Source organism: Aurantiacibacter sp. MUD11, assembly GCF_026967575.1.
In the GTDB taxonomy this organism is placed as follows: Bacteria; Pseudomonadota; Alphaproteobacteria; order Sphingomonadales; family Sphingomonadaceae; genus Alteraurantiacibacter.
Genome location: NZ_CP114054.1, coordinates 1,172,256 through 1,228,458, shown reverse-complemented (window position 1 = coordinate 1,228,458; position 56,203 = coordinate 1,172,256). Strand labels below are relative to the sequence as shown.

Annotated in this window: 51 protein-coding genes and 1 tRNA gene (2 of these 52 only partly in view); 27 read left to right on the top strand and 25 right to left on the bottom strand. The window is 65.5% G+C overall.

The features are described from left to right. A protein-coding gene (locus OZN62_RS06145) for an amidase (RefSeq protein ID WP_269101913.1) crosses the window boundary here: on the top strand, window positions 1–1,208 show its 3' portion. The gene continues 298 nt to the left of window position 1, outside the view; the window shows 1,208 of its 1,506 coding nt (coding positions 299–1,506); its start codon lies beyond the left edge, outside the window; the stop codon is at window positions 1,206–1,208. Between the two features lie 82 nt (window positions 1,209–1,290). Further along, the gene (locus OZN62_RS06140) at window positions 1,291–3,411 is read left to right on the top strand and encodes a TonB-dependent receptor plug domain-containing protein (RefSeq protein WP_269101911.1); all 2,121 of its coding nucleotides are present in this window, start codon (window positions 1,291–1,293) and stop codon (window positions 3,409–3,411) included. Between the two features lie 62 nt (window positions 3,412–3,473). Here the strand turns inward: OZN62_RS06140 and tig are convergent, their stop codons facing one another. Then, complete coding sequence (gene tig / locus OZN62_RS06135; protein ID WP_269101910.1) at window positions 3,474–5,051, bottom strand: trigger factor; 1,578 nt, start codon at window positions 5,049–5,051, stop codon at window positions 3,474–3,476. 63 nt (window positions 5,052–5,114) lie between these two features. Next, window positions 5,115–5,199, bottom strand: a tRNA-Leu gene (locus OZN62_RS06130). Between the two features lie 141 nt (window positions 5,200–5,340). On the opposite strand from OZN62_RS06130, the gene OZN62_RS06125 reads away from it, so the two are divergent. Further along, a complete protein-coding gene (locus tag OZN62_RS06125; RefSeq protein ID WP_269101907.1) occupies window positions 5,341–5,625 on the top strand; it encodes a DUF3297 family protein in 285 nt (94 codons plus the stop codon). A gap of 48 nt (window positions 5,626–5,673) precedes the next feature. Here the strand turns inward: OZN62_RS06125 and nhaA are convergent, their stop codons facing one another. Then, window positions 5,674–6,897: a Na+/H+ antiporter NhaA gene (nhaA, locus tag OZN62_RS06120; RefSeq protein WP_269101906.1), complete on the bottom strand. Its 1,224-nt coding sequence runs from the start codon at window positions 6,895–6,897 to the stop codon at window positions 5,674–5,676. Window positions 6,898–7,035: 138 nt separating this feature from the next. On the opposite strand from nhaA, the gene OZN62_RS06115 reads away from it, so the two are divergent. The 5 genes from OZN62_RS06115 (at window position 7,036) to OZN62_RS06095 (ending at window position 13,237) form a co-directional block, all read left to right on the top strand. Next, window positions 7,036–8,439, top strand: coding sequence for a glycosyl transferase family protein (locus OZN62_RS06115; RefSeq protein ID WP_269101905.1), 1,404 nt, complete (start codon window positions 7,036–7,038; stop codon window positions 8,437–8,439). Next, entirely contained in the window at window positions 8,436–9,587 is a 1,152-nt protein-coding gene (locus OZN62_RS06110) for a hypothetical protein (protein ID WP_269101904.1), read from the top strand. Before OZN62_RS06115 ends, OZN62_RS06110 begins: the two co-directional genes overlap by 4 nt. Window positions 9,588–9,641: 54 nt before the next feature. Then, on the top strand, window positions 9,642–10,559 hold the full coding sequence (locus OZN62_RS06105; protein WP_269101903.1) for a sulfite exporter TauE/SafE family protein: 918 nt from the start codon (window positions 9,642–9,644) through the stop codon (window positions 10,557–10,559). Then, on the top strand, window positions 10,556–11,311 hold the full coding sequence (locus OZN62_RS06100) for a TIGR02186 family protein (RefSeq protein WP_269101902.1): 756 nt from the start codon (window positions 10,556–10,558) through the stop codon (window positions 11,309–11,311). Before OZN62_RS06105 ends, OZN62_RS06100 begins: the two co-directional genes overlap by 4 nt. Window positions 11,312–11,626: 315 nt before the next feature. Beyond that, window positions 11,627–13,237 (top strand): ATP-binding protein, encoded by a 1,611-nt coding sequence (locus tag OZN62_RS06095; protein WP_269102118.1) that lies wholly within the window; start codon window positions 11,627–11,629, stop codon window positions 13,235–13,237. Between the two features lie 134 nt (window positions 13,238–13,371). On the opposite strand, the gene OZN62_RS06090 is transcribed toward OZN62_RS06095, so the two are convergent. Genes OZN62_RS06090 through OZN62_RS06080 form a run of 3 tightly spaced genes read right to left on the bottom strand, consistent with a single transcriptional unit; the run spans window position 13,372 to window position 17,676 of the window. Continuing rightward, entirely contained in the window at window positions 13,372–14,145 is a 774-nt protein-coding gene (locus OZN62_RS06090; protein WP_269101900.1) for a hypothetical protein, read from the bottom strand. Between the two features lie 5 nt (window positions 14,146–14,150). Then, a complete protein-coding gene (locus OZN62_RS06085; protein ID WP_269101899.1) occupies window positions 14,151–14,885 on the bottom strand; it encodes a 7-carboxy-7-deazaguanine synthase QueE in 735 nt (244 codons plus the stop codon). A 1-nt stretch (window position 14,886) separates the two neighbouring features. After that, window positions 14,887–17,676, bottom strand: coding sequence for a valine--tRNA ligase (locus tag OZN62_RS06080; RefSeq protein WP_269101898.1), 2,790 nt, complete (start codon window positions 17,674–17,676; stop codon window positions 14,887–14,889). 87 nt (window positions 17,677–17,763) lie between these two features. Here OZN62_RS06080 and OZN62_RS06075 point away from each other — a divergent pair, with 87 nt between their 5' ends. Genes OZN62_RS06075 through OZN62_RS06060 form a run of 4 tightly spaced genes read left to right on the top strand, consistent with a single transcriptional unit; the run spans window position 17,764 to window position 21,325 of the window. Then, window positions 17,764–18,873 carry an MlaE family ABC transporter permease gene (locus OZN62_RS06075; RefSeq protein WP_269101897.1) on the top strand — a complete coding sequence of 370 codons (1,110 nt, stop codon included), beginning with the start codon at window positions 17,764–17,766 and terminating at the stop codon, window positions 18,871–18,873. After that, the gene (locus OZN62_RS06070) at window positions 18,870–19,748 is read left to right on the top strand and encodes an ABC transporter ATP-binding protein (RefSeq protein ID WP_269101896.1); all 879 of its coding nucleotides are present in this window, start codon (window positions 18,870–18,872) and stop codon (window positions 19,746–19,748) included. Before OZN62_RS06075 ends, OZN62_RS06070 begins: the two co-directional genes overlap by 4 nt. Before the next feature lie 9 nt (window positions 19,749–19,757). After that, window positions 19,758–20,705 carry an MlaD family protein gene (locus OZN62_RS06065; RefSeq protein ID WP_269101894.1) on the top strand — a complete coding sequence of 316 codons (948 nt, stop codon included), beginning with the start codon at window positions 19,758–19,760 and terminating at the stop codon, window positions 20,703–20,705. 17 nt (window positions 20,706–20,722) lie between these two features. Beyond that, complete coding sequence (locus tag OZN62_RS06060; RefSeq protein ID WP_269101893.1) at window positions 20,723–21,325, top strand: ABC-type transport auxiliary lipoprotein family protein; 603 nt, start codon at window positions 20,723–20,725, stop codon at window positions 21,323–21,325. 4 nt (window positions 21,326–21,329) lie between these two features. Here the strand turns inward: OZN62_RS06060 and OZN62_RS06055 are convergent, their stop codons facing one another. From OZN62_RS06055 to crcB, 5 genes are read right to left on the bottom strand one after another with little or no spacing between them, the layout of a single operon-like run. Then, a complete protein-coding gene (locus tag OZN62_RS06055) occupies window positions 21,330–22,025 on the bottom strand; it encodes an ATP12 family chaperone protein (protein ID WP_269101892.1) in 696 nt (231 codons plus the stop codon). Beyond that, a complete protein-coding gene (locus OZN62_RS06050; protein WP_269101891.1) occupies window positions 22,022–22,249 on the bottom strand; it encodes a hypothetical protein in 228 nt (75 codons plus the stop codon). The genes OZN62_RS06055 and OZN62_RS06050 overlap by 4 nt, the downstream gene beginning before the upstream one ends. Then, a complete protein-coding gene (locus OZN62_RS06045) occupies window positions 22,242–22,901 on the bottom strand; it encodes an HAD-IA family hydrolase (RefSeq protein WP_269101890.1) in 660 nt (219 codons plus the stop codon). The genes OZN62_RS06050 and OZN62_RS06045 overlap by 8 nt, the downstream gene beginning before the upstream one ends. Beyond that, window positions 22,898–24,034 (bottom strand): RluA family pseudouridine synthase, encoded by a 1,137-nt coding sequence (locus tag OZN62_RS06040; RefSeq protein WP_269101889.1) that lies wholly within the window; start codon window positions 24,032–24,034, stop codon window positions 22,898–22,900. The genes OZN62_RS06045 and OZN62_RS06040 overlap by 4 nt, the downstream gene beginning before the upstream one ends. Next, window positions 24,031–24,444 (bottom strand): fluoride efflux transporter CrcB, encoded by a 414-nt coding sequence (gene crcB, locus OZN62_RS06035; RefSeq protein WP_269101888.1) that lies wholly within the window; start codon window positions 24,442–24,444, stop codon window positions 24,031–24,033. The genes OZN62_RS06040 and crcB overlap by 4 nt, the downstream gene beginning before the upstream one ends. A 208-nt stretch (window positions 24,445–24,652) precedes the next feature. Between crcB and rpsU the strand changes: the two genes are divergently transcribed. The 7 genes from rpsU (at window position 24,653) to OZN62_RS06000 (ending at window position 30,576) form a co-directional block, all read left to right on the top strand. Next, window positions 24,653–24,859, top strand: coding sequence for a 30S ribosomal protein S21 (gene rpsU / locus OZN62_RS06030; protein WP_269101887.1), 207 nt, complete (start codon window positions 24,653–24,655; stop codon window positions 24,857–24,859). Window positions 24,860–24,983: 124 nt separating this feature from the next. Beyond that, window positions 24,984–25,541: an FKBP-type peptidyl-prolyl cis-trans isomerase gene (locus tag OZN62_RS06025; RefSeq protein ID WP_269101886.1), complete on the top strand. Its 558-nt coding sequence runs from the start codon at window positions 24,984–24,986 to the stop codon at window positions 25,539–25,541. A 59-nt stretch (window positions 25,542–25,600) separates the two neighbouring features. Next, window positions 25,601–25,903: an Asp-tRNA(Asn)/Glu-tRNA(Gln) amidotransferase subunit GatC gene (gatC, locus tag OZN62_RS06020; RefSeq protein WP_269101885.1), complete on the top strand. Its 303-nt coding sequence runs from the start codon at window positions 25,601–25,603 to the stop codon at window positions 25,901–25,903. A gap of 1 nt (window position 25,904) precedes the next feature. Next, window positions 25,905–27,386, top strand: coding sequence for an Asp-tRNA(Asn)/Glu-tRNA(Gln) amidotransferase subunit GatA (gene gatA, locus OZN62_RS06015; protein WP_269101884.1), 1,482 nt, complete (start codon window positions 25,905–25,907; stop codon window positions 27,384–27,386). Further along, window positions 27,361–28,548 (top strand): acyltransferase family protein, encoded by a 1,188-nt coding sequence (locus OZN62_RS06010; protein ID WP_269101883.1) that lies wholly within the window; start codon window positions 27,361–27,363, stop codon window positions 28,546–28,548. The genes gatA and OZN62_RS06010 overlap by 26 nt, the downstream gene beginning before the upstream one ends. 52 nt (window positions 28,549–28,600) lie before the next feature. Further along, a complete protein-coding gene (gatB, locus tag OZN62_RS06005; RefSeq protein ID WP_269101882.1) occupies window positions 28,601–30,100 on the top strand; it encodes an Asp-tRNA(Asn)/Glu-tRNA(Gln) amidotransferase subunit GatB in 1,500 nt (499 codons plus the stop codon). 11 nt (window positions 30,101–30,111) lie between these two features. Next, window positions 30,112–30,576: a tRNA (cytidine(34)-2'-O)-methyltransferase gene (locus OZN62_RS06000; RefSeq protein ID WP_269101881.1), complete on the top strand. Its 465-nt coding sequence runs from the start codon at window positions 30,112–30,114 to the stop codon at window positions 30,574–30,576. Window positions 30,577–30,583: 7 nt separating this feature from the next. On the opposite strand, the gene OZN62_RS05995 is transcribed toward OZN62_RS06000, so the two are convergent. After that, window positions 30,584–30,892: a hypothetical protein gene (locus OZN62_RS05995; RefSeq protein ID WP_269101880.1), complete on the bottom strand. Its 309-nt coding sequence runs from the start codon at window positions 30,890–30,892 to the stop codon at window positions 30,584–30,586. Between the two features lie 24 nt (window positions 30,893–30,916). Beyond that, a complete protein-coding gene (locus OZN62_RS05990) occupies window positions 30,917–33,796 on the bottom strand; it encodes a M16 family metallopeptidase (RefSeq protein WP_269101878.1) in 2,880 nt (959 codons plus the stop codon). 266 nt (window positions 33,797–34,062) lie between these two features. Here OZN62_RS05990 and clpB point away from each other — a divergent pair, with 266 nt between their 5' ends. Next, the gene (clpB, locus tag OZN62_RS05985) at window positions 34,063–36,642 is read left to right on the top strand and encodes an ATP-dependent chaperone ClpB (protein WP_269101876.1); all 2,580 of its coding nucleotides are present in this window, start codon (window positions 34,063–34,065) and stop codon (window positions 36,640–36,642) included. Window positions 36,643–36,663: 21 nt separating this feature from the next. On the opposite strand, the gene OZN62_RS05980 is transcribed toward clpB, so the two are convergent. Continuing rightward, on the bottom strand, window positions 36,664–37,455 hold the full coding sequence (locus OZN62_RS05980; RefSeq protein WP_269101875.1) for a hypothetical protein: 792 nt from the start codon (window positions 37,453–37,455) through the stop codon (window positions 36,664–36,666). A gap of 100 nt (window positions 37,456–37,555) precedes the next feature. Beyond that, window positions 37,556–40,780 (bottom strand): TonB-dependent receptor domain-containing protein, encoded by a 3,225-nt coding sequence (locus tag OZN62_RS05975; RefSeq protein WP_269101874.1) that lies wholly within the window; start codon window positions 40,778–40,780, stop codon window positions 37,556–37,558. A 353-nt stretch (window positions 40,781–41,133) separates the two neighbouring features. Between OZN62_RS05975 and OZN62_RS05970 the strand changes: the two genes are divergently transcribed. Genes OZN62_RS05970 through OZN62_RS05960 form a run of 3 tightly spaced genes read left to right on the top strand, consistent with a single transcriptional unit; the run spans window position 41,134 to window position 43,358 of the window. Continuing rightward, entirely contained in the window at window positions 41,134–41,919 is a 786-nt protein-coding gene (locus OZN62_RS05970) for an SDR family NAD(P)-dependent oxidoreductase (RefSeq protein WP_269101873.1), read from the top strand. Between the two features lie 27 nt (window positions 41,920–41,946). Continuing rightward, on the top strand, window positions 41,947–42,834 hold the full coding sequence (mtnP, locus tag OZN62_RS05965; RefSeq protein WP_269101872.1) for an S-methyl-5'-thioadenosine phosphorylase: 888 nt from the start codon (window positions 41,947–41,949) through the stop codon (window positions 42,832–42,834). Window positions 42,835–42,881: 47 nt separating this feature from the next. Next, a complete protein-coding gene (locus tag OZN62_RS05960; RefSeq protein WP_269101870.1) occupies window positions 42,882–43,358 on the top strand; it encodes a MarR family winged helix-turn-helix transcriptional regulator in 477 nt (158 codons plus the stop codon). Window positions 43,359–43,496: 138 nt separating this feature from the next. On the opposite strand, the gene OZN62_RS05955 is transcribed toward OZN62_RS05960, so the two are convergent. The 7 genes from OZN62_RS05955 to OZN62_RS05925 all read right to left on the bottom strand — a co-directional run bounded on the left by OZN62_RS05955 (window position 43,497) and on the right by OZN62_RS05925 (window position 50,900). Then, window positions 43,497–44,510, bottom strand: a complete 1,014-nt coding sequence (locus tag OZN62_RS05955) for a type II secretion system F family protein (RefSeq protein ID WP_269102117.1) — start codon at window positions 44,508–44,510, stop codon at window positions 43,497–43,499. A gap of 25 nt (window positions 44,511–44,535) precedes the next feature. Next, entirely contained in the window at window positions 44,536–45,507 is a 972-nt protein-coding gene (locus OZN62_RS05950) for a type II secretion system F family protein (RefSeq protein ID WP_269101869.1), read from the bottom strand. A 79-nt stretch (window positions 45,508–45,586) separates the two neighbouring features. Next, window positions 45,587–46,885: a pilus assembly protein CpaE gene (locus OZN62_RS05945; protein WP_269101868.1), complete on the bottom strand. Its 1,299-nt coding sequence runs from the start codon at window positions 46,883–46,885 to the stop codon at window positions 45,587–45,589. Between the two features lie 3 nt (window positions 46,886–46,888). Continuing rightward, complete coding sequence (locus tag OZN62_RS05940) at window positions 46,889–47,542, bottom strand: CpaD family pilus assembly protein (protein WP_269101866.1); 654 nt, start codon at window positions 47,540–47,542, stop codon at window positions 46,889–46,891. 5 nt (window positions 47,543–47,547) lie between these two features. Then, on the bottom strand, window positions 47,548–49,143 hold the full coding sequence (locus tag OZN62_RS05935) for a type II and III secretion system protein family protein (protein WP_269101864.1): 1,596 nt from the start codon (window positions 49,141–49,143) through the stop codon (window positions 47,548–47,550). A gap of 65 nt (window positions 49,144–49,208) precedes the next feature. Continuing rightward, entirely contained in the window at window positions 49,209–50,309 is a 1,101-nt protein-coding gene (cpaB, locus tag OZN62_RS05930) for a Flp pilus assembly protein CpaB (protein ID WP_269101862.1), read from the bottom strand. A gap of 75 nt (window positions 50,310–50,384) precedes the next feature. Next, window positions 50,385–50,900, bottom strand: coding sequence for an A24 family peptidase (locus tag OZN62_RS05925; RefSeq protein ID WP_269101860.1), 516 nt, complete (start codon window positions 50,898–50,900; stop codon window positions 50,385–50,387). Between the two features lie 79 nt (window positions 50,901–50,979). On the opposite strand from OZN62_RS05925, the gene OZN62_RS05920 reads away from it, so the two are divergent. The 3 genes from OZN62_RS05920 to OZN62_RS05910 all read left to right on the top strand — a co-directional run bounded on the left by OZN62_RS05920 (window position 50,980) and on the right by OZN62_RS05910 (window position 53,304). After that, on the top strand, window positions 50,980–51,957 hold the full coding sequence (locus tag OZN62_RS05920; protein WP_330848770.1) for an alpha/beta hydrolase: 978 nt from the start codon (window positions 50,980–50,982) through the stop codon (window positions 51,955–51,957). Next, window positions 51,957–53,066 carry an NAD(P)/FAD-dependent oxidoreductase gene (locus tag OZN62_RS05915; RefSeq protein WP_269101859.1) on the top strand — a complete coding sequence of 370 codons (1,110 nt, stop codon included), beginning with the start codon at window positions 51,957–51,959 and terminating at the stop codon, window positions 53,064–53,066. The genes OZN62_RS05920 and OZN62_RS05915 overlap by 1 nt, the downstream gene beginning before the upstream one ends. A 61-nt stretch (window positions 53,067–53,127) precedes the next feature. After that, window positions 53,128–53,304: a YegP family protein gene (locus OZN62_RS05910; RefSeq protein ID WP_269101858.1), complete on the top strand. Its 177-nt coding sequence runs from the start codon at window positions 53,128–53,130 to the stop codon at window positions 53,302–53,304. A gap of 6 nt (window positions 53,305–53,310) precedes the next feature. On the opposite strand, the gene rnhA is transcribed toward OZN62_RS05910, so the two are convergent. Genes rnhA through ispH form a run of 3 tightly spaced genes read right to left on the bottom strand, consistent with a single transcriptional unit; the run spans window position 53,311 to window position 55,699 of the window. Then, window positions 53,311–53,745 carry a ribonuclease HI gene (gene rnhA / locus OZN62_RS05905; RefSeq protein ID WP_269101857.1) on the bottom strand — a complete coding sequence of 145 codons (435 nt, stop codon included), beginning with the start codon at window positions 53,743–53,745 and terminating at the stop codon, window positions 53,311–53,313. Further along, window positions 53,742–54,716 carry a homoserine kinase gene (gene thrB / locus OZN62_RS05900; protein ID WP_269101856.1) on the bottom strand — a complete coding sequence of 325 codons (975 nt, stop codon included), beginning with the start codon at window positions 54,714–54,716 and terminating at the stop codon, window positions 53,742–53,744. Before thrB ends, rnhA begins: the two co-directional genes overlap by 4 nt. A gap of 8 nt (window positions 54,717–54,724) precedes the next feature. Continuing rightward, a complete protein-coding gene (gene ispH, locus OZN62_RS05895) occupies window positions 54,725–55,699 on the bottom strand; it encodes a 4-hydroxy-3-methylbut-2-enyl diphosphate reductase (RefSeq protein WP_269101854.1) in 975 nt (324 codons plus the stop codon). An 85-nt stretch (window positions 55,700–55,784) separates the two neighbouring features. Between ispH and OZN62_RS05890 the strand changes: the two genes are divergently transcribed. Continuing rightward, window positions 55,785–56,203, top strand: the 5' portion of a protein-coding gene (locus tag OZN62_RS05890; RefSeq protein ID WP_269101852.1) for a hypothetical protein. Its footprint extends 232 nt past the window's final position; the window shows 419 of its 651 coding nt (coding positions 1–419); it begins with the start codon at window positions 55,785–55,787; its stop codon lies off the right edge, out of view.

Sequence of the window (56,203 nt, the reverse complement as noted above, 5' to 3'; positions counted from 1 at the left end):
CGCTCGCAGACAACGATACCGGCCGGGACGCCCCGATGATTGCGCGGCTGCGCGAAGCGGGCGGGGTGGTGCTGGGCAAGACCAACCTGTCCGAATGGGCCAACTTCCGCAGTTCCGACAGCACCAGCGGCTGGAGCGCGGTGGGCGGCATCACCCGCAACCCGCATGCGACAGACCGCAATGCCTGCGGCTCGTCATCGGGCAGCGGGGCAGCCGTGGCCGCCGGCTTTGCCTGGGCGGCCATCGGCACCGAGACTGACGGTTCGATCACCTGCCCGGCCAGCGTCAACGGCGTGGTGGGGTTCAAGCCCACCGTGGGCATGGTCAGCCGCACCCACGTGGTTCCGCTCAGCGCCAGCCAGGACACCGCCGGGCCGATGGCCCGCAGCGTGACCAGTGCGGCGATGCTGCTTACGGCGATTGCCGGAAGCGATCCGCTCGATCCGGCAACCGCCGATGCCGACGATTACGCCACCGACTTCACCGCGGGACTGGCCGAAGCCTCCCTGCAAGGCGTGCGCATCGGCGTGCTGCGCGATCGGTTCGGCGGGTTCGCGCCTTTGGGCGAGGTCTATGAGCAGGCGCTCACCGACCTGCGGCAGGCAGGTGCGGTGCTGGTCGACGTCACCTACGAGGGCAATCCCGAGATGGGCGATGCCGAGTACACGGTGCTGCTCTACGAATTCCAGCGCGACATAAACACCTATCTCGAGAACTCTCCCGCCGACATCCCGGTACGCTCGCTGGCGGACCTGATCGCCTTCAACATCGAACATGCCGATCAGGAGTTGCGCTGGTTCGGGCAGGACGTGTTCGAGCTGGCGCTGGAGACCACCGACGAGGCGGAATATCTCGAAGCCCGCGAAACCGCGCGCCGGCTGGCGGGCGCCGAAGGGATCGACGCGCTGCTGGCAGAGCACGACGTTGCCTTCCTGGTCGCACCGACGCGTGGCCCGGCCTGGAATATCGACCTGCTGCTGGGCGACCACTGGCTGGGCGGCATCGGTATCGGCAGTCTTGCCGCGGTGTCGGGCTATCCGCACCTCACCGTGCCGATGGGCCATGTCGAAAGGCTGCCGGTCGGTCTGTCCTTCATCGGTGCACAGTGGAGCGATCATGCCATCCTGCAGGCAGGCGCCGCCTACGAGCGTGCGCGCAGTGCCGAATTGCCAGAACCATCGCTAACCCGTTGGAATCCCGTGCCGTGACACAATGTGACAAAAGTCCACTTGTTGTCGAGATTGATTTCATCTAACTGGCCGGACAAAATCAACAGGAGCCCCCCTGAGCGTGTCTATTCGCCGTCCGCAGGTCGCCACCTTGGCGTTGGCTGCGGCTATCCTTTTTCAGACTACTCCGGCGTTCGCGGATACTGCGGCGGAGAATCCCGATCCGCCGCAAGAGGCTGATTTCGAAGGAACCGGCGCGTCTGCACGCGAGGTCTACTACCCCGAGGACTTTGCCCGGTACGCTCCGCGCAATGCGGCCGACATGCTGGAAGAGATCCCCGGCTTCACCGTGAATCGCGGTGGCGGTGGCGGCGGTGGCGGCGGTAACCGCGGCTTCGGGCAGGCGGACGAAAACGTGCTGATCAACGGCACTCGCCTGTCGAGCAAGTCGACCAGCACGGCCGAACAGCTTGCCCGCATCCCGGTAGAGAACGTGATCCGCATCGAGGTTGTCGATGGCGCGACCCTGGACATTCCGGGCCTGTCGGGGCGGGTGGCCAATATCATCGTCGAGCAGGGTAACCTCTCGGGCCAGTTCGAATGGCGACCGCAATTCTCGACCGGACCGGCCAACCCCGGCTGGTTCGAGGGCGAAGTATCGATTTCCGGAGCAAGCGGCGCGCTCGACTTCACCATCGCGCTGGAAAATTCCTCCTTCATCCGCGGTTCCGCCGGTCCGGCAATCTTCACCGATGCGACCGGCTTCGTCGATGAACGCTTCAACCTGACCAAGGCCGATTTCAATCGTCCCTCGCTGACCGGACAGTTCCAGTTCGACCTGGGGCCCGACGTGGTTGCCAACCTCAACCTGACGGGTGGCCTGCAGTTCTTCCGCAGCCGCGAGGAAGAGCGCCGCGTCGACGACAACCCGCTGGACCCGTTCCACGAGCGTTTCCGCGCCACCAATGACGAGTGGTTCTACGAGATTGGCGCGGACATCGAATTTCCCCTCGGTCCCGGTCGTCTCAAGCTGATCGGTCTGGAATCCTACGAACACGGCGACTTCGTCACCAACTCGCTGCTCGACCTGGGTGTCCTGCCCACCAGCGGCTCGCAGTTTGCGCGCCTGTCGGACACCGGCGAGCGGATCGGTCGTGCGGAATACCGCTGGGGCATGCTGGGCGCCGACTGGCAGCTTTCGGGCGAAGCCGCCTTCAACCGGCTCGACCAGGTCGGCAGCCTGTTCGGTTACGATCCACTGGGCGACCAGTATGTCGAAATCCCGTTCCCCGCCGGCGTCGGCGGCGTGCGCGAGGATCGCTACGAGGCGCTGCTCAGCGTCGGCTTCCCGATTACCGAAAACCTTTCCGTGCAGCTTATCGGCGGCGGCGAGTATTCGGAGATTTCGCAGACCGGCGCCAATCCCAATGCGCGTTCTTTCCAGCGTCCCAAGGGCTCGATGAGCGTGGCCTGGGCGCCGCTGGAGGGTCTCGATATCAACTTTGAGGTCGCACGCCGCGTGGGGCAGCTGGATTTCGGCGACTTCCTTGCGAGCGTGAACCTGACAGACGACCAGGCCAATGCGGGCAACAACGAACTGCGCCCGCAGCAGAGCTGGGAGTTCGAGCTGGAGATCGCCAAGAACTTCGGCCGCTACGGTTCGGCCACCCTGACCCTCTTCGAGGAGCGGATCGAGGATCTCGTGCTGATCGTGCCGGTCGTCGGTGGCGGCGAGGCTCGCGGCAATATCGCCAGCGCCAACCGTCGCGGCGCACGCTTCTTCGGCACGCTCGACATGACCCCGCTGGGTTTTGCCGGCGCGCAGCTGGACCTGCGGATGTCGATCGAGGATTCGAACCTCGTCGACCCCGTTACCGGGGTCGAGCGGCGCTTCGACCGCAACGATCCGTTCGAGATCCGCCTTGATTTCCGTCACGACATCCCGGAAACCGACTATGCTTGGGGACTGGAGTTCCGCGATACCGAACGCGCCCCGTCCTACCGCGTGGCGGAAATCATCACCGACCACTCGCCCAGCACCTTCGGTGCCGTGTTCGTGGAGCACAAGGACGTGTTCGGCGCGACCGTGCGGCTGCGCGTGGGCAACGTCTTCGACGCCAACACGACCACGCTGCGCACCGTCTATGCCGGTCCGCGCGACGTATCGCCGGTGCTGTTCACGGAAGATCGCCGCCGTTCGATCGGCCAGGTCTTCAACCTGACCGTCGCCGGCAGCTTCTGAGTCTGGAATTCAGGTAAGCAACCTGCCTCCCCGCCGCCGCGGCGACGGGGAGCGTACAGGTCTTACTTCTTGGCCGGGGCCTTCTTCGCGGCCGGCTTCTTGGCAGCAGCCTTCTTCGCCGGAGCCTTCTTGGCAGCGGGCTTCTTCTCGGCAGCAGCCTTCTTCGCCGGGGCCTTCTTGGCCGGAGCCTTCTTCGCCGCCGGCTTCTTCTCGGCATCGGCCTTCTTGGCCGGGGCCTTCTTCGCAGCGGCCTTCTTGGCGGGAGCCTTCTTCTTGGCCGGAGCCTTCTTGGCCTTTTCGGCCTCGGCTTCTTCTTCCGCCTCGATCGCGGCTTCCAGTTCCTCGCGCGTCACTTCGCGCTCGGTCACTTCGGCCTTGTCGAACAGGAAGTCGACGACCTTGTCTTCATACAGCGGCGCCCGGAGCTGGGCCTGGGCCATCGGCTCGCTGCGGATGTATTCGACGAACCGCTCGCGGTCTTCCGGGCGATACTGCTGCGCGGCCTGCTGGATCAGCATCTGCATTTCCTGCTGGCTGATTTCCACGCCATTCGCCTGGCCGATTTCGGACAGCAGCAGGCCCAGGCGCACGCGCCGCTCGGCGATACGCTTGTAGTCTTCCTTCTCGGCCTCGATTTCCTTCATCGCGGCTTCGGGATCTTCCTCGCGTGCGGCTTCCTGGCTCAGCTGGTTCCAGATCTGCTGGAACTCGGCGTCGACCATGCTCGGCGGGACCGGGAAATCGTGATCGGCAGCCAGCTTGTCGAGCAGCTGGCGCTTCATCTGCGTGCGGGTGAGGTGAGCGCTTTCCTGCTCGATCTGGCCCTTCATCAGCTCTTTCAGCTTGTCGAGGCCTTCGAGGCCCAGACCCTTGGCGAAATCGTCGTCGATCTTGCTTTCGGTCTCGACCTTCACCTGCTTCACGGTGACGTCGAACTCGGCTTCCTTGCCCTTCAGGTTCTCGGCCGGATAGTCTTCCGGGAAAGTCACCGTGATGGTCTTCTTGTCGCCGGTCTTCACGCCGGTCAGCTGGTCTTCGAAGCCGGGAATGAACTGGCCCGAACCCAGCACCAGCGGGGCGTCCTCGGCCTTGCCGCCTTCGAATTCCGTGCCGTCCACGCGGCCGACGAAATCGATGATCAGCTGGTCGCCGTCGGCGGCCTTCTTGGTCTTGGCGGCGTCCTTGTAGCTCTTCTGGCCCTCGGCCAGGCGGCCCAGTGCTTCGTCAAGCTGCTCGTCGCTCACCGGCACGGTCAGCTTTTCCAGCTTCAGGCCGTCGATCGACGGGGTTTCGATTTCCGGCAGCACTTCGACTTCGACGGTCAGCTCGGCATCCTTGCCCTGCTCGTAGCCGTCGGCCATTTCCACCTTCGGCTGCAGCGCCGGGCGCAGGGACTTGTCCTTGATCAGGTTGTCGACCGATTCGCGCACCGTGGTGTTGAGCACGTCGGCGTGCAGCGCTTCGCCGTGCATCTTGCGCACCAGGTTGGCGGGGACCTTGCCGGGACGGAAGCCGGGCATCCGGACCTGCGGGGCGACCTTCTTCACCTCGGCTTCGATCTTGGCATCGATATCCTTGGCGGGAATGGTCAGGGTGTAGGCGCGCTTGAGGCCTTCGTTGGTGGTTTCGACAATCTGCATGACTAGCCTTTGCTCAAACTCTCAAATCCGGTGCGTCGGGGCCGGAATTGCGGCCAGCGGAACTGGTGCGGGCGAAGGGACTCGAACCCCCACATCTTGCGATACTGGTACCTAAAACCAGCGCGTCTACCAATTCCGCCACGCCCGCGGCCCGACGAACCGTGCAGGCGCAAGGCCTGCGAAACGAAGCGGTGCCCATAGGGCCTGTTTACGCCTGTGGCAACGGTCTGGTGCGCGGCATTTTGCTGGGCGATTGATTTTTGCGCCAGCCCGGCTAGGGGCGAATGCCATGAGCGACGAAAACAGCACCGACCTTCCGCCCGACCACCTTGCCATCGATCCGCGCAGCGAGTTCTTCGATGCCGACAAGCTGCAGCGCGGCGTGGCCATCCGCTTCAAGGGCAAGCAGCGCAACGATATCGAGGAGTATTGCATCTCCGAGGGCTGGGTGCGCGTACAGGCCGGCAAGACGGTGGACCGCAAGGGTCGCCCGCTGACGATCAAGCTGAACGGCCCGGTCGAAGCCTGGTACGAAGACCTGGGCGCAGACGCGCCCGTCGCCAAGGCTGGCTAAGCCTGCTGTTCGCTGAAGTGCCGGGCCCGCAGGCCCGGCGCAAATCCTTCAGACCACCGGATCGCGCGGATCGTCCACCTCTTCCGGGTGGGTCGTGGTCATGCGCAGCACGGCATAGCCCAGCACGGCCGAGATCAGCGAGCCGGTGAGGATGCCGATCTTGGCCTCGTCACGCAGCAGGCGCGCCATTTCGCCCGAACCCGGGAAGGCCAGTTCGCCGATGAACAGGCTCATGGTGAAGCCGATGCCGCAGAGGATGGATACGCCCCATACCTCGGCCCAGGTGCAGCCAGGCGGCTTGCTGACGATGCCGAGCTTCACCGCGGCCCATACGGCGCTGAAGATGCCCACCTGCTTGCCCAGCACCAGGCCGGCGGCGATCGCCAGCGGCAGCGGGTCGAGCAGGGCATCGAAGCCCAGCCCTTCGAGGCTGACGCCGGCATTGGCGAAGCCGAAGATCGGCACCACCAGGTAGGCGCTCCACGGCACCAGCGCGTGTTCGGCATTTTCCAGCATGGAATTGCCGTCCTTGGTGCGCATCGGGATGGTGAAGGCTGCCAGCACGCCGGCGATGGTGGCGTGGACGCCCGAGTTGAGCACGCAGTACCACAGCACCACCGTGCCGATGACGAAGGGCCACATGCTGCTGACCTTGAAGCGGTTCATCGCGAACATCCCGATCAGCACGGCCAGCGAGATCAGCAGCCAGGTAACCTTGGGGTCGGAATAGAAGATCGCGATGATCGCGACCGCGCCGATATCGTCGACGATGGCCACGGTCAGCAGGAACAGGCGCAGCGAAGCGGGGACGCGGCTGCCCAGCAGGCCGACCACGCCCATGGCGAAGGCGATGTCCGTCGCGGCCGGGATGGCCATGCCGGAACGGTATTCCGCCGCTCCGCCGCTGACGCCGAGGAAGACGATGATCGGCACGGCCATGCCGGCGATGGCGGCGATGACGGGCAGGTTGCGCTGCTGCGGATCGGACAGGTTGCCATTGATCAGCTCGCGCTTAACCTCGAGGCCGACGACGAAGAAGAAGATCACCATCAACCCGTCGTTGATCCACAGGTGGACGGTGTTGAGGTAGAAGACGTCCTTCGACCAGAGGTAGCCGTTGAACAGCTCGAAATAGGCGCCGGCGACACCGGAATTGGCGATGACCATCGCCGTGATGGCGACGGCAATCAGCAGAATCCCTTCGAAGGCATCGGCCTTGAACAGCGCGCTGAAGTTACGGACGGCAGAGCGTAGAAAACTTGGTTGGGCCATGTCGCAAGCCCATTTCGCAATTGCGGCATTTATGCAAGCCCGCATTATGGCCGTAACGAAAGGCCGGGCCGACATTGCCTTTTGCATCGTAACGGGTAACCATACGTGTAAGTCCTTAAAAACACGGGGGTCGCGGGTATGGGTGAGGGGGCCTGGACAGTTCTGGAATGGCTGGCGCTGATTGAGCACGAACTGCTGCTCTTTGCCGGGTTCTTCTTCCTGCTGGGCGCGCTGGACGAGCTGGGCATGGACCTCGCCTGGTTCTGGCTGCGCCTGACGGGTCGCGCGCGCACCGTCGTACTGGACACTTCCGACATTCGCGCGCGGCGCCTGACAGGCAGGGCTGCCGTGCTGATCCCGACCTGGAGCGAGGCGAGCGTGATCGCCGATACCCTGGCCCATGCCTTGGGGGTCTGGCCGCAGAAAGACCTGCGCATCTACGTCGGCGTCTATCGCAACGATCCGGCCACGCTGGCCGCCGCGGCGCGCGGCGCGGCAGGAGATCCGCGCGTGCGGATCGTGGTGCACGACCGGGAAGGTCCATCGACCAAGGCGGATTGCCTCAACCGGCTGTACCAGGCCCTGCAGCAGGACGAACTGCGCACGGGGCGGCAGACGCGTATGGTATTGCTGCACGATGCCGAGGACATGGTCGATCCGGCCGCGCTGGCGCTGCTCGACGCAGCGCTCGAAACGGCCCAGTTCGTCCAGCTACCGGTGCTGCCGATGCCGCAGGTCGATTCGCGCTGGGTGGGCAGCCACTATTGCGAGGAATTCGCCGAGGCGCATGGCAAGGCGATGGTCGTGCGCGATGCGCTGGGCACCAGCCTGCCCGCCGCAGGGGTGGGCTGCGCCTTCGATCGCGCCATGCTGGCGGACATGGCGCGCGATGCCGGGCGCCCCGGCCCGTTCGATGAGGATTCGCTGACCGAGGATTACGAGCTGGGCATCCGCGTCGCTGCACTCGGCGGCAAGTCCAGGTTCCTGCGCGTGCGCGACCAGCACGGACGCCTGGTGGCGACCCGTGCCTATTTCCCGGCGCAGTTGGGCCGCGCCGTGCGCCAGAAGGCGCGCTGGATGCACGGCATCGCCTTCCAGGGCTGGGATCGCCTCGGCTGGACCGGAGGCCTGGCCGAATGGTGGATGCGCATGCGCGACCGGCGCGGACCCCTGTCGGCGCTGGTGCTGTTTACCGGTTACACCCTGTTTGCGGTCGCCGTCGTGCTGACTGTGCTTGACCTTGCCGGGCTCGATCGCCCGTGGGAGCCGTCTTCGCTGCTGCTGACCCTGCTGGCGGTCAACATTGCCAGCTTCACCTGGCGGGCCTTCATGCGGTTCAATTTCACGCGCCTGGAATATGGCTGGGCCGAGGGGTTGCGGGCGGTGCTGCGGATCCCGGTGGCCAATGTCATCAGCATCATGGCCGGCTACCGTGCCTTGTTCGCCTACGCCAAGAGCCTGCGCGGCGTGGCGCCCGAATGGGAAAAGACCGCGCATGACAGCCATCCCGCCCGCACCGTGGAACTGGAGTGGGCGCGATGAGTGCGGGGCACTCCCGCCGCGGTTGGCCGCTGCTTTCGCTGGGCCTGCTGCTGGGCGCCTGGGTGCTGACCCGCGTCGTCTTGTGGGAAGTTCCCTTCGGTCCGCAGGCGACGCCCTTGCAGCTGGCACCTGTGACCGAGGTGGAGGGCGCGCCGATGGCGCCGCCGCAGCGCTCGGCTCACGCGGGTATGCTTACGCCGAATGTCCCGGTGGAGGCGCAGGCTCCCGAATGGCTGTATTCGCCGGCGGCGGAGCCGCTGGAGCGGCCCGACTTCTCGCCCGAACCGGTGCGCGATGTCGCCTTCGGCGGCCCGGTGGCGCGTGGCAGCCTGCGCAATGCCAACCGCCTGATGGCCCATGCCATGCTGCTTTCGGCAGGCTACCAGAGCGGCACCAAGGCGTCGCAGAACGCACCCTACCGTCCCGGAGCGGGGCCGGTAGCGCCCGGTGCCGTCTACGCTCCCGAAGCCGCGCGCGACTTCGCCGCGGACAGGCAGGAGCGCCGCTGGTCGTTCGACCTCTGGGCGCTGTGGCGCGACGATACCACCACCCCGCTTACTTCCGGCAGGCCGAGCTATGGCCGCAGCCAGGTCGGCGCAGTGGTCCGCTACCAGCTGGCTCCGTCCAGCAGCCATGCTCCGCAACTGCACCTGCGCGCCACCAGGGCGCTGGAAGGGGCGAGCGAGACGGACGTGGCCGCCGGCATTTCGGCGCGCCCGCTCGGCAGTATCCCGGTCCGCCTCGCGGCGGAGGCGCGGGTGAGCGAGACCGACCGCGGCACCGAACTGCGCGGCGCGGCCTATGCCGTCAGCGAACTGCCGCCGGTCGCGCTGCCCGCCGGGCTGACGGCGGAAGCCTATGTGCAGGGTGGCTATGTCACCGGGGAATTCGCCACGCCGTTCTTCGACGGGCAGGCCCGGATCACCCGGCAGCTGGCGGTCGGCGAGGACTTCCGGCTGACCGCCGGCGGTGCGGCATGGGGCGGTTGGCAGGACGATGCCGAGCGACTCGACGTCGGGCCGAGTGCCGGGATCAGCTTCCGTGTGGGCGAGGCGCGCGGACGCCTTTCGGCAGACTACCGGTTCCGCGTGGCCGGCGATGCCGAGCCTGCTAGTGGCCCTGCGCTCACACTAACGGCAGGATTTTAGCGCCAGTGTAGCATTCACCTTCAATCAAGCCCGCCGATGCATTAGGCGCGGATCATGGATGTCTACCTTCCCATTGCCAATCTCGCGGTCAACGGGCTGCTGATCATCGCGCTCGGCGCGGCGACCGGCATCCTGTCGGGCGTGTTCGGCGTGGGCGGCGGCTTCCTGACGACCCCGCTGCTGATCTTCTCCGGCATTCCGCCCACCGTGGCTGCCGCGTCCGCCGCGACGCAGGTGACGGGCGCCAGCGTGTCGGGCGTGTTCGCGCATGGCCGCAACGACGGTGTGGACTACCATATCGGGCTGGTGATCGTCGCCGGTGGCATGCTGGGGGCGTTGCTGGGGGCGGGGCTGTTCAACCTGTTGCGCGACCTCGGCCAGATCGATGTGGTCATCAACATCCTCTACGTGATCCTGCTGGGTACCATCGGCGCGCTGATGGGGCGCGAGGCACTGCAATCGCTGTGGCCGGGCCGCTTCGGCGGCGGCAAGAAAAGCGCTGCCAAGCGCCGCCACCACCCGATGATCGCCGGGCTGCCCTATCGCTGGCGCTTCTACCGCTCCGGGCTCTACATCTCGCCGCTGGGACCGCTGATCCTGGGCCTGATCGTTGGCGTGCTGACCATGCTGATGGGCGTGGGCGGCGGCTTCATCATGGTGCCGGCCATGCTCTACATCCTCGGCATGAGCGCCAAGGTCGTGGTGGGCACGAGCCTGTTCAACATCCTCTTCATCACCATGCTGGTGACGCTGGTGCACGCCTTCACCACCCGCGCGGTGGACATCGTGCTGGCCGGCCTGCTGCTGATCGGCTCCGTCACCGGCGCGCAGCTGGGCACCAAGATTGCCAGTTTCGCCAAGCCCGAGCACCTGCGCCTGGTCCTCGCCGCGATCGTGCTGGCGATTGCCCTGCGCATGGCCGGGAACCTCTTCGTCCAGCCGGACGAGGTCTATTCGGTGGTGCCGCTGTGAGGTGGTGGCTGCTCCTGCTGGCGCTGGTCGCCGCGCCGCTCGGCGCGCAGGAGCGCGATCCCATCCTGGTGCCGGATATCTCGCAGCACGAGATCGTCCTGCGGCAAGGCTTCACCGGCGATACGCTGCTGCTCTACGGTGCGGTGCTCGACCCGGCCGAGACCGATACGCAATACGATGTCGTGGTCGTGCTGAAAGGCCCGTCGGAGCCGATCCGCGTGCGCGAGAAGGAGCGTTTCCTCGGCATCTGGCTGAACGCTGGCTCCACCGAATACCGTTCGGTGCCGTCATTCTACGCACTCGCCAGCTCGCGCCCGGTGCTCGACATCGTCGATGAACGCACCGCCGCGATCTACGAGCTGGGGCTGGACTATCTCCAGCTGTCCCCATCGGGCATCATCGACCCGGAGGAGCAGGCGCGCTTCTCCGCCGGACTGGTCGACCTGCGCACTCGCCAGGGCTTCTACGCACAGTACGACAATGGCGTGGAGATTTCCGAAGGCGTGCTCTACCGCGCCGACATTCCCATCCCTTCCAGCGTGGTGGCCGGGCGCTATGTCGCGGAAACCTTTGCCATTGCCGATGGCCGGGTGATTTCCTCCGCGACGGCGGAAGTGCAGGTCTTCAAGGAAGGCTTCGAACTGGGCGTGGAAGAGGCGGCGAACGATTTTGCCTTCTTTTACGGGCTGTTCGCGGTCGCGCTGTCGGTGGTGATGGGCTGGGCGGCAGGGCGACTGTTCGCGCTGATCTAGCGCAATTCCGATGCGAACGGGGTTTATGCGATCTTAACTAGGTCTGGGCTATCGCATGCGGCGTTAACCATTGCCGCGAAAGCGAATTCTATGACTGACATGCCCAGGCAGGGATTTTCGACGACCAACTCCGCACCCGCCAGCGATGCCGACGTGCAGCGCGCCCATGGCGGCCAGCCGGCGCCGGCCCCGCAGGCTGCCCCGGCGGAGCAGGCGCATCGCGGCGCACCGCCGCCGCCTTCGCAGCAGCAGGCCAGGCCCGCTCCCGCGCCGGCACCGGCCAAGCAGCAGGCACCCGAAATCGACGAAGCCGCCATGGAATCGGCGCGTCAGCCGATTGGCGTGGTGCTCGATATCGCCGGTTCCGGCTCGCAGATCGCACTGGACCTGGAGCGGCTGAACGAATGCATGGAGCATCCCGACCCGTCCATCGCCCTGGCGGGCCAGGTCGGCAGCCAGATCAAGATCCGCACCAAGGACGGCTGGCTGCTCGCCAGCGTGCGCAACCAGAAGCAGGATCGCCGCGCCGGCGGCAATTCGGTGGTCGCCAACATCGACTTCATGGGCGAAGGCCAGGAAGAGAAGCTGACCGGCAAGATCCACGGTTTCCGCCGCGGTGTGACGCGCTATCCGATCCCCGGCGCGCTGGTCTATCCGGCGACGACCGAGGACTTGCGGCAGATCTATGCGAGCGACGGTCGCAGCTCGATCCAGATCGGCACCGTCTATCCCACCAGCGATATTCGCGCCGGCCTCTATATCGACGCCATGCTGGGCAAGCACTTCGCGCTGCTCGGCTCCACCGGTACCGGTAAGTCGACCAGTGCCGCGCTGATCCTGCACCGCATCTGCGAGGCGGCGCCGCAGGGCCACGTGGTCATGATCGACCCGCACGGCGAGTATTCCGCCGCGTTCAAGAACTACGGGATGATCTTCGACGTCTCCAACCTGCAGATGCCGTACTGGCTGATGAACTTCGAGGAGCACTGCGAAGTGCTGCTGAAGTCGACCGGCAACGACCTGCAGAATGACAAGGACATCCTAGCCAAGTGCCTGCTGGCCGCACGGCAGAAGAACCGCCTGGCCTCCAGCATGGGCAAGATCACCGTGGATTCGCCGATCCCCTACCTGCTGTCCGACCTCAGCAACCTGGTGCAGGACGAGATGGGCAAGCTGGACAAGGCGACCAACACCGCGCCCTACATGCGGATCAAGACCAAGATCGAGGAGATCAAGGCCGACCCGCGTTACCAGTTCATGTTCTCGGGCATGCTGGTGGGCGACACCATGGGCGATTTCCTGGCGAAGATCTTCCGCATGCCGGGCAGCGGCAAGCCGATCTCCATCATCGACGTGTCGGGCGTGCCGTCCGACATCACCAGCACGGTGGTGGCGGTGCTCAGCCGCCTGGTGTTCGACTTCGCCATCTGGGGCCGGAACGAGAAGACCAGCCCGATCCTGCTCGTCTGCGAAGAGGCGCACCGCTACGTGCCGAACGAGAAGAATGCCGATGGCAACTCGGTCGGCCGCGTGCTCTCGCGTATCGCCAAGGAAGGCCGTAAGTACGGTATCAGCCTCGGCCTGATCACGCAGCGTCCGTCGGACCTTGCTGAAGGCGTGCTCTCTCAGTGCGGCACGATTATCTCGATGCGCCTGAACAACGACCGCGACCAGGCCTTCGTGAAGGCGGCCATGCCCGAAGGCGCGCGCGGCTTCCTCGATAGCATCCCGGCGCTGCGCAACCGCGAGTGCATCATCTGCGGCGAGGGTGTGTCGATCCCGATCCGTGTCAGCTTCGATAACCTCGAAGAGAGCAAGCGTCCGGCGTCGGAAGACCCGAGCTTCGTCGAGCTGTGGAACTCGGGCGGCGGCGAGGAAGAAGTCGTCCACCGCACCGTCCAGCGCTGGCGCGCGCAGGGGACCTAACTGGCTATTCGAACGCGCCTCCGCGCGTTCGTCCTCGGTGCTAATCGCTCCGCTTCGCTGCCCGCAGCGGGCGCAGCTTGCCTGTGCAAATTGCGAGGACGATCCGGGGTATGCCGGATCGCAAGGCAAACAAATCAACCTACCGCCAGGTATTCGCCGATCATCATGGCGCGGGCGTATTCTTCCTGCTGCTGGATCGAGCGCAGGGTGATCAGCGCCGCGTCGCAGCGCTGGCTGTCGGCCATGACGAAGTCGGCACTGCCTTGCAGGGCAACCGTAACCTGTGCCTCGCTGGCGCCGTTGGCCTGCATGGTGGCGACCAGTTCTTCCATCATCGGGCCGGTCACTTCGAGGCGCATCTGCTGGTCGGTCCGGCCAGCGGACATGGCCTGCACCTTGGCAACCACCGACTGCCCCAGCAATTCGCGCACCTCTTCGCTCGGCTTGCCTTCGAACAGGCCGATGCCGAAGGCATAGGCGCTGCACGCGCCGACATCCTGCTGTTGCAGGGCCTCCATCAGCGCAATCTCGCTCGCCAGCGCGGCATCGAGATTGGCGGTCGGGGCATTGGCGAAGTCGTTCTTGTGGCGCGAGAGGAACAGGGCCAGCTGGGCGTTGCCGGCATCGGCGATCAGCTCGCTTGGCGCGCCTTCCACGGCAACGTCGGCCATGGTCTCGATCAGGTCTTCGTAATCGTCGGGGAAGTAGGTGCGCATGGCATCCAGCACCAGCAGGTCGCCCGGATGTTCTTCCAGCGCGGCGACCAGTTCATCCTCCACCACGGCCATGGGGTCGAAGTACCGTTCCACCCCGCCGGCCATGACAATGCGCACCGCCAGCCCGATGACGATCAGGCCGATGACGGCACCGGCCCGCTGGCTGGCGCTCGTAGTCTCCAGAAAACTCATGCGAATCAGGTCCCCCGCGTATCCCCGAACAGGTGGATATGCTGTCTGTCGCTGAGGCGGAAGCCATGTTCGAGGCAGATATCCACCAGCCACTTCTCGCGCTCGCGCAGGGTCTCGCTGTCGGTTCCTTCGGGCATCAGGAATACGCGGCGGGGCGGAATGGCGTGGGTGCGGACGAGGGCGAGGACTTCGTCGACATCGCCCGGCTCGGCAATCACGAACTTGAACACGGCGCGTTCGTCGGTGGCCCAGCGGTCGAGCATTTCGGGCTTGAGCGCGAGGTCGGCCGGGTTGCCACTGTGCGCCAGCTTGGGGCTGACGTTGTACTGATCCACCCGGATATCCAGCCGCGCAGGCGGATCGATGGTGCCGTTGGTCTCGATTTCCACCTGCATGTCGGGCAGGTGCTCCAGCATCACCGCAAGCTTGCCCGCCTGCAGCAGCGGCTCGCCGCCGGTGATGACGAGGCGGTCACGGCCCAGCGCGGCGATACGCCGAGCCACCTCCTCCTCGTCCATCTCGATCTGGTTGGCCTTGCGCTCGAAGCTCTCGCCGGAGCGATGCGGGCGATTGTCGCCCTCGAAATGCCAGGTGTAGGCCGTGTCGCACCACACGCAGGCGAGGTTGCAGCGCGACAGGCGCACGAAGGCGACGGGCATGCCCGCGCTGGGGCCTTCGCCCTGGATGCTGGCAAAAATCTCCGGCTCGCCGGGAGCCTGGGTGGCGAGGACGAGCGCCAAGCTACCCCAGCCTTGCCAATGCCGCCTGCAGGCGCTCGATCTCGGCGCCGTGGTGCGCGAAATCAGCCTTGGCCTTCTCCACCGCCTCGGGCTTGGCGCGCTCGACGAAGTTGGCGTTGGAGAGGCGCCCCTCCAGCGACTTGGCTTCCTTCTGCGAGGCGGCCAGCGCCTTTTCCAGGCGGGCGCGTTCAGCGTCGATGTCGATCACGCCTTCCAGCGGGACAATGAAGGTGTCCGACCCGGCGGCAACCTGCATGGCGGCCCCGGCAGGCGCTTCGCCCACGGTGATGGGCGACAGGCGCGCAAGGCGCTCGATCGCGGCGCTGCTACGCTCGATCACGCCCTTTGCAAGGTCCGAGGGGGCAGGGCAGTAGGCGGCCAGCTTCTCGCCCGGCGAAATGCCCAGCTCGTTACGCGCGCCGCGCGTGGCGGTGGTGAGGGCGATGACCCAGTCGATGGCGTCGGTCGCAGCCTTGCTCACCTCGGCGCGCGGCTCCGGCCACTTGGCAAGGATGAGGTCGTACCGACGGTCGCCCTGCGCGTGCCACAGTTCCTCGGTGACGAAGGGCATGAAGGGGTGCAGCATGACCAGGATCTGGTCGAGCGCCCAGCCGGCGACCTCGCGGGTCTCCTTGGCAGCGTCGCTATCCGCATCGCCCTGCAACACCGGCTTGATCAGTTCGAGGTACCAGTCGCAGAAGCGGTCCCAGGTGAAGTGGTAGACGGTGTTGGCCGCGGCATCGAAGCGCAGTTCGGCCATGGCCTTGTCCAGCTCTTCCACCGTCTGCTGCACTTCGCCGATGATCCACTGGTTGGCGGCGAGGCGGGCGCTGGGAGCCTTGATCGTGGAAGAGGCACCGATGCCGTAGGACTGGCAGAAGCGCGTCGCATTCCACAGCTTGGTCGCGAAGTTGCGATAACCCTCGACCCGCTTTTCATCCATCTTGATGTCGCGGCCCTGGCTTTCCATTGCCGCCATGAAGAAGCGCAGCGCGTCGGCGCCGTACTGGTCGATCAGGCCCAGCGGATCGACCACGTTGCCCTTCGACTTGGACATCTTCGCACCGTCGGCCGCGCGCACCAGCCCGTGCAGGTAAAGCTTCTCCCACGGACGCGCGTCCATGTTGTAGAAGCCTGCCATCATCATGCGCGCATCCCAGAAGAACAGGATGTCGAAGCCAGAAATCAGCAGGCTGTTGGGATAGTGCTTCTTCAGTAGCTCGGTCTCGTCCGGCCAGCCAAGCGTGGCGAAGGGCCACAGCGCGGACGAGAACCAGGTGTCGAGTACGTCCTCGTCGCGGGTGAGGGCGACGCCTGCCCCGGCCTTGGCCTGTGCCTCTTCCTCGCTCTCGGCGACGTAGACGTTGCCGTCTGCGTCATACCACGCCGGAATGCGGTGCCCCCACCACAGCTGACGGGAAACGCACCACGGCTGGATGTTCTCCATCCAGTTGAAGAAGGTCTTCTCCCACGTCTGCGGGATGATCTCGATCTCGCCGCTCTTCACCGCCGCGATCGGGCGCTCGGCCAGCTTCTTGGCGTCGACATACCACTGGTCCATCAGCATGGGTTCGATCACCACGCCGCCGCGATCGCCGAAGGGCTGCGCGATCTTCTTGTCCTCGACCATAATCATCAGGCCTTCGGCATCGATGTCCGCCACGACCTTCGTGCGCGCTTCGTAGCGGTCGAGGCCGCGATATTCGTCGGGCACAAGGTTGAGCGCGTCGACTTCCGCTGCATCCAGCTTGCCGCCGCGGGCGATTTCCATTGCGCGCCGGGCGGCCTCGGCATAGGGCGCGCCATCGCTGCGCATGGCGGCAACCTCGTCCATCAGGCGGTACATCGGGATGCCGTTGCGCTGAGCGACGCCGAAGTCGTTTTCGTCGTGGGCGCCGGTGATCTTCACCGCACCCGAACCGAAGTCCGGATCGGGATATTCGTCGGTGATGATCGGGATCAGGCGGCGGTGTTCCTTGGGGCCGACGGGGATCTCGCACAGCTTGCCGACGATGGGGGCGTAGCGCGCGTCATCGGGATGCACCGCTACCGCGCCGTCACCCAGCATGGTTTCCGGGCGGGTGGTGGCGATGGAGATGTAGTCGCGCTCTTCCTCCAGCACGACATTGCCGTCCTCGTCGCGTTCGACATAGGTGTAGGTCTGGCCGCCTTCGAGCGGGTACTTGAAGTGCCACATGTGACCGTTGACATCGTGGGTCTCGACTTCGAGGTCCGAGATCGCGGTCTTCAGCTTGGGGTCCCAGTTCACCAGTCGCTTGTCGCGGTAGATCAGGCCGTCGTTGTAGAGGTCCACGAACACCTTGAGCACCGCCTTGGTGAAGTGCTCGTCCATGGTGAACTGCTCGCGGCTCCAGTCCATCGAGCAGCCGAGGCGGCGCAGCTGGCGCGTGATCGTGCCGCCGCTCTCTTCCTTCCACTCCCACACCTTCTGCACGAATTCCTCGCGCGAGTAGTTGGTGCGCTTGTCCTGCTTATCCTCCAGCTGGCGTTCCACCACCATCTGCGTGGCGATGCCGGCGTGGTCGGTGCCCACCACCCACAGCGCGTCCTTGCCGCGCAGTCGCTCGTAACGGATGACGATATCCTGCAGGGTATTGTCCAGCGCGTGGCCAATGTGCAGGCTGCCGGTGACGTTGGGCGGCGGGTTGACGATGGTGAATGCCTCGGCATCGGGGCGCTCCGGCCGGAACGCGCCGGTTTCTTCCCAATGGGAATACCATTTCGCCTCGATTGCGGCGGGATCGAAAGTCTTTTGCAGCTCACTCGTCATGGAGGAGGCCCCTGCCACCGTGTTTGCCGGAGTTCAACACGCGAAAATCTTGCGGGGTCGCGCATTTGTCCGCATAGCGCTGAAGCAATGAGGGAATGGGCGCAATACAGCGTGGAGGAACGCGGCGGCCGGGCGACGGTCGTCATCACCGGTCCCTTGCTGGTTTCCACCATCGGAGCGATCGATCCGCAGCTGCGCGATCACCATGATTCCGTGCAGCAAATCGACATTTCGGACGCCACGCCCATCGACACGGTGGGGGCATGGATCGTCCATCGCTTCGCCGCCCGCACCGGGGCCGAGATCATCGGTGCCAGCGAGCAGGCCGAAGTGCTGATCGACGCGGTGGAACGCTCCGCCAGCGAAGCCGCTATCGCCCCGCCCGCCGAATTCGACTTCGGCCGGCTGGCGGCCCATGTCGGCAAGAAGGTGCTCGAATTCGCCGATGGCATGCGCAAGTCGATTGCCTTCCTTGGCGCGGTGCTGGTCGGTTTTGGCGGCCTGATCCGCCATCCGCGCCGCTTCCGCGTCAAGGCGCTGGTGCGGCAGATGGAGCTGGTAGGCGTTACCAGCCTGCCGATCATCGGCCTGATGAGCTTCCTGATCGGTATCGTCATCGCACAGCAGGGCGCGGTGCAGCTACAGCAGTTCGGCGCCGAGACGCTGACGGTGAACCTCGTCGGCCGCATCACCCTGCGCGAACTGGGTGTGCTGATGACGGCGATCATGGTCGCCGGCCGCTCCGGCTCCGCCTTCGCCGCGCAGATCGGCACGATGAAGCTTACCGAGGAAATCGACGCCATGCGCACGATCGGTGTCTCGCCGATGGAGGCGCTGGTGGTGCCGCGCATCCTGGCCGCCGTGCTGATGATGCCGCTGCTGGGCTTCTTCTCCTCCTGCGTCGCCATCATCGGCGGCGCGGTGATCGGCGACGTGATGCTGGGCATCCCCTTCCTCACCTTCCTCGCCCGCATCCAGGAAGTGGTGCCCACCTACGATTTCTGGGTCGGCATGGTGAAGGCGCCGGTGTTCGGCCTGATCGTGGCCATGGCCGGCTGCTACCAGGGGATGCAGGTGCGCGGTAATGCCGAGGAAGTCGGCCTGCGCACTACGGCTGCGGTGGTGCAGGCGATCTTCATGGTCATCGTGCTCGATGCCTTCTTCGCGGTGTTCTTCGAACAGATCGGCTGGATATGAGCGAAGACACTGACCCGCCCATCGAGGAAATCCCTCTCGCCCCGGAGGCCGAAACGGTCGTCTTCGAGGGCGAATATCCGATCGAGATCACCGGGCTGACCAACGCCTTTGGCGATTTCGTGGTCCACGAAGAGCTCGACCTGAAGGTGAAGCGCGGCGAAATCCTTGGCGTTGTCGGCGGATCGGGCACGGGCAAGAGCGTACTGATGCGCGCCATCATCGGGCTGCAAATCCCGAAAGCGGGCTGCATCGAGGTGTTCGGGCAGGACATCACCGCGGCGGAGCCGGACGAGGTGCTGGGTGTGCGCAACCGCTGGGGCGTGCTGTTCCAGGGCGGCGCGCTGTTCTCCACGCTGACCGTCGCCGAGAACGTGCAGGTGCCGCTCAAGCAGTTCTACCCGGAACTGTCGCAGGAACTGCTCGACGAGATCGCCCGCTACAAGGTGGTGCTGACCGGCCTGCCCGAAGACGCGGCGAGCAAGTACCCATCAGAGCTGTCGGGCGGCATGAAGAAGCGCGCCAGCCTGGCCCGCGCCCTGGCGCTCGATCCGGAGCTGTTGTTCCTCGACGAGCCCACGGCGGGCCTCGATCCCATCGGCGCGGCCAAGTTCGACGAGCTGATCCGCGAGCTGACCGATACGCTGGGCCTGACCGTGTTCCTGATCACTCACGATCTCGACACGCTCTACGCCATTTGCGACCGCGTGGCGGTGCTGGCGGACAAGAAGGTGATCGCGGTCGGCACCATCCCGGAATTGCTGAAATCGGACCATCCGTGGATCCAGGAATACTTCAATGGCCCCCGCGCCCGCGCGGCCGTGGCCACGCACGAACGCGGGAAAGCGTTGGACAACAACGCCACCGGAAAGGCATAGGGCAGGCAGATGGAAACACGGGCAAACCATGTCTGGGTAGGCGCAGTGACGCTGGCGCTGCTGGTGGCCGCAGCCATTTTCTTCGTCTGGCTGGCGCGGCTGGGCGACCGTGACAACAAGGAATACGACATCTTCTTCGCCCAGTCCGTGGGCGGCGTGGCGAACGGTTCCGTCGTCACCTATTCCGGCGTGCCCGTGGGGCAGGTAAAGGATATCTCGATCTGGGAGCGCGATCCCGAATTCGTGAAGGTGCGCATCGAGGTGGACGGCGACACGCCGATCCTGATCGGCACCGAGGCGAGCGTTTCGGCCAGCTTCACCGGTGTAGCCAACATCAGCCTGTCGGGAGGCCGGTCCAGCCAGCCGCCGATTTCCTGCGACACCACCGATTGCCCCGAAGGCGTGCCGGTGATCCCGCCGGCGCCCGGCGCGATCGGCGAAATCCTTGCCAGCGCGCCGCTGCTGCTGGAACGACTGGCGACGCTGACCGACCGCCTCACCCGCGTGCTGGACGACGACAACCAGGATTCGATTTCCGGCATCCTGCGCAACACCAACACCATCAGCCGCGAACTGGCGGAAAGCTCTCCGGAGGTGCAGGCCACCTTGCAGGAACTGCAGGCGACGCTGGCGCAGTCGACCGAGACGCTGGCGGCCTTCGAGAACACGCTGGAGACCACCGACGCCTTGCTGGAGAACGAAGGCCAGCAGATCGCCACCGAACTGCGCGCCACGCTTGTCTCTGCCCGCTCGGCGGCGGATTCGCTCGAAGCGACGCTCGCCAATGTCGAGCCACTGACCCAGCAGCTGAACCAGGATACGCTGCCGGCAGCGACGGCCACCTTGCGTGACCTGCGGCAGACCAGCCAGAACCTGCGCAACATGACCGAGCGGCTCGAAAACGAGGGTGCCGGATCGCTGATCAGCGGCCCGGCCCTGCCGGATTACGAGCCGTGAGCAGGGGGAAGATGACGATGACGAACAAAGCCACCCCTACGCGCCTGATGGCCGCCGCGCTGTTCTCGCTCACTGCGCTGTCCGGCTGCATCAGCCTTGGCGGTATCGATCCGCCCGACCAGCTGCTGACGCTGACGCCCAGCGCCAGCGTGCCCGCAGGCGCCGCGGCCGAGGGCGAGGTCGCCGCTGCGCTGGCGGTGCAGGTACCGTCGGTGTCGCAGCGACTGAACGTCAACCGCATCCCGGTGACCACCAGCGACAGCTCGCTGGCTTACCTTGCCGACGCGTTCTGGGTGGAAAAGCCCGCCCAGCTGTTCCGCAACGTGCTGGCGGAGACGATCCGGTCCAAGGGCAATCGACTGGTCGTGAACGGCGGGGAACTGGAATATGCCGCGCGCACGCAGCTTTCCGGCCAGCTGGTCGATCTCGGCTACGATGCGACCACCGGCAGCGTGGTGGTCCGCTATGACGCCGTGCTCGAATCGCCGGACGGCACGATCCGCACGCAGCGGTTCGAGGAAAGCGTCTCCGGGGTCCCGGCCGATGCCGATTTCGTCGGCCCGGCGCTGAACGAGGCAGCCAATCGCGTGGCCGACCAGGTCGCTGAATGGGTGGGCTAGGGCGCTAGCCCCGCGCCGCGCGCAGGAACTGCGCGGCTTTCTCGAAGGCTTCCAGCTTCGCCTTGCGCGCTTCCTCGGCGGCGAAATCCCAGCCCCATAGCTCTGCCTGCCAGTCCTGTTCGGCATTGGCGGCGGCGAAGAGCGCCGTCGTATCCGCCTGGTCCTCCAGCGCGGCAAGGGCGACGACCAGCGAGGCCGCCAGCGAGGTAATCGTCTGCAACCCGGCGAGGGAGAAGTGGTCCTCCGCCTCCAGCCGCTGGCGCAGGGCGGCGATGCTGTCTTCCGGCTGCGGGCGGTGGATGATGCCGCTGGCGCGTTCGAGGCGAATGCCATGGGTGGCCTCGCATGCGCTCACCAGCGGCTCCCACAGTTCTTGCTGCCGCTTGTAGAGCGGCTCGTCCGGGTCGGCGCGGTAGCACAGCGTATCGGTCTGCGCGTATTCCAGCAGCTGGGTGACGGTTGCCTCGCGCTGCTTCGCGACGATGTCCAGCGCGTAGTCGACCATGTCGCGGAAGACGAAGCTCCTGGTGTCGATTTCCTCGCCCTGCGCGGCGAATTCGCCCGCCACCAGGTCCGCCAGCGCGCGGCTGGGCGCGACCTGCTGCTGGCCGCCCTGCGTGCGAATCGCGCGGCCATCCAGCGTGACCTGCCAGCCGCCGTCGCGCTCCTCGACCGATACGTCTTTCCAGAACTTCTTCATCGCCGCTCGTTCGTGCTCCAGATGCGGGCGAGGATCTGCGGGGTGACGAAGGTCTCGATCATGCCGAGCACCAGCAGCACCCAGCCGGCCCATTCCGGCAGCGGCATCACCCCGTTGAAGACGAGGATGCCGAGCAGGATCATCACGACCCCGGCAATGCGCATCGCGTTGATCAGGAAGAAGCGCTGTTTCGCCTGCGCTTCGGCGGCCTCGCGGTCATCCATGGATCAGTTCCTCCAGCTCGCTCATCGTTTCCGCCACGCCGACAGCCCCGGCGGCCAGCAGTTCGGCACTGTCGTGATAGCCCCAGGCGACGCCCACGGCACGGACATTGGCCGCCCTGGCCATCTCGATATCGAACACCGTGTCGCCGATCATCACCGTTGCGGCGGGCTCCGCCAGCACATCGGCCATGGCCGCTTCCAGCATGGAAGGGTGCGGCTTCGACGGGTGGCGGTCGGCCGTGTGGGTGGTGGCGAACAATTCGGTGAGGTTGTTCGCGGCGAGGGTGCTGCGCAGTCCACGGTCGGACTTGCCGGTGGCGACGCCCAGCATCCAGCCGCCGCCGTGCAGGCGATGCAGCAGGCCGACGATCCCTTCGAACAGCGGTTCGCGCAGGGACCCGTCCTGGCGGGAGCGGAAGAAGGCCTGCTTGTAGGCCTCTACCGTGGCGGCGTGCTGTTCATCGCCGGCATCCGGCGCAAGGCTGCGGATGGCCTGCGGCAGGCTGAGGCCGACGATGCGACGGACCTGGTGCCGGTCCGGCGCGGGCAGGCCCGTCTCCGCGAAGGCGACTTCCATTGCGTTCACCACGCCGGCCTGGCCATCGCTCAGCGTGCCGTCGCAGTCGAAGACGGCGAGGCGGACTTCGCTCACTTGCGCCGCCCCTTGGGCTTGGCACCGGGCTTGCCCGTGGGCTTGGTGCGCGAGCGACGCTCACCCCGGCGAGCCTTGCGATACTGCTTGGCATGGGCCTTGGCCGCCTGCTTCTTCTCCGCCCGGCTGCGTTCGGGTGGCGGGGTGAGCACCGGCGCGGCTTCGCTGAGGCTTATGTCGAAACCCAGTTGCTCCATGCTCTGCGCGAAGTGCTCCGGCAGTTCGGCGGTAACGTCCAGCTTGCCGCCCTTGGGTGCATCGATGATCAGGCGTCGGGCGTGCAGGTGCATCTTGCGGCTGACGCTGCCGGTCAGGAAGGCATCCTGTCCGCCGTACTTGCCGTCGCCGACGATGGGATGGCCGATCGCGGCCAGGTGCACGCGCAGCTGGTGGGTGCGCCCGGTGAAGGGCTGCAATTCGACCCAGGCGGCCTTGTTGCCGGCGCGCTCGACCACGCGGTAGGCGGTCTTGGCCGGCTGGCCGTTCTCCATGTCGACGTGCATCTTCTCGCCGCCGGTGCCCGGCTGCTTGGCCAGCGGCGCGTCGATCGTGCCTTCCAGCACCTCGGGCACGCCCACCACCAGCGCCCAGTAGATCTTCTTGGCGCTGCGGCCGGAAAACCGCTTGGAGAAAAAGGCTGCGCTGCCCGGCGTGCGGGCGACCAGCAGCACGCCGCTGGTATCCTTGTCGAGCCGGTGAACGAGGCGCGGGCGCGGCTCGTCCTCGCCGGCATAGGCATCCAGCAGGCCATCGACATGCTTGTTCGTCTTGGTGCCGCCCTGCGTCGCAAGGCCGGGGGGCTTGTTCAGCACCAGCGCCGCCTTGTCGCGGTGGATCAGCATGGACTCGGCCAGCGCCTCGTCATCGGCGGTCAGCTCGCGGCGCTTGCGCTGGGTGCGGGCGGAATCCTCGCCGCCCGGCGGCACGCGCAGCACCTGGCCGGCGGTCAGGCGGTCCTCCACCTTGGCGCGCTTGCCGTCGACGCGCAGCTGGCCCGTGCGCGCCCAGCGCGACACGGTGCCGAAGCCGATCTGCGGCAGGTGGCGCTTGAACCAGCGGTCCAGGCGCACGCCCTCGTCATCGGCGTCGACGGTGAATTGCCGGACTTCGTTGTCCTTCTGCTCGCCCGTCATGAGAACAGCCGCGTCACCGTGAGGCCGAACACCAGCCCGGACACGCCAAGGCCGATGGACAGCAGGATGTAGAGCACCGCGAAGGCGATCTGGCCGCGCTGGATCAGCATGGCCAGTTCCAGGCTGAAGGCGCTGAAGGTGGTGAACCCGCCCAGGATGCCCACGCCCAGCAGCAGGCGCAGTTGGTCGACGTTGCCGCCACCAGAGCGCATCAGCCAGCCGGCCAGCAGGCCCATCAGCAGGCTGCCGATGGTGTTGACGGCCAGCGTCGCCCAGGGAAACACGGTCATGGCGGGCGCGCCCATCCAGGCGGTCATCGCGCGGCCCAGCTGGTAACGGGCGAGGGCGCCGATGCCCCCTCCCAGCGCGACCGAGAGCGATGCATAAAGCTGCGGTGTGATGTTCGACATGGGCCCCGCCTTAGACGCGTGCGGGCAGATGCGGAACCCAAAAGGCCTCAGCTGCCTTGCTTTTTAGCTTTGATTCGCTTATCTGCGCCCTCGTTCAGCCGATCCAAGAAGGGATTCGGCGCGTTTTTCGTTGAGTTACACGGTGCATCCCCGCGCCTTCTGCAGCGGGCTCTCGCCGTTTTGAGATTAGAGAAGGTGGCTTAGATTTATGCAGATCATCGTTCGCGATAACAATGTCGAGCAGGCCCTGCGCGCGCTCAAGAAGAAGCTGCAGCGTGAGGGGGTGTATCGCGAGATGAAGCTGCGCCGCCACTACGAAAAGCCGAGCGAGAAGCGCGCACGTGAAAAGGCCGCCGCCGTGCGCCGCGCCCGCAAGCTGGAGCGCAAGCGCATGGAGCGTGACGGCGCCCGTTAATTCGGTCGCATTTCAGGCTCACCAAGCTTGAAAGCACATCGCAGCTAAGCCAAAGGGGCGTGGAAGAAAATTCCGCGCCCTTTTCGTTTGGGCGTCGCAAGATTGGACGGGATACCTACAAGTCATGGCCGAAGTTACCCGCGTACTGTTGCAGCCCGTTGCCAAGGGCTCGTTGACCAAACTCTGGCTGGGCGTGCTCGCCGCCGTCGTGCTGGCGGCGCTGATTGCCTGGGCAGCCATGCCCAAGGGCCTGTCGGTCGACACCATCCGCGCCGGTGAAGGCCCGAACCCGACCGAGGAAAGCGTGGTCTTCGTCAACTACACCGGCAAGCTGGAAGACGGCACGGTGTTCGACCAGTCGCAGACCCTCCCGCTGCCGATCGAGGGCATCTTCCCCGATGGCACGCCACTGCCGCTGGGCGACATGATCCCCGGCTTCCGCGATGCCCTGCTACAGACGCAGGCCGGCGGGCAGTACGAGATCTTCATCCCGGCCGACCAGGCCTATGGCGCGGACGTGCCCGAAGGCGGCCCGATTCCGCCCAATGCGGACCTCTATTTCGACATCGAAGTGATCGAATTCATGACCCGCGAGGACTTCCAGCAGCGCGTCGCCACCTTCCAGCAGATGATGATGCAGCAGCAGCTGGATGCCGCGACCGAAGAGGGCGCGGGCGAATAAGGGCATTTTTGGCGCGCGAGCCGCTTGAAGCGCGTGTCGCGCGCCGCTAGTGCGCTCGCATGTCAGTCACCCGAGAAGAAGTCGCCAAGATCGCCAGTCTGGCGCGCATCAGGATGGACGAGGACGCGCTCGACCACATGGTGCCCGAACTCAACAAGATCCTCGACTGGGTCGAGCAGCTGGGCGAGGTCGATACCTCCTCGGTTGAGCCGATGACGGCGGTCATCCCGCAAGCCCTGCGCCTGCGCGACGACGTGGTGGATGCCGACCCCAAGACCGGTGGCGGCCGCCGCGACGATGTCCTCGCCAATGCGCCGGTGGCCGAGCACGGCTTCTTCGGCGTGCCGAAGGTGATCGAATAGCATGACCGATTTTACCCAACTGGGCGTGAAGGCCATCCGCGATGGCGTGGCTGCCGGTGACTTCACCGCGCGCGAAGTGGCCGAGGCCTTCAATGGCGCGGTGGCCGCGGCTGCCGAACTCAACGCCTTCATCGTGGCGACGCCGGAGCATGCACTGGCCGCTGCCGAAAAGGTGGACGCCGCGCGCGCCGCAGGCGAAGAACTTGGCCCGATGGCCGGCGTGCCGATCGGCATGAAGGACCTGTTCTGCACCGATGGCGTGCAGTCCACCGCCGCCAGCCACATCCTCGAAGGCTTCTTGCCGCGCTACGAGAGCACCGTCAGCCAGAAGCTGTGGGATGCCGGCGCGGGCATGCTCGGCAAGCTGAACATGGACCAGTTCGCCATGGGTTCGTCCAACGAGACGAGCTATTTCGGCCCGGTGAAGAGCCCGTGGCGCAAGCAGGGCAGCAATGCCGCGCTGACGCCGGGCGGTTCTTCCGGTGGTTCGTCCGCCGCCGTTGCCGCGCGGCTGTGCCCGGCAGCGACCGGCACCGACACCGGCGGTTCGATCCGCCAGCCTGCCGCGATCACCGGTACTACGGGCATCAAGCCGACCTACGGCCGCTGCAGCCGCTGGGGCATCGTTGCCTTCGCCAGCAGCCTCGACCAGGCCGGTCCGATGGCTCGCAGCGTGGAAGATTGCGCGATCATGCTGGGTGCGATGGCCGGTTTCGACCCCAAGGATTCGACCAGCCTAGATGCCCCCGTGCCCGACTGGGCCGGGGCGCTCGACGCGGACCTGAAGGGCAAGAAGATCGGCATCCCGCGCGAATACCGGATGGACGGCATGGATCCCGAGATCGATGCCAGCTGGGAGCGCGGCAAGGAATGGCTGCGCGATGCCGGTGCCGAGATCGTCGACATCAGCCTGCCGCACACCAAGTATGCGTTGCCGGCCTATTACATCGTCGCCCCGGCGGAAGCATCGTCCAACCTCGCCCGCTATGACGGCGTGCGGTACGGCCTGCGCGACCTGCCCGAAGGGGCCGGGTTGCAGGACATGTACGCCGCCACCCGCGCCGAGGGTTTCGGTGACGAGGTGAAGCGCCGCATCATCATCGGTACCTATGTACTGTCGGCCGGTTTCTATGACGCCTACTACACCCAGGCGATGAAGGTGCGCACGCTGATCCAGCGTGACTTCGACGAGGCCTTTGCCCAGTGCGACGCGATACTCGCCCCGACCACGCCGAACGCGGCCTTTGCGCTGGGCGACAAGACCGACGATCCGCTGGCGATGTACCTGAACGACGTGTTCTCGGTGCCGGCTTCGCTGGCCGGCCTGCCTGCCATGAGCGTGCCTGCCGCGATCAACGGCGAAGGGCTGCCGCTGGGCCTGCAGATCGTCGGCAAGGCGATGGACGAACAGGGCGTGCTCAATGCCGGCCTGGCGATCGAGCAGCGCGCCGGATTCGATGCCCAACCCGACAAGTGGTGGTGATACGCTAGCGGAAGTCTCCGCCGACGCGCCCGCGCGCGAACGCTTCACCGTGCTCGACAGCTGGCGCGGCATCGCCGCGATGGGCGTCGCCTGGTATCATGTGAAGGGCGTCTACTGGTGGCTTGAAGGGCCGCTGTACCAGCGGCTGAACTACGCGGTCGATTTCTTCTTCGTCCTGTCGGGCTTCGTGATCGCCGCGGCCTATGGCGAGAAGCTGCGCCAGGGCTTCCCGATCCTGAAGTTCATGTTCCTGCGCTATGCCCGGCTGTGGCCGCTGCATGCCTTCGTCATCGGCCTGCTGCTGGCGCTGGAGATTGCCTTCTGGGCGACCGGTGCATTCACCGATGTCGCCGGGCGCGAGCCATTCGCCGCGCGGCGCGAGTGGTGGACCCTGCCGGCAACGCTGACCCTGCTGCAAGAATATGTGCATCCTGGCTGGAAGACCTGGAACACTTCGGCCTGGTCGATCTCGGTGGAGGTCGGGCTGTACCTGATGGCCGCGCTGCTGCTGCGGTTCTTCGGTCGCTGGGGAACGGTTGTCGCGCTGGCGATTGCGCTGGCCGCCGGTACGTCGCTGCTCCTGCGCGAACTCGTCCTGCCGCTTACCATCATGCGCGGATTGGTGGGTTTTGGCCTTGGCATGGCAGCCTACGAGGTGTGGCTGCGCATCCGTCACCTGGACCTGTCACGCGGCGTGGCCACCATTGTCGAGCTGGCCTTGGTCGGCGCGGTGCTGGCCTTGCTGATCAATGGCCCGAAACACCTCTATGCCGATGTGCTGTTCGCGCTGGTGGTGCTGGCCTTCGCCTATGAGCGCGGCTGGCTGAGCGCCCTGCTGCGCCGCCAGGCCTTCGTCTGGCTGGGGACGCTCAGCTATTCGATCTACATGCTGCACGGCTTCGTCATCGGTCGAACCTACGATGTGCTGCTGGTGCTGCAATCCATCACCGGCTGGCAGCTGGTGATGCCCACGCGCGCGATGAACCTGCTGGTACTGCACCCGGCGCTGGGCGCGCTGGTGATGGCGGCGATGCTGGGCGGCACGCTGGTCGCCTCCTACCTCACCTGGCGCTGGATCGAAGACCCGGCGCGGCGCTGGTCCAAGCGCAAGGCCGCCCAGTGGGGTGCGCCAGAGGCGGAGAAACGCGCGCCATGGAAATGACGGGGCAAGTGAGCCCTTCCAAGCGGCGCAATCACACGATAACGGGACAATCATGAGCAATTACCGGATTCAGGGCGCAACGGGCGAATGGGAGGTCGTGATCGGCCTCGAGGTCCATGCGCAGGTCACCTCCAACGCCAAGCTGTTCAGCGGCGCGAGCACCGCCTTCGGGGCGGAGCCGAACACGCAGGTCTCCCTCGTCGATGCGGCGATGCCGGGGATGCTGCCCGTGCCCAATCGCGAATGCATCCGCCAGGCCGTGCGCACCGGCATGGCGATCGAGGCGCAGATCAACAAGTGGAGCCGGTTCGACCGCAAGAACTACTTCTATGCCGACCTGCCGCAGGGCTACCAGATCAGCCAGCTCTACCATCCGCTGGTGGGCGAGGGGCAGCTGGTGATCGAGGCTGACGAGAAGGCCGGCATCCCCGCAGACAAGGTCATCCGCATCGAGCGCATCCATGTGGAGCAGGACGCGGGCAAGCTGATGCACGATCAGCACCCGACCATGTCCTATGTCGATCTCAACCGCACCGGCGTGGCGCTGATGGAAATCGTCAGTCGCCCGGACATGACCTCGCCCGCAGAGGCCGGCGCCTATATCCGCAAGCTGCGCTCGATCCTGCGCTATGTCGGATCGTGCGACGGCAACATGGAAGAGGGCTCCATGCGCGCCGACGTCAACGTGTCCGTGCGCAAGGTGGGCGATACCGAACTGGGCACGCGCACCGAGACCAAGAACGTCAACTCCGTGCGCTTCGTCATGCAGGCGATCGAGCACGAGGTGCAGCGCCAGATCGACGTGATCGAGGATGGCGGCAAGGTGGTGCAGGAAACCCGGCTGTTCGATCCGAACACCGGCACGACGCGCTCGATGCGTTCGAAGGAAGACGCGCACGACTATCGCTATTTCCCCGATCCGGACCTGCTGCCGCTGGAACTGGACGATGCCTTCCTCGAGGAATGCCGCGACAGCCTGCCCGAACTGCCTGACGCCAAGCGCGCCCGCTACGAGAATGAGCTGGGCCTGACGCCCTACAACGCCCGCGAACTGACCGCCGAGGTCGAGACCTTCGCGCGGTTCGAGACGCTGCTGTCGGTCGCCGCCAAGGCCATCGGCAAGCCTGAAGCCAAGGTGGCGACGCAGGTTGCCAACTGGTCGCTTTCCGTTGCCCCCGGCGTGGTCAAGGCGCTGGGTGACGAGGCCGACCTGTCGCACGCCACGGCGGAGCGACAGGCCACGATCCTCGCCATGCAGGACAAGGGCGAGATTTCCGGTGGCCAGGCCAAGGAAATCTACGAGATCGTGCTCAAGACCGGCCGCGAGCCGGACGAGATCGCCGATAGCGAGGGCCTGAAGCAGGTCAGCGATACCGGTGCCATCGAGAGCGCGATCGACGAGATCCTCGCCAACAATGCCGACAAGGTGGAAGAATACCGCGGCGGCAAGGACAAGCTGTTCGGCTTTTTCGTCGGTCAGACGATGAAGGCGATGCAGGGCAAGGCCAACCCGGCGGTGGTGAACCAGATCCTGAAGGACAAGCTGGGCTAGGGCAGCCCGCGATGGCCACCCGCCCGGCAATCGTCCTCGTCCATCCGGAAATCCCGCACAACACCGGTGCCATCGGGCGCACCTGCGTGGCGCTGGACATGGAACTGGTGCTGGTGCGGCCTTACGGCTTCACCCTCAACGACAAGCACCTGCAGCGCGCTGGCCTCGACTACTGGCAGCATGTGCGCCTGAGCGAATATGCCAGCTGGGAGGCGCTGCTGGAGCACCGCCGGCCGCGCGACGAACAGCTGTTCCTGTTCGAGGAGGACGCGCCGCAGTCCTTTTACGAGCCGGATTACCCGGACGATGCCCTGCTGGTGTTCGGCAGCGAGACCACGGGCCTGCCGCCCGCCATCCGCGTGCGCCACCAAGACCGGCAGTTTCACCTGCCGATGCGATCGGTGCACGTCCGTTCGTTGAACCTCGCCAATACGGCGACGGCGGTCGCCTACCAGGCGCTGCGCGGGAAGCTCTAGCCGACCCTCAGGCCTGGCGCTGGGCGGTGAAGTCCATCGCCCCGAACATCGGGGTCTTGATCTTGCCGGTCACGGCGTCGCCTTCGACCGTGGCTTCGCAATCCAGCGTCATCGGCATCGGCATGCCCATCTTCATCTTCCAGGTCAGCTTGTCGCCGACAATCTCGCCGTCCTGCACGTCCATCGAGCCCATGCCGCCCGAAAGCTGGCCGGTGAAGGTCTCGCCATCCTCGGACGGGACGACGGTGAAGGTACCGGTCTGCTCACCCATCGGGGTGTTGGCGACGAAATCGTAGGTCCCGCCCACGTTGCTCATTGGTATTCTCCTGTCCCTAGGCGATCAGAGGCTGTCGGCATCGACATATTCGACTGGAATGTCGAGGGTTTCCAGCTGCGGTTCCACCACGCTGCGATCGCCCACCACGACCACGGTGATCTGCCCGGGCTGGAGATAGTTGCGCGCGGCGGCGTTGAGGTCGTCCTGGCTGATCGCGCCGAAGATTTCCGGCAGTTCCACCTGGTAGCGCAGGTCGCGGCCCATCTCCTGATTGGCCACAAGTGCACCAAGCACCTGTCCATTGGTTTCATAGCGGTTGGGCAGGTTGCGGATATTGCCGTCGGTCACGCGCTGGTATTCCACCTCGTCCACCGGGCGAGAGCCGGGGAAGGCTTCGAGGTGGCCAAGGATGACGCTGATCGAATCCGCCGTGCGATCCGCCTGCACCTGGGTCTGGATTCGCAGCGGACGCTGGCCGGTGTACTCCGGCACGCTGGAACGGATGCCGTAGGTCCAGCCCTTGGTCTCGCGCAGGTCGTTGTTGAGGCGCGAAAGGAAGCCGTTGCCCAGCACCTCGTTGGCGAGGTCGATGGCTTCCATGCCCGGGGCATAGCCTTCCAGCGGCGTCAGGCGGCCCAGCACGAGATAGCTGGAGGGCGAGTTCGGGCGGTCCACCACCACGATCCGCGTGGCGGGAGCCGGGGTCGGCTGGTCGACCGACTTCGCCGGGACCGGCGTGCCGTTGCCTTGCCAGTCGCCAAAGCTTGCTTCGAGCGCAGCCACAAGTTCCTCCATCGTCACATCGCCAACGGCGGTGATGCGCGCGGTTTCGGGGCGGATCCACTCGGCATGTTCCGCCGCCATGTCGGCCACGGTCAGCGCTTCGATCACGGCCGCGTCGCCGGAGGAACCGGCATGGGCGTAGGGGTGGTTGTCACCGTAGACGAGCGGGCCGAAGGCGCGATTGGCCAGCCCGGCGGGAGACGACAGCTCCTGCGCCACGGCGGCCATGCGCTGGCTGCGGACGCGCTCCATCGCATCCTCGGCAAAGGCCGGGTTGCGGACCATGTCCGCCAGCAGGTCCAGCGAGGGACGCAGGTTGGGGCTGAGGGCGGTCAGCGATGCCGTGGTGCTTTCCGTGCCCGCGCCGATGCTGATCTGCGCGCCGAGCGATTCCTGCTCGATCGCGATGTCGAGCGCGCTGCGGGTGGCGGTGCCTTCCGAAAGCAGGTCCACCATCGTGCCGTGCACGCCGTTCTGGCCGACGGGATCGACCACCAGGCCGGCATCGAACTGCAGTGCCAGCGATACCTTGGGTACCGAGGCGCGGCGCGCTAGTACCACGGGAATGCCGTTGGACAGCGTGGCCTGCTCGATTTCGGGGAAGGTCAGTTCGCCCACCGGGGCGGGCGTCGGCAGGGCGATTTCGGGGCCCGTGCGGGTCACTTCGATATCGCTGCCGGTGTCGGGTTCGGGCGGCGGGTTGAGGTGTTCGTCACCCCAGCCACCCATTGCGCCGCCATCCAGCGTGCGTTCGCCGGGCAGCACCGCAAGGTTGTAGGCCGGGCGCGAGAGCCAGCGCTCCATCGCCGCGCGCACGTCTTCCGGCGTCAGCGCTGCCATGCGCTCCAGCTCGGTGCGGTAGAAGCCGGCATCGCCGGTGTAGAGTAGCCCTTCGGCCAGGATCGAGCCCTTGCCGCCGAAGCCGCCAATGCGTTCCAGGCCGCCGATCAGGCTGGAGGCGATCTGCGTGGTCGCGCGGTCCAGTTCGTCCTGTGTCGGGCCTTCCTCGATCATGCGGGCGATCTCGGCTTCCAGCAGCGCCTGCGCCTCTTCGCGCGTGGCATCGGGACGCACCTGCACCTGCGTCTGCGCCAGGCCGAGCTGCTCGTAGGCCTGATAATAGGCGGAAACGGCAGTTGCCACTTCCTCGCCGCGCACGAGGGCATTGTCGAGCCGTGAGGAGTTGAGGCCGCCGAGGATGTACATGCCCACCTGCAGCGGCACCGCGTCGGGATGCTGCATGTCCGGCCCGGTCCAGGCGCGGATCAGCAGGACGAGCGGCACCTGGTCGTACATCTCGTCATCGACCGGGGCAGGCAGCGTGACCGGGCCGGCCTCGAACTGTTCGACTTCCGGCCCGCGCGGGATGCTGCCGAACCAGCGCTCCACCATCGGGCGGGCGGTTTCGGCATCGATGTCGCCGGTCAGCGCCAGCACCACGTTGTTGGGGCCGTAATTGTCGGTGAACCAGTTGCGCACGTCCTCGAGGCTGGCCGCGGAAAGGTCCGCCATGGAGCCGATCACCGAGTGGCGATAGGGATGGCCGACAGGCAGCAGTCCTTCGGAAATACGATACCGCAGCAGGCCATAGGGCTGGTTGTCGCCCTGCCGCTTCTCGTTCTGCACCACGCCGCGCTGGTTATCGAGTCGCTCCTGCGTCAGCGCACCGAGCAGGTAGCCCATGCGGTCGGCTTCCATCATCAGCGCCAGGTCCAGCGCGCCGGTGGGCACTGTCTCGACATAATTGGTGCGATCGTAGCTGGTGGAGCCATTGGTGCCGGTAGAGCCTGCCGCTTCCAGCGGGATGTCGAAGTTCTCCACGTTCTCGCTGCCGGTGAACATGATGTGCTCGAACAGGTGCGCAAAACCGGTGCGTCCGCGCGGCTCGGACTTGGAGCCGACGCGGTAGTAGACCGTCACGCCCACCAGCGGCGACTTGCGATCGGTGTGGACGATGGTGGTCAGCCCATTTTCGAGCGTGAACGTCTCGTACGGGATGTCGACGGCCGCGATCAGCTCTTCGAGCGAGGCGATGTCGTTCTGCGTTTCCGCAACCGGCGCGCTGGCCGTTTCGACCGGGGCCGTGGCGGCGGTGGAACAGGCCGCCAGCGCGAAGGCGGCGAACGGGGCGAGCGTGCGGAGCGCGAGATTCCATTTCATGCGAAACGGGATAGCACGAAGGGGGCGGAGCGAAACCCGTTTGTTCCCCGAACAATGTCATTTGTCGATGGCCATCGGTCCTTCGGCCAATGGGCTTGCTCTGCGTCAAAGCGCCGGCTTGGCCACACCCGCTATCACGTGCGCGATTGGCATTGGCGACGTTTGGTGGCAGCTGTTCGACGACGGCATGAAATAACCCGCTCAACGACCCTTGTGTTGCGCATGTGCAACACTATGTTTTGGTGAAACCAGTCAAGGGGCAAGGAATGAACCTGGAAAAATTCACCGACCGCGCTCGCGGCTTCCTGCAAAGCGCGCAGACGGTCGCGATCCGCAACAGCCACCAGCGCATCAGTCCCGAACATCTCGCCAAGGCGCTCCTCGAAGATGAGGAGGGCATGGCCGCAGGCCTGATCCAGCGGGCGGGCGGCAACCCCGGCCGGGCTGTGCAGGAAGTGGACGCATTGCTCGCCAAGATTCCCTCGGTCAGCGGGGGCGGGGCGCAGCAGACTCCGGGCCTCGACAACGATGCCGTGCGCGTGCTCGACCAGGCCGAACAGATTGCCGAGAAAGCGGGCGACAGCTTCGTCACCGTCGAACGCCTGCTGCTGGCGCTGGTGCTGGCGAAGCAGACCAAGGTCGGCGAAGTGCTGGCCGATGCCGGCGTTACCGCAGAAGCGCTCAACACCGCGATCAACGAACTGCGCAAGGGCAAGACGGCGGACAGCGCCAATGCCGAAGCCGCCTACGACGCGATGAAGAAGTATGCGCAGGACCTCACGCAGAAGGCAAAGGACGGCAAGCTCGACCCGGTCATCGGCCGTGACGAGGAAATCCGTCGCACCGTGCAGATCCTTGCCCGGCGCACCAAGAACAACCCCGTCCTGATCGGCGAGCCCGGCACCGGAAAGACCGCAATTGCGGAAGGCCTGGCGCTGCGCATCGCCAACGGCGACGTGCCCGACAGCCTGAAGGATCGCACGCTGATGGCGCTCGACATGGGCGCGCTGATCGCCGGTGCGAAATATCGCGGCGAGTTCGAGGAACGGCTCAAGACCGTGCTCGACGAGGTGAAGGACGCCGGCGGCCAGATCATCCTGTTCATCGACGAGATGCACACGCTGATCGGCGCGGGCGCCTCGGAAGGCAGCATGGATGCCTCCAACCTGCTGAAGCCCGCGCTGGCCCGCGGTGAGCTGCATTGCATCGGCGCGACCACGCTGGATGAATACCAGAAGTACGTGGAAAAGGACGCCGCGCTGCAACGGCGCTTCCAGCCGGTCTTCGTCGACGAACCGAGCGTGGAGGACACCATCTCCATCCTGCGCGGCATCAAGGAGAAGTACGAGCTGCACCACGGGGTGCGCATCACCGATGCCGCCATCGTCGCCGCCGCGCAGCTTTCCGAACGCTACATTTCCGACCGCTTCCTGCCCGACAAGGCGATCGACCTGATGGACGAGGCCGCCAGCCGCATCCGCATGGAAGTGGAGAGCAAGCCCGAGGAAATCGAGGCGCTCGACCGGCGCATCATCCAGTTGAAGATCGAGGAGCAGGCGCTGTCCAAGGAGAGCGACGCGGCTTCCAAGGATCGCCTTGCGGCGCTGCGCGAGGAACTGGCGAACCTTGAGCAGCAGTCGGCCGAACTGACCACGCGCTGGCAGAACGAACGCGACAAGATCCATGCCGAGGCGAAGATCAAGGAAGACCTCGACGCGGCGCGGATCGAGCTGGAGCAGGCGCAGCGCGCAGGCGACCTCGCCAAGGCGGGCGAGCTGCAATACGGCAAGATCCCGCAGCTGGAAAAAGCGCTGGAAGAAGCCGGCACCCACACCGACAACGCGCTGCTGAAGGAAGAGGTGACCGAGGACGACATCGCCTCCGTCGTCAGCCGCTGGACCGGCGTTCCCATCGAGAAGATGATGGAAGGCGAGCGCGAAAAGCTGCTGAAGATGGAAGAGGTGCTGGGCAAGCGCGTGATCGGCCAGGAAAAGGCCGTCGTCGCCGTATCCAAGGCCGTGCGCCGGGCGCGGGCAGGTCTGCAGGACCCGAACCGTCCGCTGGGCAGCTTCCTGTTCCTCGGCCCCACCGGCGTCGGCAAGACCGAGCTGACCAAGGCGCTGGCCGCATTCCTGTTCGACGACGACCAGGCCATGGTGCGCATCGACATGAGCGAATTCATGGAGAAGCACGCGGTGGCCCGCCTGATCGGCGCGCCTCCGGGCTATGTCGGCTACGAGGAAGGCGGCGTGCTGACCGAAGCTGTCCGCCGTCGACCCTACCAGGTCGTGCTGTTCGACGAGGTGGAGAAGGCGCACAGCGACGTCTTCAACGTGCTGCTGCAGGTGCTGGACGACGGTCACCTGACCGACGGGCAGGGCCGCAAGGTCGATTTCAGCAACACGCTGATCATCCTCACCAGCAACCTCGGCAGCCAGTTCCTCTCCAACCTGGAAGACGACCAGAAGGTGGAGGACGTGGAAGACCAGGTGATGGACGTCGTGCGCGGCCATTTCCGCCCTGAGTTCCTCAACCGCCTGGACGAGATCGTGCTGTTCCACCGCCTGGCGATGGAGCACATGGCACCGATCGTGGATATCCAGGTGGCACGGGTGCAGAAGCTGCTGAAGGATCGCAAGATCGTGCTCGACCTGACCGAGGGTGCCCGCAAGTGGCTGGGCCGCGTCGGTTACGATCCGGTCTATGGCGCGCGCCCGCTCAAGCGGACGGTGCAGCGCTACCTGCAGGATCCGCTGGCGGAGAAGCTCCTGGCGGGCGAGATTCCCGACGGCAGCACGGTCAAGATCGACGAGGGCGACGGCGAATTGCAGATGGTGGTCGAGTAACCACCACTACCGCACCGGGGCTCAGGTGTAGCCGAGCAGCGCCCTGAGTCCCGGAGCCGCGAATTCGACGATTTCCTTCTGCCGCTCGGTCAGCGCCTTGGGAATCTCGATCCCGACTTCCGAAGACAGGTTTTCGCGCGCGGTGCCGCTCTGCTTGCGGTCCGAACCGATGCGCACGCGTTCCTGCCAGTCGTCCGGCACGCTGGCGAGGCCGGCGGCTTCGAACAGGGCCATGAAATAGGCATCGCTTTCATCCGAGCCGAGCGTCTTCACCGCCTGCACCAGGTCTTCATAACGCAGCATGGTGGCATCCGAGCCTTCCCAGGCGACGGCGTTGTAGGTGAACAGCTCGCGCATGGACATCGCCTTGCCGTGGATGCCGAAGATCATCAGGTTGATCAGCGAATCCACCGTCAGCTCGCCGTTCTTCACCAGCACAGAGTTGTCACCGAACTCGTCCGACAGGAAGAACCGGGCGCGGGCCAGCACCCAGGTGTGCGGATCGCGCACCAGGATGATCTTGCGCGCAGGCGCGGCTTCCACTGCCGAGGCGTCGGAGAACAGCAGGTGGCCCCAGCTCAGCATCTTCGCCTCCGCGCGGAAGGCGTGCTTGTACTGCTGCAGGTTGCCCCACTGAATGAACTGTTCCTTGAAGTGGTCCTCCACTGGCACGAACATCCGCATGATGTTCTTCAGCAGGTGGCTGCCAGACTTGGGCACGGAGTTGAGGAACAGCGGCCGCGGCAGCCGTTCCTGGCTGAACTTGCGGTTCTCTTCGTCGAGCGTGTCGGGCTTCAGGCGGATACGGGTCATCGATTGGTCCTGCGCGGAATCGGGTTGCGGGCAGCGGATAAACGAAGGGCGGCGGGTTTGTCACCCGCCGCCCCTCTTTGGCTAGCAATCAGCGAGCTGATCAGTAGCGGATGTTGAGGTTCGCGAAGAAGCGACGGCCCAGCAGGTCGTACTGCGAGTACAGCACGCCGACACCGTAGGAGGCGATGCCGTCGCCGCCGACCTGCGACACACGCGGCGGCTGGGTGTCGAACAGGTTCGAAGCACCAACCGTCATGCGCAGGTTCTCGTTGAACTCGTAGCTGAGCGATGCGCTGTGGAAGAACGTCGCATCGGTCGTCAGCTTGCGGCAGCGACCGCCCGGGCACAGGAACCCGTCGATCTCGCCCTGCGAGAGGCTGTCGTAGACTTCTGCAACCGAAGCGATGCCGTCGCCGTTGAGGTCGTCGGAGCTCAGGAAGCTTTCCACGTAGTCGCGGATGCTGTCGCTACCGGCGTCACCGATGACATCCAGACTGTAGAAGATCGAGAAGTCACCCAGGTCGAGCTGGGCGAAGAAGTCGCCCACGAAGGTCGGCTCGCCGACTTCCTCGCTCTGGTTTTCGGGGAAGCCTGCGAAGATCGCGGTCACGTCGGTGAACTGCCAGGTCATCTGGCCCTGAACGGTCAGGGTCGCGTCGCCGGCGAAGTCGTGGACCATACGTGCGGTCACGTCGACGCCTTCCTGCTCCTGGCTGTTGATGTTCACGAAGCTGTCGCGGACGAAGGCGATGTTCGAACCGTTACCGGCGTTCCAGAACGGGTTGCTCGGGTCGAGGTCGTCGACACGGGCGAACAGCGAACAGAACGGATCGTTCGGATAGAAGTCCGACGAGTAGCAGCCCGAGATCACGTTACGTGCACCGAACACGGCGATTTCGCCGGTCACTTCGATGTCGAAGTAGTCGACTGCCAGGCTCAGGCGGGTGTTCGGCAGGAACGAGAAGTTCGGCGTCAGGATGACCGAGGCCGTCCACGAGGTCGATTCTTCCGGATCCAGCACGCCCAGACCACCGCCGCGGATAACCGCGCCGCTGATGCCCGCACCGGTGTGGTTGGCGGCAACGCCGTCAGCCGCACAGTTGTTGGCGAAGTTCTGGGTGATGTCGCCATCGGCCAGCGCGTTGCCCCACTGGATACAGGGGTCGAGGTTACGCTGCGACAGGCTGCCGGTCTGGTCGGCCAGGAACTGCTCGAATAGTGCCGGAGCACGGAACGAGGTGCCGTAGGTGCTGCGGAAACGCAGCCAGTCGGTCACTTCCCAGTCGGCACCCAGCTTGTAGGTCCAGTTGCCGTTACGCTCGTCGCTGGCACCGTCCGAAGCGCGGGTTGCGGTCACGTTGGTGACGCGGCCTGCGGCGGTCAGGTTCAGGCTCTGGATGAGCGGCAGGTCGGCCAGCAGCGGAATGTTGATTTCGCCGAAGGCTTCGTAGGTGTCGCTCTTACCGGCGGTGATGCCCGAGGCACCGCCGCCCCAGACGTTGCCGGCCAGGGTTATATCACCCGGAACGTCGTTGATTTCGTCCTGGCGATAGGCAGCACCCAGTGCGACGCCGACCGGACCGTCACCCCACAGCTCGATGAGGTCGCCGGAAACGACGCCTTCAACGTAGATCTGGGTATATTCGGTGTTGCCGGTTTCGGTGTCGGTCAGGAACGCCAGTTCCTCGGCCGTGAAGTCACCGTACATGACACGCGGGCTGTACCAGTCGACGTCGACGCACTGGCGGCCCGAAATCGGGGTCACGTAGTTTCCGCAAGGCGAGGGAGCCGGACCGAAGGAGCCACGCAGGTCCTGCGAGTCGATGGCGTCCTGCAGCACGCGCTGGTTGGTGTAGTCACCGTCCGACAGCGAGTACTGGCCGTAGAGGTCGTAGCTCCAGCTCGAGGAGATGTCGCCACGGATGCCAAGCACGCCGCGGTAGTAGTCGACGTCCTGCGAGCTGTCGTACCAGTCGATGAAGGCCGTCGGCGAGAACAGTGCCGGACCAGCGAATTCACCGGCCAGCGGGTCGCCGAAGAAGTCGGGCAGGCCGAACAGGCCGTAGCCGACCGGGCTGCGTGCGCCCAGGTCCGAACCCAGGCCGAACTGCCACACCTGGCCCGAGGAATCGTAATAGGTCTTACGATTGTTGTAGAGCAGTTCGGTGTAGACTTCGCCGCCGTCGAACAGCTCGTAAGCCGCATCGACATACAGCGTGTAGCGGTCGGTCTGCGGGATCAGCGAATCCTGATCCATCAGCGGGTGGTAACGGTTGGTCAGCGGGTCCGAAGCTGCGTCGTATGCCACGGCATACCAGCCTTCCGGAACACCGATCTGGCCGGCGTCGATACGCGTGCCGACGGGCGGCAGGTACTGGCCGAGGTTGTCGCCCGGATAGCTGTACTGCAGCAGCGACACGTCGCCCACGCCAGCGCTACCCGGAATGTTCGAGCCATTCGGCGAGTAGTAGTAGCTGTAGTCGTAGGTCCAGACGTGGCCCCAGGTGGTGGTGCTGTCACCGCGGCAGGCGAATTCGCCGGTGCGCGGGTCGATGCGGTCGGCACGGGTCTGGAAGGACAGGTCGGTGAAGACGTACTCTTCCGGGCAGCCGAGATAGTCGCGGTCACCACGCGCCAGTTCGTTCTGGCGGTAGTAGTTGGCCGAGACCAGCACGTGGCCGCGGTCGAAGGTGGTACCCCAGGTGGCGGAAGCCGAGAAGGTTTCGCCGCCGCTGGATTCGGGCAGCGAGCCGAACAGGTCGATCTCGATGCCGTCGGTGTCGGTCTTGGTGATCAGGTTGACCACGCCGGCCACGGCGTCCGAACCGTAAATCGACGATGCACCGTCCTTCAGGATGTCGACGCGTTCGACGATCGACTGCGGGAGGACGTTGAGGTCGAAGGCGGAAACGCCGCCGCGCGTACCGGCCGGGCCAGCACGACGACCGTTGAGCAGCACCAGCGTGCGGTTGGCGCCGAGGCCGCGCAGCGAGATGGTCTGCACGCCCTGGCCACCATCGACCAGGAAGACGCTCGAAATGGCGGAGGTCACCTGCGCCGAACCGGCGGCGATCGGCGAACCCTGGACCAGCGAACCGGTGTCCATCAGGCCCTGGCGAACGGCGATTTCCGGATCGACCAGGGTGATCGGCGAGGCCGAGCTGAATTCGTCGCGACGGATGCGCGAACCGGTAACGAAGATGGTGCCGCTGCTGCTGGTCTGGCCAGTAGCGCTGACTACGTCTTCGTCTTCATCATCTGCGGTGATTTCTTCGGCGTCCTGGTCCGTGTCCTGGGCGAGGGCCGGGCTGGCGGCGAGTGCCACCGAGAAGGCTATGGGAGCGCATGCGCCCTTCAGAGCTGTTCGAAGCTTCACTGGTTGTTTCCCCACAATGCGACCGAGTCCCGTCGGTCTGGTAAAATGGATTGTCCTAATCCGATCGCTAAGTGACCCCGGGCGACCGAACTGGCAGTTCTTGCCTGTGTATTGCCTGCGGGAAGGGCAATTCGGTTGCAATTGTAAACGGTAGGATCTTCGAGATTGTCCGGGCGCTGTTGCACTTAGACCACATGGCATTTCCGTGTCCTGCGTTGCGCCGCTTGACCAACGGGTTGGGGCGGCTAGGAGCCTGTGGCAAGGCGGGCACATCGGGGCCCGGGCGAATTCGAGGAGACATCATGCAGATCGACAGCAATCTGGCCGCAGTGGTCACGGGCGGTGCATCCGGCCTCGGCGAGGCGACCGCACGGGCGCTGGCCGCCAAGGGCGCCAAGGTGGCGCTGTTCGACCTCAACGAGGAACTGGGCGAAAAGGTCGCCGCCGAAATCGGCGGAGTTTTCTGCAAGGTCGACGTGTCCGACGGTGCGTCGGTCGAGGCAGGCTTTGCCAAGGCGCGCGCGGCGCACGGGCAGGAGCGCGTGCTGGTCAACTGCGCCGGCGTGGGCACCATCGGCAAGCTGACCCGCCGCGACCGCGAGACCGGCGAGATCAGCCACCTGCCGTTCGAGCTGTTCGAGAAGACCATCAAGATCAACCTGATCGGCACCTTCCAGTGCATGGCCAAGGCCGCCACCGGTATCATGACGCTGGACCCGGTGAATGAACACGGCGAGCGTGGGGTGATGATCAACACCGCCTCCGTCGCCGCCGAAGACGGCCAGATCGGCCAGGTCGCCTATGCCGCGTCGAAGGCGGGCGTGAAGGGCATGACCCTGCCGGTAGCGCGCGACCTGATGAACGAGGGCATTCGCGTTAACACCATTCTTCCGGGTATCTTCCATACTCCGATGATGGCCGGCCTGCCGGAAAAGGCGCAGGTCGCGCTGGCGGCTTCGGTGCCGTTTCCCAAGCGGCTCGGCCGGCCCGAGGAATATGCTGCGCTCGTCTGCTTCATGGTGGAGAGCGAATACATGAACGCGGAAACCGTGCGGCTGGATGGCGCAATCCGCATGCCGCCGAAATAGGCGGCAGCTCGCAAGGGGAGGGAAGCCATGCCGGGCTGGCACATCGGGGTTATCGGCGGATCGGGCCTGTACGAACCGGGCGCGCTGGAAGATGCGCAGCAGATCGCGGTGAAGAGCGCGTTCGGCGAGCCTTCCGGCCCGGTCACCACCGGCAAGATCGGCGAGGTGAAATTCACCTTCATCGCCCGGCACGGGGAAGGGCACGTGCATTCGCCCAGCCGGGTGAACTACCGTGCCAATATCGACGTGCTTAAGCGCTGCGGCGTCACCGACGTGCTGGCGATTTCCGCGATCGGTAGCCTGCAGGAAAAGCTGGCTCCGGGCGAATTCGTCGCGGTCGACCAGTTCATCGATCGTACCGCAGGGCGCGAGCGCAGTTTCTTCGGCGACGGCATCGTCGCGCATGTCCCGCTGGCCGACCCGGTCTGCCCCCGCCTGTCCGACTACGCCGCCAAGGCGGCCAAGAAGGCCGGGGCCAAGGTCCAAAAGGGCGGGACCTACATCGCCATCGAGGGGCCGCAGTTCTCCACCCGCGCGGAAAGCCATCTCTATCGGCAGTGGGGGGCGGACGTGATCGGCATGACCGCCATGCCCGAGGCGCGGCTCGCGCGGGAGGCCGAGCTGCCTTATGCCCTGATGGCCATGGTGACCGATTACGACTGCTGGCGCGATCCGACCGAGGACGTCGACGTCACCGACATCCTCAAGGTGATGAAGGAAAACGGCGAACGCGCCCGCGCCATGCTGGCGGAACTGGCAGCGGCGCTGCCCGGCGAACGCAAGGCCAGCCCGATCGACACGATTCTCGATACCTCGATCATTACCCCTCGGGAAAAGTGGGACATTCCGGCCGTAACAAGACTCGACGCAATCGCCGGTCGTTTGATAGAAATCTTCCCGGGACCTCAAGATTAGTGCGTGAAACTTGCAAAGTCGCGCAAAGTTCAACAAGGTAGTTGCTGATGCAACCGACAAGCCCGCTCTCGCGATTCCTGCCCTACCAGCTCTCGCTGGCGTCCAATGCGGTCAGTGGCCGCATCGCGATGGAATATCGCCAGCGATTCGGCCTGAGCATTCCCGAATGGCGCGTCATGGCCATCCTGGGTGACAATGGTGCGCTGACCCAGCGTGACCTCACCCGCCGGACGCTGATGGACAAGGTCGCGGTCAACCGCGCCTGCAAGGGCCTTGAAGAACGTGAACTGGCGATCCGCACGCCGAACGAGGCGGATGGCCGCTCGCACCTGCTCGACCTGACCGATGCGGGACGCACGATGCACGGCGAGATCATGCCACTGGCCAAGGAAATCGAACGCCAGTTGTTCGAAGGTTTCTCGAGAGAGGAACTGGACCTGTTCCGCACCCTGCTGGAACGGGCTCGCCATCGGGCGGAGGAACTCGAAGGCGGCGATTTCGAGACCGGCTTCGGGATAAAGTAGGGCTGCTCCAGTCCCAGGCGCCGGCCGGCAGGCAATCGACCTGCGGCCAGCTTCGCTTCCGCACGCGGTAGTCACGAAAACAAAACCCCGCCCGGATCGCTCCGGGCGGGGTTTGTGTCTTGCCTTGGCGGTCCTGCCTTAGCTGCCCGGAGGGCCGTCGCCCGAGAAGGCGTCGGAGATTGAGCAGGCTGCCGGACCGAGAATAACGATGAACAGCACCGGCAGGATGAACAGGATCAGCGGCACGGTCATGATCGCCGGCAGACGGGCTGCCTTTTCCTCGGCGCGCATCATGCGTTCGTTACGGAATTCGGCGGAGAGCACGCGCAGGGCGGAAGCCAGCGGCGTACCGTAGCGTTCGGTCTGCACCATGGTCGTCACCACGCCGCGTACGGCGTCGAGGTCGACACGGTAGGCGAGGTTCTCGAAGGCCTGGCGGCGTTCGGTCAGGAACGACAGTTCGATCGCGGTCAGGGCGAATTCGTCACCCAGTTCCGGATAGGCGCGGCCCAGTTCCTTGGCGACGCGGTTGAACGCGGCGTCGACGGTCAGGCCGGCCTCGGCGCAGATGACCAGCAGGTCGAGCGCGTCGGGCAGGCCCTTCTGGATCGCGGCGGTACGCTTCTGCGCGACGTTCGACAGGTAGATTTCCGGACCCTTGTAGCCCAGCGCCACCAGTGCGGCGAAGCCGAAGAAACGCTTCATGCTGCCCCAGTCGGGGAACATGTCGGTCCAGTAGAAGATCACCACGCCGACCATGCCCAGCACCACCGGCAGCACCATGCGTGCGAAGATGATGATGATGGCCAGTTCCTTGTTGCGGTAACCCGCCTGCGCCAGCTTCTGCTGGATGATCTTGACCTGGCTTTCCTGCAGGACCTTCATGCCCTGCAGCGTGTCTTTCATCTTGTCGGTCGTTTCCGACCGGCGGGTCAGGCTCTGGCGCTTCTTGGAACCCTGCGTCAGCATGCCGGATTTCAATTCCGCGCGGCGTTCGTTCAGCGCCTTCACGCGCTTCGCCATCGGATCCTTCACGGTCACCGCGGCATAGACCGCCATGACCATGGCGAGCGCGGCAATACCGGCCAGGATCGAGCCGACGAGGACAACGTCGACGCCGAGCAGCGTGGGGCCGGAAGAGGGAGCGATCATCAGCATTTCTCTCGTTCCTCCAGGCTCAGATTTCGAAGCTGACCATCTTGGCCATGATGCCGGCGCCGATGCCCATCCACACCAGGCCGCCAAGGCCGGTCACGATCAGGCGCTCGTCTTCGAAGAAGCCGCCGATATAGTTCGGGTTGATCCAGTAGATCAGGCCGAACACGATGAACGGCAGGGCACCCACGATGTAGGCCGATGCCTTGGATTCCGAGCTCATCGCCTTGATCTTGAGCTTCATCTGGGCGCGCTTGCGCAGCACGTCCGACAGGTTGGACAGCGTCTCGGCCAGGTTACCACCCGTCTCGCGCTGGATAGCCAGCGTGATGACGAAGAACTGGAATTCCGCCGTACCCAGCTTGTCCGCCGTTTCCTGGAGGGCTTCCTCCATGGTGCGGCCGATCTTGATGCGTTCGGTCACCGCGCGGAATTCCTGGCCCACCGGGCCGGGCACTTCCTGCGCCACCACGCCCAGCGTCTCGGTGACGGGCAGGCCCGAGCGCAGACCGCGCACGAGCAGCTCGATCCCGTCCGGGAACTTGGCGTTGAAGTTGTTGGTGCGACGCTTGATGAAGAAGTTCACGACCAGGTGCGGCAGGCCGGCACCGGCCAGCACGCCGAGACCGAGCGACAACAGCGCGGCACCCGTTTGCAGGTACATCAGCGCGGTCACCACCAGGCCAAGGCCGATCGAGGCGTAGAAGTACTGCGACAGGCTCCAGCCCATGCCGGTGCGGTCCAGCCGCTGGGCGAGGGCTTCCATGCGCGAGTTGGCACCGGCCCGCGTAAACTGTTTCGGCTTACGCGCGGCGATCGCCTTCTTCAGCTGGCTTTCGACCCGGTTCTCGGTGCTTTGCGAGTGGCGATAGCGCACGGCCTGGAGGCGGCGCTGGCTTTCCTTGGCCGGCGAGGAGCCGGTGGCCAGCACGTAGCCCAGGATCATCAGGCCCATGAGGCCACCGGCAATAAGCAGGAGCTGGATGATGCTCATGGGTACCCTTCTTTCACATGTCCGTAATTGACTTGGTCAAGCGAGGGGCGGGGCCGGGCCCCGCCCGCTCGTCACGGTATTATTCAGCCGGTTCGGTTTCGGCAGCGGCGCTCTTCTTGGTCGCGCCGCCCAGCAGCGACTTGAGGTCGAACTTGCCGAGCATGGAGCCCTTCTGTCCGGCCTGCTCGATGCTGGCGCCGTCGTCCTCGGTCACGCCGACGATCATGCTGGCGATTTCGCGGATCGGGGTGACCGTCTTCGAGCTCTTGTTGGCTTCGATGAAGGTCTGGCCCAGCTTGGCGGCATTGGCCGCGGCCTTCTGGTCGAACGGGATCTGGAAGTTGATCTTGCGTTCGATCGAGGCCTCGAAATCGGCCTTGCTGATTTCGGCTGCGCCGCTCTGCATCTTGTTGCAGACCACCAGCGGATGCGCCGCCGGGGCGTTCTGCTTCAGCCAGCTGAGGATGCGGATCGTGTCGCGCGCCGAAGCCAGCGTCAGCTCGGTCACCAGTGTCACGACGTTCACTTCCTGCAGCAGGTGCGGGAAGTTGATCAGCATGTTGCGTGGCAGGTCGATGACGGTAGTGTCGAAGGCCTGGCGGAACTCCTCTTCCAGTTGCAGGAAGGCGGTGCCGTCGGTCATCAGCGGCGAATTGATCGGCGCTTCGGCAGACATGATGGCCAGGTTGTCGTTGGCGCGGATCATGGCGCGTTCGATGAACAGGCCGTCGATGCGGCTGGGGTTCTCGATCGCGTCGGTCAGGCCGCGGCCCGGCTCCAGGTCCAGCGCCAGCGCGCCGGTGCCGAAGTGCACGTCGAGGTCCAGCAGCGCGGTCGAGCGCTGGTGTTCGGAAGCGAACAGCCAGGCCAGCGAAGTGGCGAGGGTGGAAGCACCCACACCGCCGCGCGTGCCGACCACTGCGGTGGAGACATGTTCGCGTTCGCCTTCACCCTCGGCATTGCGGGGAGCGGAAAACACGGCCTGCGCCTGCGTCAGCGCGTCGCGCAGCTGGCTGGCCGACAGCGGCTTCAGCAGGTAGTCGTGAATGCCGCTGGCGAGCAGGTCGCGATAGAGGCGCACGTCGTTCACCTGGCCGACGGCGATCACCACCGTGCCGGGCTCGCAGACCTCGGCCAGGGCGTTGATGTCGTTCAGCGGGTCACCGCTTTCCGACAGGTCGACCATCAGGATCGCCGGGCTGGCGGAGATCGAGAGCGACTGGATGGCGTTACGCAGGCCACCCTTGTTGCACTTCTCGGGCGCCCAGCCCATTTCGATCACCACGGGACGCAGCACGTCCAGCGCGTTCTCGTCGCAGATATAGGCGGCAAACGGGTCGCGATTGCCCGTGGCTCCGGTTTTGAAAGGCGAGTTCATCGATCAGTTCCCTTCGGAAGAGGAGACTTGCGGGAGACCACCGGAGCCGGTCGGCTCCTGGTTGCGATAGGAGTCGATTGCGCGGTTGCTGGTCATGATGACCGTGTCACCCGTGCCCTCGGCACCTTCGAGCAGATGCTCCGGATCGGCGATCATCGCGGCCAGGTTGCCGTTCACCGCGCAGCCGAAGCCGTCGGAGGTGTAATTGTCGCGCTCGAAGCCGTAGCCTTCCGACCAGTCCGGGCAGCCCGGGACATGGGCGGTAGAGCGGGTCACCACGACGCGGACATTGCCCGGATCGATATAGCCCTGGGTTACCGGGGCGCCCTCGGCCAGCAGGATGCCGAAGCGTCCGGCCACGGCAGCCACGTCCTCGCGCACGGCGGGATTCTCGACTGCGGTGTCGATGGCAACGCGGTCGCCATAGCCAAGGTCGAGCGTCTCGAACCAGTCGGCGAGGCGGCTCTGCTCGAGACCGTCGAGGCCAGCCTGGCTGGTACGCAGGTCGAGCACGAAGTTGCTACGCTCGACGACCGGCTGGCGGACGCTGTTGAGCGAGTAGTTGTTGGTGGCGTAGTCCGTGCCGCAGGCGGCAAGGCCAAGGCCGAGCGAGATCGCCAGGACAGAGCTGGCAGCGCGTTTGAGGCTGTTGGTCATGGCGATCACTCTCCGTTAGCGATGCTGAAGCCGGGCGTGGGGGCCGCGGCGGTCTGGGTTGCTGCGCCTGCCGGGCTTTCGCCGCCGGCAAGTGCGGTGCCGTTCTGGTCGATCAGGCTGACTTCCGGATTGGCCGGCGCTTCGTTGGCAGCGCGCGGACCCGGACGGGTGGCGCCGTTGACGCCAGCGGTTTCACGACCCAGCAGGAACTGTTCCATGGCGCCAGGCACCTGGAAGCCGTCCGTCGGCAGGTGGATGTCGCGGTCGTCGACCGGACGCACCAGGTACGGCGTGATCACGATGACCAGCTCGGTCTCGCCGCGCTGGAAGCTGGTCGAGCGGAACAGGTTACCGATGATCGGCAGGTCGCCGACGCCCGGAGTCTGGTCGATCGAGTTCTGCGCGTTGTTCGACAGCAGGCCGGCGATCATGATGCTTTCGCCCGAACCCAGCTCCACCGAGGTTTCCGCGCGGCGGATGGTGAGGGCGGGGATCTGGAAGCCGTTCAGCGTCACCGAACCCTGGCTCGAAAGTTCGGAAACTTCCGGACGCACGCGGATCGAGATGCGGCCGTTGGCCAGCACCGTCGGCGTGTAGGCCAGGCTGACACCGAACTTCTTGTATTCGACGGTGGTGGTGCCCAGACCCTGCGACAGCGGGATCGGGAATTCGCCACCGGCGAGGAATTCGGCCGTTTCGCCCGACAGGGCGGTGAGGTTCGGCTGCGACAGCGTGGTCACCAGGCCGCGGGTTTCCCCGAGGTCCAGCGCGCCGGCAATGTCGAGGCCGAGGAATTCACCGATGCCGCCCAGGGTGGTCTGGCCTTCGACCGGGTTGATGGCCGTGCCCGGAATGGTGCCGGTGCAGGTGCCGTCCGGAAGGATCGGCGGAACACAGCCGTCGATCGCGGTGCCCATGCCCAGCGGACCGCCGAGGGCGTTGAACTGTTCGGTCACCGTGCGACCGCGAGCGAGACCGAACTGGAAACCACCGGTACTGTCGATCGTGGTCAGGTTGGCGCCGAGGTTGCGAACCAGCGAGCGGCTGACTTCGGCGAAGCGGACGCGCAGGTTGACCTGCAGCGGCGTCGCCATGCGCAGACGCGAGATGACATTGGCATCGTCACCGACGAAGGCCTGCACCAGGCGTTCGGCTTCCGAGGCATCCTCGGGAGCAGCCACGGTGCCGGTCAGCAGCACGGTGTTGGAGCCCATGGTGGCGACGCGGATGTCGGCTTCCGGCATGGCCAGGCCCAGCATCTGGTCGATGGAGTCGATGTTCGAACCGACGCGGACATTGGCCGACCAGATGATGTCGCCGGCAGCGTTGCTGGCGTAGATCGTGGTCTCACCGCCCGACAGGCCGAAGACATACAGCTGGCGCTGGCTCTTCACCTGCACGTCGGCGACCTGGTCGTTCGACACGAAGATGTCGGCCATGGTGCCGGGAACGGTGATCAGCTCGCCGCGACCGATCGACAGGACGATATCCTGTGCCGGGCTGACGGCGGTCTGGGCACTGGCGGTGCCGGCCGGCACGGCGGCCAGCGGTGCAAGGGCGCAGGCTGCGCTCAGCACGGTCTTGAAAAGGCGGCTCGTCATCGTCTTGCCTTTCGTTTTCGCGTTTATCGGCGAAGTGGATTGGGTGTTCAGTTTGCTCATGGCGATCACCGCAGCGTGGACATGCCGACGGAACCGACACGTGCACCCTGGTTCATGGACTGGCTCTGGCGGTCGAGCAGCGCACCGGCGCCCGTGCCCACCGGGGTCACCACGGTGGTCTGGCCACGGGTTACGCGGACGGTCGGGCCCGAGGGCGTGGCGTCAGCGGATACACCCGGGGTGTAGGCCATGGCCGGCTGGCGATCGTTGTTGCCGCCGTCGCCACCGCGCGGGGGCAGGCTGCGACGCTGGAAGCGCGACACGTCACCGCCGGTCTGGAAGGTGGTGGCACCTTCACCCGGACGCGACATGGCGGCCCGCAGGATGCTCTCTTCTTCCTCGGCGGAAGCATCGTTCGGCAGGTTGACTTCGCCCGCGGCAATGGCGCGTTCGAGTTCGGCCTGGTTGTCGGCGATGGAGCGCAGCGACAGGCTGAGCGTGCCGATGGTCTGGGCCACGGCAATCTTTTCGGCGATGCGCGGCGTCACTTCCATCGTCACCGTACGGAAGGCACGAACCACGGTGCGGCCGTCCTCGGTGGTGGTGGTTTCGGTCGACTGGTCGGTCGCCAGCACGCGCAGGTTGGTAAGGATCGTTTCCGAGGTACGCAGGGCTTCACCCTCGTCGCCGGTGACGGTCTGGGTCAGCACCATGTCCACGCGATCACCCGGGAACACGAAGCCGGCCACACCGGTACGCGCGGACACCGGCACGGTGACGGCACGCATGCCCGGGCCAAGCGCCGCAGCCAGGAAGCCGCGATCTCCAGGCGCTACGAGCGAACCCTGAGTCACCGGTTCACCAGCCGTAATCTGGTGGCGGACAACGGTGCCCAGCAGCGATTCCATGTCGGCCTCGCCATCGATGAAGTAGGCATCCTGCACCAGTTCCTGCGGCCACAGCTGGTAAGCCACGGCATCTGCAGTGATGATGGTGCCGACCGGCAGGCCGCGCTTCGCCACCAGGACCTTCGGGCCCTGCGGTTCGGCTTCGACTGCCGTAGCTTCAGGTGCCGCAGCACCGGCGAACATGCTCCGCGCGGCAAGGGCAGTGCCGACCGCGATGATCAGCGCTCCTACCAGCAGAATAAGCTTCTTCTTGTCCATGGTGCGTCAAGCCCCCTCAGATGGTCCTTGCGTTAAGGTTTCCGCCAGATACGGCGGCATTGGTTAAAATCAGGTTCACTGCGCAGCTCCGGCCATGGCCGAAACCGGCATGTAGAAGGAGCCGAGCACCCACAGGGCGGCCGCCGAGATGGCGACGCCATATGGAATGGCGATGCGGTTCTTCTGGCGGCGCATCACGTTCCAGCCGCCGAAGACCAGGGTGAGGACGCCGCCGAGCAGCGCCATCATCACGATCAGTTTCAGGTACAGTGCCGGGGCGATCCACAGCGCCAGCGCGGTCAGCAACTTGACGTCGCCGCCGCCCATCGCGCGGATGGCAAACAGCACGGAAAGGATGGCGAAGGTGATCACCGCCACGCCCAGCTGCGCCACGATGCTGGTCGGTTCGAACCAGCCGTCGGTGGGCAGGAAGGGGATGCCGGCGGCCCACCAGAAAATCGGGGCGCCCAGCGCGATCGCGCCGTTCAGCCAATTGGCGATACGGCGGCTCTTCAGGTCGGTATAGGCCGCGACCAGCAGTGCAATTGCCAAGGCGGCAAGCAGTCCGTACTTGATTGGATCGTCTAGCATGAAGCCCCCGGTAAATCCCTGTGAGGCTTGTGCTAGCGCGCATGGCTTACCAAAAAGTAACCACACGCAGGAGGTTGGAATTAGCCAAACCATTACCGCAGTCCCCGCGAGCTTCGACCGGAGGGCGATTCCGCCAAGTGCGAAGGAGAGCCTTTGGGAAGCTGCCGACGGTCACAAGATCCGCCGGATCGACTGGGGCGCGCCCGAAGCGGATGCGCCGAAACGCGGTTCCATCCTGTTCATGGCCGGACGCGGCGACGCTTACGAAAAGTATATCGAGGCTTTCGAGCACTGGCGGCTGAACGGCTGGCAGGTGGTCGCCGCCGACTGGCGCGGGCAAGCCGGATCGGGCCGCTTTGGCGCGGACGAGCACACCGGCCATGTCGACGATTTCATGGATTGGGTCGCCGACCTGGCCCACCTGTGGGAAGACTTCGTGACCCATACCGATGGGCCGCACGTGCTGATGGGCCATTCGATGGGCGGGCACCTGGTGCTGCGCGGAGTGATCGAGAAGGCGCTGTCACCCAAGCCCGACGCGCTGGTGATGACCGCGCCCATGCTGGACGTCCATCCCGAATTGATGCCGCTATTCGCCAAGCGCGGCTTTGCCCGGCTGATGGCCAGGCTGCGCGGCGAGAGGCGCGCCGCCTGGGGCAAGGGGGAGAAGCCGATCCAGATCAACAAGCGGCGCCAGAACCTGCTGACCCACGACGACGAGCGCTACCAGGACGAGAAGTGGTGGCGCGAGCATCGGCCCGAACTCAAGCTGGGTGCGGGCAGCTGGGGGTGGGTGCGGGCTTCGTTCGATTCGATCCGCGCCATCCATGCGCGCGGTGCGCCCGAAAGCGTCGACCTGCCCGTGCTGGTGATCGCCACCAGCGAGGACAAGTTGGTCAGCCCGGCAGCCATCCGCGCCGTGCTGGCGCGCCTGCCCGATGCGGAGTCGCTGGTCTTCGGGGCCGAGGCGCGCCACGAGATGCTGCGCGAAGTCGATGACATCCGGAACAAGGTGCTTGCCAAGATCGACGACTTCCTGGAGCGCCGCCTCGGCTGATGGTTGAACACTACGAAATTGCCGTGATCGGGGCCGGCATGGCCGGTGCCAGCATCGCTGCCGAACTGGCGCCGCATGCCCGCGTCGTGCTGTGCGAGGCCGAGGATTACCCCGGCTATCACACCACCGGCCGTTCGGCGGCCTTCTACGAGGAGTGCTACGGCGGCCCCGATGTGGTGCCGCTGACGCTGGCGTCGGGCGACTACCTGCGCGATGGCGGTTTCCTCACTCCGCGCGGCGGCCTCTATGTCGCGCGCGCGGGACAGGCCGAGGCGGTGGACAAGTTCCTCGAGACCTTCCGCGATGCCGGCGTCACCATCGACCGGCTGGACCGCGCCGGGCTGGAGGCGCTGCTGCCGGGCGTGCGCGCGGGCTGGGACCATGCGCTGAGCCAACCCAATTGCGCCGATATCGACGTCGCCGGCCTGCACCAGCACTACCTTGCACGGGCCAAGGCCGGCGGCGTCGACCTGCGTACGCGCCACCGGCTGGAAGCCGCGCAGCGCGATGGCCCGGGCTGGCTGCTGGATTTCGGCGCAGCCGGTGCCTTGCGCGCAGACCTCGTCGTCAATGCGGCGGGTGCTTGGGCCGATCCGGTGGCGCAGCTGTGCGGCGCACAGCCGCTCGGTATCCAGCCGCTGCGGCGCACGGTGGCGCAATTGCGCGTCGACCCGGCACCGCCGGCGGACCTGCCGCTGACGCTCGACATAGCGGGCGATTTCTATTTCCGTCCCGACAACCGCCGCCTGTGGCTCAGTCCGCACGACGAGACGCCGAGCGAGCCCTGCGATGCCGCGCCCGAGGAATACGACGTGGCACTGGCCATCGACCGCTTCGAACAGGTGGTCGACTGGAAGATCGAGGCAGTGGAACGCAAATGGGCGGGCCTGCGCAGCTTCTCGCCCGATCGCCTGCCGGTGTACGGGTGCGATCCGCAGGTCGAGGGCTTCTTCTGGTTCGCCGGACAGGGTGGCTACGGCATCCAGACCGCGCCCGCCGCGGCTCGGTATGGCGCCCAGCTGCTGCTGGGCTTGCCGCGAGACGCCATGACCGAGCGGCTCGATGGCAATCTTTACGAACCCGCGCGTTTTACACCTTTGACGGTATAGCCAAGCGCGACTTTCGCGTTATGGTGCATCGTCAATTCAATTCTAACGGGAGAACCAATCGATGGCTCATCATTTCCAGATCTACAAGGACAAGGCCGGCGAGTTCCGCGTACGTTTCAAGTACAACGACGAGATCATGTTCTCGACCGAGGGCTATGCCTCGAAGTCCAGCGCCAAGAACGCCATCGAGTCGATCAAGAAGAACGGCCCGGGTGCCGACGTCGTCGACGACAGCTAAGCTTTCCTAACGAACCGCGTCGGCCGCATCGGAAGCGAGGCGGTCGGCGCGTTCGTTTTCCGGATGGCCGGCATGGCCCTTGACCCAGTGCCAGTCGATCCGGTGCGGCTCCATCGCCGCTTCCAGCGCCTGCCACAGATCGGCATTGGCCACCGGCTTCTTCGCCGCATTCTTCCAGCCATTCCTGCGCCAACCGTGGATCCACTTGGTGATCCCGTCGATCATGTACTTGCTGTCGGTGTGCAGCGCGATCTCGCAGGGCCTCTTGAGCGCTTTCAGTGCCTCTATGGCCGCTGTCAGTTCCATGCGGTTGTTGGTCGTTTCGGCATCGCTGCCGGACAGTTCCTTTTCCTTGCCGCCGCTGCGCAGGATCGCGCCCCAGCCGCCCGGGCCGGGATTGCCCTTGCAGGCCCCGTCGGTGAAAATCTCTACCTTGGTCATGCGCCGAAAGCTGCCGCCCCTTGCGCGCGGTAGAATTCCAGCCGCCGCACGAAATCCATCGGGTCCTTCTTCGTCACCAGCGCGCCTTCCGGCGTGTCGATCCAGTCGAACGCGCGGCTGGAGATGAAGCGCAGCGTCGCGCCCTGTGCCAGTATCGGCAGCGCCGCGCGTTCGGCTTCGCCCAACAGGCGCTCGCTCTCGTAACCTGCAATCAGGGCATCGCCCACGTCCTGCCGGAAGCCGCGGCCATCGCCGCTGAAGCTCCACGCCGCATGGGTCACGGCAAGGTCGTAGGCCATCGCGTCGTTGCAGGCGAAGTAGAAGTCGATGAGCGCGCTGACCCGGTCGCCCAGCATCAGCACGTTGTCGGGGAACAGGTCCGAATGGATCACCGAGGTCGGCAGGCCCTCCGGCCATTCTCCCGCCACCTGCGCGGCGACATCGATCATCGCGGACAGTGCCGGATCGATCTGTGCCAGCGCCGCTGCTCCGCAGTCCGCCAGCACCTGGGCCGAGGCATCGGGGCCGAGATCGTTCGCGCGGCTGGCCGAAAAATCCTGCGCGGCGGCATGCATCTGCGCCAGCACCTTGCCGACATTGCGGGCCTGGGCCGGCGTCGGCTCGTCGACCGAGACGCCCGGCAGGAATTCGATCAGCGCGACCGCTTTCTCGCCCAGCAGGCGATGCGATGCGCCGTCGCGATCATGGATGGTGTGCGGCACCGGGCAGCCGTGCGCGGCAAGATGGTCCAGCAGGTCGAGGAAGAAGGGCAGGTCCGCCAGTTCGATCCGGCGTTCGTACATGGTCAGGATGAACCGCGTCCGGCCATCCGGGCCGCCGGTAGTCTCGACCAGCCAGTTGGAATTGGAAACGCCCTCGGCAATGCCCTTGGCCGACACCAGCTCGCCGACATCGTACTGGCCGATCAGCGCGGCCAGCGTCTCTGCGGAAAGTTGCGTGTAGACCGCCAAGGCACTTCCTAATCGAGCAACTGGCGCGGCAGCTTGAAGGTCATCTTCTCCTCGGCGGTCTTCACCGTGGATTCCTCTACCGCGCGCCACTCGCGCAGCTGAGCCACCACTTCGCGCACCAGCAGCTCGGGCGCGCTGGCGCCGGCGGTGACGCCAACCGCGCCGACACCGTCGAGCCAGGCGGGATCGATCTCGGATGCGCGCTGGATCAGCTTCGCGTCGGTGCCCATGCGTTCGGCAACCTCGACCAGCCGCAGCGAATTGGACGAATTGGGCGCGCCGATCACCAGCACCAGGTCGCACGAAGGAGCCATGGCTTTCACGGCTTCCTGGCGGTTCGACGTGGCGTAGCAGATGTCCTCCGCCTTGGGCGCGACGATTTGTGGATAGCGCGCCTGCAGGGCCAGCACGATTTCGGCGGTGTCGTCCACCGACAGGGTCGTCTGCGTCAGGAACGACAGGCTGTCTTCCTGCGTGAACGGCAGCGTGGCGACGTCTTCCACGGTTTCGACCAGCGTCATCTGGCCGTCGGGCACCTGGCCCATGGTGCCGATTACCTCGGGATGGCCGGCATGGCCGATGAAGATGATGTGCTGCCCCTTCTCGATCTGGCGTTCCGCCTGACGGTGCACCTTGGACACCAGCGGGCAGGTGGCATCGACATAGATCATCTCGCGTCGTTCGGCCTCGGCCGGCACCGACTTGGGCACGCCGTGGGCGCTGAACACCACCGGCATGTCGTCCGGCACCTCGTCCAGTTCCTCCACGAAGATCGCGCCCTTTTCCTTCAGACCGTCGACCACGAAGCGGTTGTGCACGATTTCGTGACGGACATAGACCGGCGCACCGTATTTCTCGATCGCCTTCTCGACGATCTCGATCGCGCGATCGACACCGGCGCAGAAGCCGCGGGGCGCTGCGATCAACACGGTCAGCGGCTTTTTTTCGCCGGAAGCGGGGTTTTCCTGAAAGGGGGCGTTCATGCAGGCGTCTCTAGCGGTTGTCGGCATAGGGTGAAAGGGCTAGGGAGCGCTCTTTCTGGCGAATGCTTGGACATAAGGAATGGGAATGAACGCTCGGATCGCAATAGTCGCTGCTCTCGCAGGCCTTGCCGCACTGGGCGGTTGCCGCAGCGAAGGCGATATCGTGGTGGAGCAGGGCGTGGGCATCACCGCGCTGCGCTCGGTCTGCCCTGCAGTCGGCGTTCCCGATTTCACTGGCGACGTCACCCTGTTCTCGCCCGCCGATGCCCGCACCGCCGACGCGATTGACGTAACCGCGGCGATTACCAATGTCCGCAGCCAGTGCGACGAGACCGGCGAGCAGGTCTATGCCACTGCCACCTTCGACGTCATCGCTTCGCGCACCAACACGGCCGGTCCGCGCACCGTAACGCTGCCCTATTTTGCCACCGTGACGCGCGGTGGCAACTCGGTGGTGGCGAAGCGTATCGGCACCGTCGAACTCACCTTTGCCCCCGGTCAGGC

Coding starts and splice junctions, on each gene's coding strand:
- tig (WP_269101910.1), bottom strand. CDS start 5,051: ATGCAGATTGTCGAAACCACCAACGAAGGCCTCAAGCGCGCCTACACC.
- OZN62_RS06125 (WP_269101907.1), top strand. CDS start 5,341: ATGAGCGACGAAAACAGCACCGACCTTCCGCCCGACCACCTTGCCATC.
- nhaA (WP_269101906.1), bottom strand. CDS start 6,897: ATGGCCCAACCAAGTTTTCTACGCTCTGCCGTCCGTAACTTCAGCGCG.
- OZN62_RS06115 (WP_269101905.1), top strand. CDS start 7,036: ATGGGTGAGGGGGCCTGGACAGTTCTGGAATGGCTGGCGCTGATTGAG.
- OZN62_RS06110 (WP_269101904.1), top strand. CDS start 8,436: ATGAGTGCGGGGCACTCCCGCCGCGGTTGGCCGCTGCTTTCGCTGGGC.
- OZN62_RS06105 (WP_269101903.1), top strand. CDS start 9,642: ATGGATGTCTACCTTCCCATTGCCAATCTCGCGGTCAACGGGCTGCTG.
- OZN62_RS06095 (WP_269102118.1), top strand. CDS start 11,627: ATGGAATCGGCGCGTCAGCCGATTGGCGTGGTGCTCGATATCGCCGGT.
- OZN62_RS06090 (WP_269101900.1), bottom strand. CDS start 14,145: ATGAGTTTTCTGGAGACTACGAGCGCCAGCCAGCGGGCCGGTGCCGTC.
- OZN62_RS06080 (WP_269101898.1), bottom strand. CDS start 17,676: ATGACGAGTGAGCTGCAAAAGACTTTCGATCCCGCCGCAATCGAGGCG.
- OZN62_RS06075 (WP_269101897.1), top strand. CDS start 17,764: ATGAGGGAATGGGCGCAATACAGCGTGGAGGAACGCGGCGGCCGGGCG.
- OZN62_RS06070 (WP_269101896.1), top strand. CDS start 18,870: ATGAGCGAAGACACTGACCCGCCCATCGAGGAAATCCCTCTCGCCCCG.
- OZN62_RS06065 (WP_269101894.1), top strand. CDS start 19,758: ATGGAAACACGGGCAAACCATGTCTGGGTAGGCGCAGTGACGCTGGCG.
- OZN62_RS06060 (WP_269101893.1), top strand. CDS start 20,723: ATGACGAACAAAGCCACCCCTACGCGCCTGATGGCCGCCGCGCTGTTC.
- OZN62_RS06055 (WP_269101892.1), bottom strand. CDS start 22,025: ATGAAGAAGTTCTGGAAAGACGTATCGGTCGAGGAGCGCGACGGCGGC.
- OZN62_RS06050 (WP_269101891.1), bottom strand. CDS start 22,249: ATGGATGACCGCGAGGCCGCCGAAGCGCAGGCGAAACAGCGCTTCTTC.
- OZN62_RS06040 (WP_269101889.1), bottom strand. CDS start 24,034: ATGACGGGCGAGCAGAAGGACAACGAAGTCCGGCAATTCACCGTCGAC.
- crcB (WP_269101888.1), bottom strand. CDS start 24,444: ATGTCGAACATCACACCGCAGCTTTATGCATCGCTCTCGGTCGCGCTG.
- rpsU (WP_269101887.1), top strand. CDS start 24,653: ATGCAGATCATCGTTCGCGATAACAATGTCGAGCAGGCCCTGCGCGCG.
- OZN62_RS06025 (WP_269101886.1), top strand. CDS start 24,984: ATGGCCGAAGTTACCCGCGTACTGTTGCAGCCCGTTGCCAAGGGCTCG.
- gatC (WP_269101885.1), top strand. CDS start 25,601: ATGTCAGTCACCCGAGAAGAAGTCGCCAAGATCGCCAGTCTGGCGCGC.
- gatA (WP_269101884.1), top strand. CDS start 25,905: ATGACCGATTTTACCCAACTGGGCGTGAAGGCCATCCGCGATGGCGTG.
- OZN62_RS06010 (WP_269101883.1), top strand. CDS start 27,361: ATGCCCAACCCGACAAGTGGTGGTGATACGCTAGCGGAAGTCTCCGCC.
- gatB (WP_269101882.1), top strand. CDS start 28,601: ATGAGCAATTACCGGATTCAGGGCGCAACGGGCGAATGGGAGGTCGTG.
- OZN62_RS06000 (WP_269101881.1), top strand. CDS start 30,112: ATGGCCACCCGCCCGGCAATCGTCCTCGTCCATCCGGAAATCCCGCAC.
- OZN62_RS05995 (WP_269101880.1), bottom strand. CDS start 30,892: ATGAGCAACGTGGGCGGGACCTACGATTTCGTCGCCAACACCCCGATG.
- OZN62_RS05990 (WP_269101878.1), bottom strand. CDS start 33,796: ATGAAATGGAATCTCGCGCTCCGCACGCTCGCCCCGTTCGCCGCCTTC.
- clpB (WP_269101876.1), top strand. CDS start 34,063: ATGAACCTGGAAAAATTCACCGACCGCGCTCGCGGCTTCCTGCAAAGC.
- OZN62_RS05980 (WP_269101875.1), bottom strand. CDS start 37,455: ATGACCCGTATCCGCCTGAAGCCCGACACGCTCGACGAAGAGAACCGC.
- OZN62_RS05970 (WP_269101873.1), top strand. CDS start 41,134: ATGCAGATCGACAGCAATCTGGCCGCAGTGGTCACGGGCGGTGCATCC.
- mtnP (WP_269101872.1), top strand. CDS start 41,947: ATGCCGGGCTGGCACATCGGGGTTATCGGCGGATCGGGCCTGTACGAA.
- OZN62_RS05960 (WP_269101870.1), top strand. CDS start 42,882: ATGCAACCGACAAGCCCGCTCTCGCGATTCCTGCCCTACCAGCTCTCG.
- OZN62_RS05955 (WP_269102117.1), bottom strand. CDS start 44,510: ATGATCGCTCCCTCTTCCGGCCCCACGCTGCTCGGCGTCGACGTTGTC.
- OZN62_RS05950 (WP_269101869.1), bottom strand. CDS start 45,507: ATGAGCATCATCCAGCTCCTGCTTATTGCCGGTGGCCTCATGGGCCTG.
- OZN62_RS05945 (WP_269101868.1), bottom strand. CDS start 46,885: ATGAACTCGCCTTTCAAAACCGGAGCCACGGGCAATCGCGACCCGTTT.
- OZN62_RS05940 (WP_269101866.1), bottom strand. CDS start 47,542: ATGACCAACAGCCTCAAACGCGCTGCCAGCTCTGTCCTGGCGATCTCG.
- OZN62_RS05935 (WP_269101864.1), bottom strand. CDS start 49,143: ATGACGAGCCGCCTTTTCAAGACCGTGCTGAGCGCAGCCTGCGCCCTT.
- cpaB (WP_269101862.1), bottom strand. CDS start 50,309: ATGGACAAGAAGAAGCTTATTCTGCTGGTAGGAGCGCTGATCATCGCG.
- OZN62_RS05925 (WP_269101860.1), bottom strand. CDS start 50,900: ATGCTAGACGATCCAATCAAGTACGGACTGCTTGCCGCCTTGGCAATT.
- OZN62_RS05915 (WP_269101859.1), top strand. CDS start 51,957: ATGGTTGAACACTACGAAATTGCCGTGATCGGGGCCGGCATGGCCGGT.
- OZN62_RS05910 (WP_269101858.1), top strand. CDS start 53,128: ATGGCTCATCATTTCCAGATCTACAAGGACAAGGCCGGCGAGTTCCGC.
- rnhA (WP_269101857.1), bottom strand. CDS start 53,745: ATGACCAAGGTAGAGATTTTCACCGACGGGGCCTGCAAGGGCAATCCC.
- ispH (WP_269101854.1), bottom strand. CDS start 55,699: ATGAACGCCCCCTTTCAGGAAAACCCCGCTTCCGGCGAAAAAAAGCCG.